Genomic DNA, 57040 nt, shown 5'->3' with positions numbered 1-57040 from the left:
CCCCATGCTCATGGGTCTTCTTGTGGCAGGTCGGGCAACTATGCTGCAACTGCTCCCCGCGCATGGCATTGGCCAGCTCTGCCGTGAAGATGCCGGTTGGCACGGCAATGATCGAGTAACCGGTAATCATCACCAGCGACGACAGCACCTGCCCCAGCGGGGTCTTCGGCACGATGTCGCCAAAGCCCACCGTGGTCAGGGTAACGATGGCCCAATAGATGCCTTTGGGGATGCTGGTAAAGCCATGCTCAGGCCCTTCGATCACATACATCAGCGTGCCGAACACCGTTACCAGGGTCGATACGCTGACCAGGAACACGATGATTTTCTGCTTGCTGCCGCGCAGTGCCTCCATCAGGTAGTTGGCCTGCTTGAGGTACGGGCTGAGCTTGAGCACGCGGAAGATGCGCAGCATCCGGATGACCCGGATGATGAGCAGGTACTGGGCGTCGCTGTAGTACAGCGCGATGACCCCCGGCACGATCGCCAATAAATCGACCAGGCCGTAGAAACTGAAGGCATAGCGCAGCGGCTTGGGCGAGCAGTACAGGCGCGTGAGGTACTCGGCCAGGAATATCGCGGTAAAGCCCCACTCGATGGCGGCCAGCAGGCCGGCGTAACCCTGGTGCACCTCATCGATGCTGTCGAGGATCACCGTGACCAGGCTGGCCAGGATGATCAGCAACAGGATCTTGTCGAAACGGCGGCCGGCTACGGTGTCGGTCTGGAAGACCATGATGTAGAGGCGTTCGCGTAAAGATTGCGAAGACATGGGATACCTGATGCTTGACGTTGATGATCAACACTAGAGTGCGCGGGTGAGATGCACAAGCCGACGCAGAGCTGGCGAACTGGTAGAAATGCCAGTAGGCGGTGAGTGAAAAAACGCTAATCATGAGAACCGCAGGGTTCATCGGAGCGTGGCTATGTCAAATGCAAGGCAGCATCGTGCACGGGTTGGCTTGTTCTATCAGTCTGATGAGTTGGTTTGTGTCTCCGGTCAAGACAACGAACGCCTGCTGCAGGCTGGAGGGCAGGCATTGTTTCAGATAAGCCCGTCTCCAGCTTTATTGCTGGTCGATGGTGCAAATACCGTGAGTGCGGCTGGGTGGGGGGATCATTTTTTAAATGAAGCTTTTTCTGCCTACGGATACTCAGCGATAAGCAAGGGCAGGCCAATGGTCGGTTTCAACGGTCAATGGCGTGACCCGGTCACTACCGCTTACCCCTTGGGCAATGGCCATCGACTTTACATGCCATCGCTTCGGCGTTTCAGCCGTGCTGATAGCTTGAGCCCCTTTGGTGATGGAGGGATCAATGCCTATTGTTATTGCAGCGGTGACCCTGTGAATCGTGTTGATCCAACAGGACAGTATTGGGCGCTGCTAGGACGGATGGTAACTAAGTTTTTGAGTTTTCTGCCCGGACGAATGGTAAATAGGGCTGCGAGTGTTTTGCCCGGTCATGTAAGACACGTGGCGGCCGTCGAGACTTCGGTCCAAGGCATAAACGTTAGCGCAAGCCTCTCAGAGCATTTATTGCCCCGCTCTTTGGCGCCGGTTGTCCGGGATGGGTTTAGTCGGCATCAAGATGTATGGATCTATAAACCGGTAGCAGGTGGTAGAACCATGGTTGTGAATTACGGGGAGACGGGGCTCCGACAGAGCGTTTCGATGAGGCTTGAACCAAGGGGACTGGTCGAAGGTTGGGTTAAGGATGGTGTGGTGGTGCAGCCTACGGGTGCAAAGCCGGCGAGCATGAGGCAGGCAGGTTTTACTTTAGGCGGATACAAGCAGGAGGCTAATGGGAGGTGGAATTTTTATTACTATATCCAACCGCGCTCTTCACGTGTCGGGTGACACATAAGTTCTATGTATCCATTCCCTTTCAGGTGGCGAGAGGCTCAATGAGCCTCCTTATAAGGTTATGGCTATCTCAATCGTCGCTTTATGGCTTGGCTTTGACTGCTGTCGAACAGTGAGTGTGAAGCACGGCTACCCAGGAGCATCAGCCAGCAAGTGACGACAAAGGGCGCGGTAAGTCCTGGTATGGGCAGGTGTGTGAACATCGAATGCAGCAGCAGTGCCAAAACTATCGCAGCCAGTGTTACCCAGGCTCTTTCATGCTGGCGGCTGAAGGCTAACGCCGCCAATGCCGCATTGAACCCGTACAGCCCCAGCCACGCCGCCTGTGCCTGATCGGCGAGCAATGCCACGCCACCACCAATGGCTGAACCGATTACAGCCCACAGCGCCGCATAGGGATTGGCAATGAACATGCCGACGATGATCAGCAGCCCGGCCAAGGGTTGATCAAGCAGGAAGATCTGGCCCACGCCGCGCGCCAGGGCATCCAGCGGGTCGGCTTCTATGAAGCCGCTGGGGGCCGGGTTGGCGATCAGCAGCGTGGCCCAGCCTAACAGCACGAATGGCGCGGTATAGGCGACCAGCAGCTTGCCGCCACGCTTGCGCCACTGGTGGGTGATGATGCTGGACAGGCCGCCGGCGGCGATGATCAGCGGCGGCAGGATCGCCGACCAGGGCAGCACGGCGCAGATCAAAATGCCGATCAACACGCCGTTGTAGCAGTACAGCCCGGCCTGGCGGTCGGCACGGTCATAGCCGCGTGCCTGGGCGGTGAGCAGGCCGGCCAGGGCGCCAAGCAGTGCGCCGCCGACCAGGTTGGGTGCGGTGAGCAGGATGGCCAGCAGGCAGCACAGGCCGCACAGGGGGTTGCGCAGCAGCAGCACCTGGCTGAAGCCGTTGAGTAACGCCGTGGCCCAGTCGGGGCACGGATTGACGAAATTTTTGGTGTACATGGGGCAGTCAGTGAGGTTGATGGGGAGCGGTGGGCCTCTTCGGGCCTCGGGTTTTCCGCATGTTTGTTGTTGTGGGAGGGCTTTGCCCTCCATTCGCGGGGCAAGCCCGCTCCCACAGATAGACCACTTACCTTGAGACAGCGGTGTACTTGTGGGAGCGGGCTTGCCCCGCGAAAGGGCCTTTGGATCAGATCAAAGTCTCGATCCGCAGCGTGTTGGTCGACCCTGGCTTGCCGAAAGGCACGCCAGCGGTGATCAGCAGCGTGTCACCACGGCTGGCCATGCCTTGCGCCTGGGCAATCTCCAGGGCGGTGGAAACCACCTCGTCGACCTGGCGCAGGCGGTCGTTGACCACCGAATGCACACCCCAGGCCACGCTCAGGCGGCGCGCGGTGTTCAGGTTCGGCGTCAGGTTGAGGATCGGTGCCCGTGGCCGTTCACGTGCCGCGCGCAGGGTCGAGGCACCCGACTCGCTGTAGTTGACCAGCACCGCCACCGGCAGGATGCCGCTGATGCGGCGGATTGCGCAGCTGATGGCGTCCGACACGGTGGCCTCGGCTTTTGGCCGGCCGACGTCGAGCTGGGCCTGGTAGTCCGGGCCGTTCTCAACCTGGCGGATGATCTTGCTCATCATCTGCACGGCTTCGAGCGGGTAGTCACCCGAGGCGGTTTCGGCCGACAGCATCACTGCATCGGCACCTTCGGCCACCGCGTTGGCCACGTCGGTGACTTCGGCACGGGTTGGCGCTGGCGAGAAACGCATCGACTCGAGCATCTGCGTGGCCACCACCACCGGTTTGCCCAGTTGGCGGCAGGTGCCGATGATGTGCTTCTGGATCTGCGGCACGCTCTCGGCCGGCACTTCCACACCCAGGTCACCACGGGCCACCATGATCGCGTCTGCCAGCTCGGCGATGGCTTGCAGTTGCTCGACGGCCGATGGCTTCTCGATCTTGGCCATCAGGTAGGCGCGGTCGCCAATCAGCTGGCGCGCTTCAACGATGTCTTCAGGGCGCTGGACGAACGACAGGGCGACCCAGTCCACGCCCAGCTCCAGGCCAAAGGCCAGGTCACGGCGGTCTTTTTCGGTGAGCGGGGAGAGGTCGAGCACCGCTTGCGGCACGTTGACACCCTTGCGGTCGGACAGCTCGCCACCGTTCAGCACTTCGGTATCGATCGCGTCGTTGTGCTTGGCGGTCACCCGCAGACGCAGCTTGCCGTCGTCCAGCAGCAGGTCCATGCCGGGTTCGAGGGCGGCGATGATTTCCGGGTGCGGCAGGTTGACCCGGCGACTGTCGCCGGGGGTGTTGTCCAGATCCAGGCGCAGGGCCTGGCCGCGTTGCAGCTGCACCTTGCCCTCGGCAAAGCGGCCGACGCGCAGCTTCGGCCCCTGCAGGTCCATGAGGATGCCCAGGGGGTAGTTCAACTGCTGCTCGACTTCGCGGATCCACTGGTAGCGCAGGGCGTGGTCGGCGTGCTCGCCGTGGCTGAAGTTGAGGCGGAAGATGTTCACCCCCGCTTCGACCAGCTGGCGGATGTCGTCGATGCCTTTGATCGCAGGGCCGAGGGTGGCGAGGATCTTTACTTTTTTGTCAGGCGTCATGATTGGGCAGTCTCGAGGATCAGGATGGCGCGGAAGTCGTTGACGTTGGTGCGGGTTGGCTCGGTGACGATCAGTGCATCCAGCGCGGCGAAGTAGCCATAACCGTTGTTGTTGTCCAGCTCGTCACTGGCCGACAGGCCCAGGGCTTCGGCGCGGGCGTAGCTGGCCGGGGTCATGAAGGCACCGGCGTTTTCTTCCGAACCGTCGATGCCGTCGGTGTCACCGGCCAGGGCGTATACGCCTGGCAGGCCTTTGAGGCTTTCGGTGAGGCTGAGCAGGAATTCGGCGTTGCGCCCGCCGCGGCCGTTGCCGCGCACGGTCACGGTGGTTTCGCCGCCGGAGAGGATCACGCAGGGCGCCTTCAGCGGCTGGCCGTGCAGCACGATCTGCCGGGCGATGCCGGCGTGGACCTTGGCCACTTCGCGCGATTCGCCTTCCAGGTCACCGAGGATCAGCGGGCTGAAACCGGCTTGACGGGCTTTGACGGCGGCGGCTTCAAGCGACTGCTGGGGCTTGGCGATCAGCTGGAAGTGGCTGCGGGCCAAGGCCGGGTCATCGGCCTTGACGGTTTCCGAGGCGGGGTTGTTCAGCCAGTCGATGACCGCTTTGGGCGCTTCGATGTTGTAGCGCTTGAGGATGGCCAGGGCATCGGCCGAGGTGCTCGGGTCGGCTACGGTGGGGCCGGAAGCGATGACCGTGGCGAGGTCGCCCGGTACATCGGAAATGGCATAGGTGTAGACCGTGGCCGGCCAGCAGGCCTTGGCCAGTCGCCCGCCCTTGATCGCCGAGAGGTGCTTGCGCACGCAGTTCATCTCGCCGATGGTGGCGCCGGATTTCAGCAGTGCCTTGTTGATCTGCTGCTTGTCGGCCAGGGTCAGGCCTTCGGCAGGCAGGGCGAGCAGGGCCGAGCCACCGCCAGACAGCAGGAAGATGACGCGGTCTTCTTCGTTGAGGTTGCTGACCAGTTCCAGCACGCGCTTGGCCACAGCCAGGCCGGCAGCGTCGGGGACCGGGTGGGCGGCTTCGACCACCTCGATCTTCTGGCAGTTGGCGCCGTGGCCGTAACGGGTCACGACCAGGCCGGAGACTTCGCCCTGCCAGCTTTTCTCGACCACTTCGGCCATGGCAGCTGCGGCTTTGCCGGCGCCGATGACAATGACCCGGCCACTGCGGTCGGCGGGCAGGTAGGGTTCGAGGACTTGGCGGGGGTGGGCGGCGGCGATGGCTGTGTCGAACAGCTCGCGGAGAAGTTTTTGCGGATCGACCGACATGGCAGGCTCCCAATTATTGTTGTTCTGCAAAACCAAAAACGCCCCTGGAACTGCCTCCGTGCAGGCTGAACCAGGGGCGGGTGTTGCTCGGTGTCGCTGGCTGATCTGTGGTCGCAGGTCAGGCGGCGTGTGCTTCATCGCGACCGTAGCGCGCGCTGAAGCCGGTAAGGCTTACACGTTATTTTTCGTCGCGGATCGAGAAGTTGGCCATGTGTTCCAGGCCTTTGATCAGCGCCGAGTGGTCCCAGTTGCCGCCACCCAAGGCCTGGCAGGTGTTGAACACTTGCTGGGCATTGGAGGTGTTGGGCAGGTTGATGCCCAGTTCCTTGGCACCTTGCAGGGCCAGGTTCAGGTCTTTCTGGTGCAGGTTGATGCGGAAGCCCGGGTCGAAGGTGCCCTTGATCATGCGCTCGGCGTGTACTTCGAGGATTTTCGACGAAGCAAACCCGCCCATCAGTGCTTCACGCACCTTCGCAGGGTCGGCGCCGTTCTTGGCGGCGAACAGCAGGGCTTCGGCCACGGCCTGAATGTTCAGGGCGACGATGATCTGGTTGGCAACCTTGGCGGTCTGGCCGTCACCGTTACCGCCGACGCGGGTGATGTTCTTGCCCATGGCTTCGAACAGCGGCAGGGCGCGCTCGAAGGCTTTCGGGCAGCCACCGACCATGATGCTCAGGGTCGCCGCCTTGGCCCCGACTTCACCACCGGACACCGGGGCGTCCAGGTAAGCAGCGCCGGTAGCCTTGATCTTCTCGGCGAAGGCTTTGGTAGCGGTAGGGGAGATCGAGCTCATGTCGATCACCACCTTGTTCGGGCCCACGCCTTCGGCCACGCCGTTTTCACCGAACAGGACACTTTCGACCTGCGGGGTGTCGGGGACCATGACGATGATGAATTCGGCTTCCTGGGCAACTTCTTTCGGGTTGGCCAGGGCCACTGCACCGGCGGCGATCAGGTCGGCTGGCGCAGCGTCGTGGTGGGTGGAAACGAAGATGCTGTGACCTGCTTTTTGCAGGTTCTGGGCCATGGGCTTGCCCATGATGCCCGTGCCGATGAAACCGATTTTAGCCATGAGAAATTACCTCTTTGTAATTGTTTAAGCTGAACGCGGGCCTGCCCCTGTCCTGTGGGAGCGGGCTTGCCCCGCGAAGGCGGTAGATCAGGCAATGGAGGTGTCTTTGCGGGCGCTTTCGCGGGGCAAGCCCGCTCCCACATGGGTTTTCAGCCAGCCCAGGCCCGCTTCGGTGGTGGTCTTGGGCTTGTACTCCGCGCCCACCCAGCCCTGGTAACCAATGCGGTCCAGGTGCTCGAACAGGAAGCGGTAGTTGATTTCGCCAGTACCAGGCTCGTGACGGCCCGGGTTGTCGGCCAGCTGAATGTGATTGATCAGCTGCAGGTTGGTTTCCATGGTGCGAGCCAGGTCACCTTCCATGATCTGCATGTGGTAGATGTCGTACTGCAGGAACAGGTTGTCACTGCCCACCTCGGCCTGGATTTCCAGGGCCTGCTGGGTGGTGTTCAGGTAGAAGCCTGGGATGTCGCGGGTGTTGATCATTTCCATGACCAGGCGAATACCGGCGCCCTTGAGCTTGTCAGCGGCGTAGCGCAGGTTCTCGACGAAGGTCTTGCGTACGGTGGCGCAGTCCGGGCCTTGTGGGCGAATGCCGGCCAGGGCGTTGACCTGGGTGTTGCCCAGCACCTTGGCGTATTCGATGGCCTTGTCGACACCGGCACGGAATTCTTCGATGCGGTCGGGGTGGCAGGTGATACCGCGCTCACCTTTGGCCCAGTCGCCGGCAGGCAGGTTGAACAGCACCTGGGTCAGGCCGTTGGCTTCCAGCTGCTGCTTGATGTCGGCAGCGCTGAAGTCGTACGGGAACAGGTATTCGACGCCGCTGAAACCAGCATCGGCGGCAGCCTTGAAGCGGGCCAGGAAGTCCTGTTCGGTGAACAGCATGGACAGGTTGGCAGCGAAGCGAGGCATGAGTTGTCTCCTTGCGATGAAGGCCCCCAGGGCGTGCCTGGGGGCGTCAGGCGATCAGTCCAGCATCGAGATGGCGGTTGGCGCGTCGTTGCCGACCAGCGCCAGGTCTTCGAACTCGTTGACCGCGTTGATCTCGGTGCCCATGGAAATGTTGGTCACACGCTCGAGAATCACCTCGACCACGACCGGCACGCGGAACTCTTCGGCCATCTTCTGTGCCTTGAGCAGGGCAGGGGCGATCTCGGCCGGTTCGAACACGCGAATGGCCTTGCAGCCCAGGCCTTCGACCACTGCAACGTGGTCGACGCCATAGGTGGCAGCGTCGGTCGAGTTGATGTTCTCGAACGCCAGTTGTACACAGTAATCCATGTCGAAGCCACGCTGCGCCTGGCGGATCAGGCCCAGGTAGGCGTTGTTCACCAGTACGTGAACGTACGGCAGGTTGAACTGCGCACCCACCGCCAGTTCTTCGATCATGAACTGGAAGTCGTAGTCACCCGACAGCGCCACAACCTTGCGCTTCGGATCGGCTTTGACCACGCCCAGCGCAGCAGGGATGGTCCAGCCCAACGGGCCGGCCTGGCCGCAGTTGATCCAGTGGCGTGGTTTGTACACGTGCAGGAACTGCGCGCCGGCGATCTGCGACAGGCCGATGGTGCTGACGTAGCAGGTGTCCTTGCCGAATACCTGGTTCATTTCTTCGTAGACGCGCTGCGGCTTGACCGGCACGTTGTCGAAGTGGGTCTTGCGCTGCAGGCTTGCCTTGCGCTGTTGGCAGTCTTCCAGCCAGGCCTTGCGGCACTTCAGCTTGCCCGCGGCTTTCCACTCGCGAGCCACTTCGAGGAACACGTCCAGTGCCTTGCCTGCGTCGGAAACGATCCCCAGGTCAGGGGTGAACACGCGGCCGATCTGGGTCGGTTCGATATCTACGTGGACGAACTTGCGGCCTTCGGTGTAGACGTCGACGGAGCCGGTGTGGCGGTTGGCCCAGCGGTTGCCGATGCCGAACACCAGGTCGGACTTGAGCAGGGTGGCGTTGCCATAACGGTGCGAAGTCTGCAGGCCTACCATGCCGACCATCTGTGCGTGGTCGTCCGGAATGGTGCCCCAGCCCATCAGGGTCGGGATGACCGGTACACCGGTCAGTTCGGCGAACTCGACCAGCTTGTCGCTGGCATCGGCGTTGATGATGCCGCCACCGGCTACCAGCAGTGGGCGCTCGGCGTCATTGAGCAGGGCCAGGGCTTTCTCGGCCTGTACGCGGGTGGCGGATGGCTTGTTGACTGCCAGGGGTTCGTAGGCGTCGATGTCGAATTCGATTTCGGCCATCTGCACGTCGAACGGCAGGTCGATCAGTACCGGGCCAGGGCGGCCAGTGCGCATTTCATAAAAGGCCTTCTGGAAGGCATAAGGCACCTGGCCTGGCTCCAGAACGGTGGTTGCCCACTTGGTCACTGGCTTGACGATGTTGGTGATGTCGACAGCCTGGAAGTCTTCCTTGTGCAGGCGGGCACGTGGCGCCTGGCCAGTGATGCACAGAATCGGGATGGAGTCGGCCGAGGCACTGTACAGGCCGGTGACCATGTCGGTGCCGGCAGGGCCGGAAGTGCCGATGCACACACCGATGTTGCCCGGGTTGGCACGGGTGTAGCCCTCGGCCATGTGCGAGGCACCTTCGACGTGACGAGCGAGGACGTGATCGATGCCACCGACTTTTTTCAGGGCCGAGTACAACGGGTTGATGGCAGCCCCCGGGATGCCGAACGCGGTATCTACACCTTCACGGCGCATGACCAGAACGGCTGCATCGATTGCTCTCATTTTGCTCATGGTTTGTGCCTCATCGATTTTGTAATTGTATACAACTTGCTTTGCGACAGAGTGTATTCACGCCTGGCGGCTCAGGTCAATGGGTTTTCATCGGGTGGGCTCGCTTTCGTCAAAGCGGCCGTGAAAACGGCTATTTGCGCCATCGCATACGATCTTTTCAAAATATTGCATACAAAAATACATTTCGTTGTGTTCTATTTGTTCTATCGGTTTTCAACTGCCCTCAGGGCTTCTCACAACAAGAAGAGGACCTTTCCATGAACGTCTTGAACCTGAAAGTCGCTGTCAGCCTGGTAAACGCCGCACTGGCGGCGGGCCGCAAGATCAATGCCGCGCCACTGACCGTGGCGGTGCTGGATGCCGGTGGGCACCTGCTGGCGTTGCAGCGTGAGGATGGCGCCAGCCTGATCCGGCCTGAGGTGGCCACTGGCAAAGCCTGGGGTGCGATTGCCCTGGGCAAGGGGTCGCGCTTGCTGGCGCTGGATGCGCAGCAGCGGCCGGCGTTTTTTGCTGCGCTGAACGGGATGGGGGAGCGGCCGGTGGTGCCAGCACCGGGTGGGGTGCTGATTCGTGATCAGGACGGCAAGGTGCTGGGTGCCGTGGGGATCAGCGGCGATACGTCGGATATCGACGAGCAGTGTGCGATCAGTGCGATCGAGGAGGTGGGGTTGCGGGCAGATGCCGGGGTAGCGGCCTAAATCTCTATTGCCTGTTCTGGCCCATTCGCGGGCAAGCCCGCTCCCACCGGGACTCCACTACCTTAAGGTATGTGGTGATCCCGTGGGAGCGGGCTTGCCCGCGAATGGCCCTTCAGGATGGTTCAGGCTGCCTCAGGCTCACAACCTTTCAAGACCATACGAATGATGGTTTCGGCCGCCGCGTCATAATCACTGTCGGCCAGCTTGGCCTTGCCGGTCACCGCAGAAATCTGCCAGTCGAAGTCGGCATAGGTCTGGGTCGCTGCCCAGATGCTGAACATCAGGTGATGCGCGTCCACATGGGCGATCTGCCCTCGGTCGATCCAGCGCTGGATGCACTCGATGTTGTGGCGGGCCTGTTCGTTCAGTTGCTCTACCTGGTTTGCCGACAGGTGCGGGGCGCCATGCATGATTTCGCTGGCGAACACCTTGGAGGCATGCGGCAGGTCGCGCGAAATGCGGATCTTTGAACGAATGTAGGCACTCAGCACTTCTTTCGGGTCGCCGTCGGCATTGAACGGCGTAGATGCCTGCATGATCGGCGCAATGATGCTTTCCAGGACCTCGCGGTAGAGATTGTCCTTGGACTTGAAGTAGTAATACACGTTCGGCTTGGGCAGGCCGGCCTTGGCCGCGATATCGCTGGTCTTGGTGGCGGCGAAGCCCTTGTCGGCGAATTCCTCGCTTGCCGCGCGCAGGATCAATTCCTTGTTGCGCTCGCGAATGGTGCTCATGGTCAGGGATCTTCCTCGTGTCTGGCCACCTCTAAGAGGGATCGGGCATGGTAGCACCGGCCTCGACGGGCGCTCAAGGCAGCGGCTTTGGGCTAGAATCCGGCACATTGACTTATTTGGATACAAGCAAACATGGCAGGAAGCAGTCTACTGGTACTGATCGACGATATCGCCACGCTGCTGGACGACGTCTCTCTGATGACCAAGGTAGCGGCAAAAAAAACCGCAGGCGTGCTGGGTGATGACCTGGCGCTGAATGCCCAGCAGGTCACTGGCGTGCGTGCCGATCGTGAGTTGCCGGTGGTGTGGGCGGTGGCCAAAGGGTCGTTGCTGAACAAGGCCATTCTGGTGCCGGCGGCCTTGCTGATCAGCGCCTTCATCCCCTGGGCAGTGACGCCCCTGCTGATGCTGGGCGGTGCGTACCTGTGCTTCGAGGGTTTCGAGAAGCTGGCGCACAAGTTCTTGCACAGCAAGGAAGAGGATGAGGCGCAGCACGCGGCGCGCAAGGAGGCCGTGGCCGATGCCAGTGTTGACCTGGTGGCTTTTGAAAAAGCCAAGATCAAAGGGGCGGTGCGTACCGACTTCATCCTGTCGGCGGAAATCATCGCCATTACCTTGGGTATCGTGGCCGACTCGCCGCTGACTCAGCAGATCATCGTGCTGTCGGGCATTGCGGTGGTGATGACCATTGGGGTGTATGGGTTGGTAGGCGGGATCGTCAAGCTTGACGACCTTGGGCTGTGGATGGCCCGCAAAACCTCCAGGCTGACTCAGGCAGTGGGTAACGGCATCTTGCGGGCGGCACCGTACATGATGAAAAGCCTGTCGGTGATCGGTACTGCAGCGATGTTCCTGGTAGGGGGTGGGATCCTGGTGCATGGCATCGAGCCGCTGCATCATGCCATCGAGGCGTTCAGCGAAGGGCGTGGCGGGGCGCTGACCGGGGCGTTGCTCAACGGCGGCGTCGGAGTCATCGCAGGTGCTGTGGTGCTGGCGGTGGTAAGCGTTGCGGGGAAATTGTGGCGGGCAGTTCGGCCAGCCAATTGAGGCGTGTGGCCGGGGCTTTGCCCCGGTTCGCGGGTGAACCCGCTCCTACCAGGTACCGCGTTTGCCTTGAACCCGGCGCGGTCCCTGTAGGAGCGGGTTTACCCGCGAATGGGCCGCAGCGCGGCCCCGAGCGATCCGTTCAGAAGTGAACCTTGACCAAGAAGCTCATGGTGTTCTGGTCGGTAGTGAAAGCATCGCTGTCCTTGATGCCGTACTTGTTCTTCCAGTAGTCATACTCCACACCCACGTACAGCTGTTTCTCACCCAGGTGCAGTGCCTTGCCCAGGTCATACTTGATCTGCGGGTTGAAGTGCAGGTTGGCCTGGTAGGTGCCACGGCGGTTCTCGTCGTTGTCCACCACCCAGTCCATGAAACCATCGATCAGCACATCGGAATCACCGACTGGAATGGTGTACGACCACACCGGGGTGATCTGCCACACGTTGTCGCCTGCGCGGCTGCCGTCGGTGGTGCGGTTGTAGAAGTTCAGCTGGAAGTAGTCGAAGCCCGGGATGGCCAGGTCGAAGCCCGGACCGATCAGGTAAGACTCGGTGTCACCCTCGCCAAACTCGTAGGTCATCGCCAGCAGCACGTCCTTGACCGGGCCCAACTCCAGCTTCTGGTCGAAGATCTTGCCGAACGACAGGCGTGGGCTGAACTCGCCATAGTAGGTGTTGGGGCCGTTGCTGGCGTCCTTCTTGCCTTGGTAGAAGATCTTGTCGACGAAGAAGAAGTTATCGCCGTACTTCCACGCGTCGGCGTGTTCGAAGGTGAATGTTTGCTGGGTCTCGGGGTTTACCTTGAAGTTCTTGCCCCACAGGTAGGTCAGGCTGTTGTTCTGCCATTGCAGCAGGTCGCCGCCGAAGGTGGTGCCGCAGGCCAGCAGGCCGCCGGCGAGGATCAGGCTGTTGATGGTACGCATTGCGAGTGTCGCTCCCTTGATTGATCTGTTGTCAGCGCTCGTTACCGGCGCTTTTTTTGTCTTTTAAGTCAGCTTTTTTCGATAGGCCACAGCTGTTTGGCAAGGGTCGAGCCAACTTTTCCGGGTTGGCAAAACCTTCCTGCTCGACTTCGTTCTGAACGGATGAAAAGGGTCTTTCAGGCTGGCAACACGTTGGCCAACCGCCCGTATTCATTGACTGAGCGGTCAGTAAACGCAGGCAGAATCCGTTCTGCCCTGATCGAGGGGGCGCGCAGATTACTGGCTTGCGGGCCGCGCCTCAAGTGCTCCGTCCTGGAGCGGGGTGATTCAATCTTGTGCGTTTGGTCAACTTCTTAGAAGTGTACCTTGATCAGCGCACTGGCGACGCTCTGGTTACTGTCCAGGTTGCCGCGGCTGTCGATGCCGTACTTGTCTTTCCAGTAGCTGTACTCGAAGCCGACATAGAGCTGCTTGGCACCCAGGTTCAGCGCCTTGCCCAGGTCGTATTTGACCTGCGGGTTGAAGTGCAGGTTGGCGTGATAGGTGCCACGTCGGGTCTGGTCATTGTCGGTGACCCAGTCCATGTAACCGTCGATCAGAATGTCGGAGCGGCCCACTGGAATGGTGTACGACCAGCCGGGGGTGATCTGCCAGACATTGTCGCCGGGGCGGCTGCCCTCGGTGTTGCGCACGTAGAAGTTGAGGGTGAAGTAGTTGAAGCCGGGGATATCCAGGTCGAAGCCGGGGCCGATCAGGTAGGCCTCGTTGTCGCCTTCGCCACGCTCGTAGGTCATGGCCAGCAACACGTCCTTGATCGGGCCGAAGGCCAGCTTCTTGTCGAAGATCTTGCCGAACGAAAGCCGCGGGCTGAACTCACCGTAGTAGGTGGTCCCGCCTTTGCTGGCGTCGGGTTTACCGTTGTAGAAGATCTTGTCGACGAACATGAAGGTGTCGCCGTACTTCCATTTGTTGGCGTGCTCGAAGGTCACCGTCTGCTGGATGCTGGGGTTGACCTTGAAGTCCTTGCCGTACAGGTAGGTCAGGCTTTCGCCGTGCCACTGCAGCCATTCGCCAGCGTGGGCGGGGACGGTAGCCAGCAGGCTGCTGCCCAGCAAGAGGGACGTGGTGATGCGTTTCATGTTGTGGTTCCCGGACTTATTGTTTTTTTTGGGTTTTTTCGGCGCGCAGGCGCCCCGGGCGGCCCATTCCGGCGGGCCGACGGTGTAGCGTTTACGGCGAGGTCGAGGCAGGGGCGGCAGTGCGCCGCCCCCTCTTGCTCAATGTTGGTGACAAGCGTCGTTGTGCACCGCGCGGTCGGCACCGCCGAGGATGTTGAACAGCACGTTCAACACCAGGGCACAGACCGTGGCCATGGCGATACCGCTGTGGGTGATGGGTTCCATCCACTGTGGCATCTGCGCGAAGAACTCCGGACGCACCACGGGGATCAGCCCGAAGCCGACGCTCACGGCAACCAGCAACTGGTTGCGGCGGTCGCCGATGTCCGCTTCCTGCAGAATCTTGATCCCGGTAGCGGTGACCATGCCGAACATGGCGATGGACGCGCCCCCCAGTACCGCAGGCGGGATCGAGGCAATCAGGAAGGCCGCCTTGGGCAACAGGCTGAGCAGAATCAACAGTGCACCGGCGACGATGGTGACATAGCGGCAGCGCACCCCGGTCATCTGCACCAGGCCGATGTTCTGGGCGAACGAGGAGTGGGTGAAGGTGTTGAAGAAGCCGGCGACGAACGATGCACCGGCATCGCACAGCAGCCCGCGACGCAGCATCCCTGGGGTGACTTCGCGATCGGTCACCTTGCCCAGCGCCAGGAACATGCCGGTGGACTCGACGAAGATGATCACCACGACCAGGCACATGGACAGGATCGGCGCCAGGCTGAAGGTTGGCATGCCGAAGTGCAGGGGGGTGACCACCTGCAGCCACGGTGCTTCGTTCAGGCCCGACAGGTCGACCATGCCGATGGAGCCGGCCAGGATGTAGCCAAGGCCCATGCCCACCAGTACCGACACGTTGACCCAGAAGCCGCGCATGAAGCGGTTGATCAACAGGATCACGGCCAGCACCAGGCCGGCCACCAGCAGGTAGATCGGCGAGCCGAACGTGCTGGCATCCTGGCCGCCGCCGGCCCAGTTGACCGCCACTGGGAACAGCGACAGGCCAATCGAGGTGATCACCGTGCCGGTGACCAACGGCGGGAAGAAACGCACCACCTTGGACATGAACGGCGCAATCAGCATGCCGAAGAACCCGGCAGCGATGGTGGCGCCGAAGATCCCCTGCAGGCCTACGCCGGGCATGCCGGCCATGGCCACCATGCTGCCGACGGCAGCGAAACTGGCACCCATCATCACCGGCATGCGGATGCCCACCGGGCCGATACCGAACGATTGGATGATGGTGGCGACGCCCGCGACCAGCAGGTCGGCGTTGATCAGGAAAGCGACTTCTTCACGGGACAACCCGGCAGCCTGGCCGATGATGAGCGGCACGGCGATGGCGCCACCGTACATCAGCAGAACGTGTTGCAGGCCAACCAGGAACAGTTGGAACAGGGGCAAGGGTTCGCGCGGCGGCGCAATGGGGATGTACGCCTTGCGTGACTCGGACATGCAGCACCTCGAGTTTTGTTTTTATTCTCGGATCCAAGCGGCAGGCCTCATGCCTGCGCGCTCGATGCTTGCTTGTTGCGTTACACATGAAGCCTGAGGCTGGGTTACCGGCCTCTTCGCGGGCAAGCCCGCTCCTACAGGGAATGGTGATTCCCTGAGGGCGGGTTGCCTGGCGAGGTGCTGTCAGTTGACCTGGGCGCCTTTGGCGATCCAGTCGCCGACGAGCTTGCGCTCTTCGGTGGTCATCTGGGTGATGTTGCCCAGCGGCATGATCTGGCTGGCAACCGCTTGCGCCTGAATGCGCGCGGCCTGGGCCTGGATCTGCTGCGGAGTGTCGAACATCACGCCGGCAGGAGCAGCGCTGAACAGTGGGCTGGTCGGCTTGGACGAGTGGCACACAGTGCAGCGTTCCTGGATGACATTGTGGATCTTGTCGAAGTCGCCACCTCCGGCCTGGGCAACGGCCTGAGCGGGTGCTTCAGCGGCAGCTGCGGGTGCTTCGGCAGCCTTGGCGGCGTCCTCGGCGCGCTGCTCGGCAGCGGTCTTGCCCCCTACAGCGGTCGCTGGCAGCGGCTGGTACTCGATCTTCGCTGCGGCCTGCTCAGGGCTGACTGCCATCGGTTTCGGGCCGGTGACATAGGCCAGGCAGATCATTGCCAGGGCGCCGACAGGCAAGGTCCAGGCGTACTTGTTGCTGTCGTGGCGGGTGTTGAAGTAGTGGCGGATCAGCACCGCAGCTACAGCGATACCGGCCAGGATCAGCCAGTTGTACTGGCTACCGTAGGTGCTCGGGAAATGGTTGCTGATCATGATGAACAGCACCGGCAGGGTGAAGTAGTTGTTGTGACGCGAGCGCAGCAGGCCTTTGGCCGGCAGCACTGGGTCGGGCGTCTGGTTGTTCTCGATCGCCGCCACCAGCTGGCGCTGTGCCGGCATGATGATACGGAACACGTTACCGACCATGATGGTGCCGATGATCGCGCCGGTGTGCAGGTAGGCACCACGGCCGCTGAACACCAGGCTGAAGCCCCAGCAGGCGGCAATGATCAGCACGAACAGTACACCACCGAGCAGCGCTGGCTTCTTGCCCAGGGGCGAGTCGCACAGGAAGTCGTAGACGAACCAGCCAGCGATCAGCGAGCCGATACCGATGGCCACGCCTTCGGCACCGCTAAGGGTGCTGCCAGGGGCCAGCAGGTACAGCGCCGGGTTCCAGTAGAACACCACGCACAGCAGGGCGATACCGGACATCCAGGTGAAGTAGGCTTCCCATTTGAACCAGTGCAGGTTCTCGGGCATTTTCGGGGGTGCGAGCTTGTATTTCTCCAGGTGGTAGATACCACCGCCGTGAATCGCCCAGAGATCACCCGACAACCCATCGCGCGGGTTGCTTCGGTTCAGGTGGTTCTCCAGCCAGACGAAGTAGAACGATGCACCGATCCAGGCGACACCGGTGATCATGTGAACCCAGCGAATGCTCAGGTTCAGCCATTCGTGAAGGTGTGCTTCCACAGTATGTACCTCTGCCAATCACCGTGAACGATGATCGACCTTTTCTTATTGGTGGGGATTGAGGATCAGCATCTGTTCCTCGGTGAAGTAATGCTCATCGCAGTTGTTGCCAGAACCGCTGCGATCAACCACCAGGAAATCATCCCGCTTTTCGATCGTCAGCACCGGGTGGTGCCAGACGCCGCGATGGTAATTAACGCCCTGCCTGCCGTTACTGCGGAAGGCGCGGACCAAGCCTGATACAGGTGCATCGCCAACGGGCGCGACCACGATCAGAAAGGGGTTGCCGAGCAGCGGGATAAAAGCCTGGCTGCCCAGCGGATGGCGTTCCAGCATGCGCACGGTCAGCGGCATGTCCAGCGCGTCGGCGCGGAAGATGCTGATGATCGCCTTGTCTTCAGGCTCGGCGGTCTCCACCGTGGCGAGCTTGTGGAAGCGCATGGTCGAGCCGTTGTTGATCATGAAGTGGTCGCTGCCGTCGGTTTCGATCACGTCTCCGAACTGGGCGAAGGCTTCTTTGGTCAGGGGCTCGATCATCAGGGTGCGCATGCGGTTATCTCTTCTATTGTTCGTTTTCTGAATAAGGTTCGGCTGATGCTTACAGCTGCAGCAGGCGGAACAGGGCGATCAGGTTGATCTGCGCCAGGGCTTCCTTGAATTCGGCATCGCTGTCGTTGTGGATGCGTTTTTCGAAGGCGGCCAGGATCTGGTGCCGGTTGCTGCCTTTTACCGCCATGATGAACGGGAACTGGAACTTGGCCTTGTACGCATCGTTCAGTTCGGTGAACCGGGCGAACTCTTCGGCGGTGCACTGGTGAATACCGGCACCGGCCTGCTCGTTGGTGCTCGATTCGGTCAGTTCGCCCTGGATGGCGGCCTTGCCTGCCAGGTCCGGGTGAGCATTGATCAGCGCGAGCTGGTCAGCGTGGTTGGCACTGAGCAGGATGTCGCTCATGCGCTGGTGCAGCGCCTCGATCTCGTCCAGCTCATCCAACTGGCCCAAGTCGTAGGCCTTTTCGGCAACCCACGGCGAGTGCTCGTAGATATCGGCGAAGGCCTTGACGAAGGCGTCACGGCCCAGGGCGGATGGCTTGAGGGTGTTGAAGGCGGTCATCAGGCGTTCTCTTTCTTGTACGGGTGGGTGGTGTGCCAGTGGCGGGCGATGTCCACGCGACGGGCGAACCAGACCTGGTCATGGCTCTTGGCGTAGTCGACGAAGCGCTTCAGCGCGGCCAGGCGCGCCGGGCGGCCAACCAGCCGGCAGTGCAGGCCGATGGAAAGCATTTTCGGCGCTTCGGCGCCTTCGGCGTACAGCACATCGAAAGCGTCCTTCAGGTACTGGAAGAACTGCTCGCCGCAGTTGAAGCCCTGTACCTGGGTGAAGCGCATATCGTTGGTGTCGAGGGTGTACGGGATCACCAGGTGCGGCTTGCCGGTAGGGTTGTTCGGCTCCCAGTAGGGCAGGTCGTCGTCATAGGTGTCGCTGTCGTAGAGAAAACCGCCTTCTTCCATGACCAGGCGACGGGTGTTCGGGCCGGTACGGCCGGTGTACCAGCCCAACGGGCGCTCGCCGGTGAGTTCGGTGAGGATGCGGATGGCTTCGAGCATGTGCTCGCGTTCCTGGGCCTCGTCCATGTTCTGGTAGTCGATCCAGCGATAGCCGTGGCTGCAGATTTCATGGCCGGCTTCGACCATGGCGCGGATCACGTCCGGGTGGCGCTGGGCGGCCATGGCCACGGCGAAGATGGTCAGTGGTACGCCGCTGTCCTTGAACAGCTTCAGCAGGCGCCATACGCCGGCACGGCTGCCGTATTCGTACAACGATTCCATGCTCATGTTGCGCTGGCCCTGCAGGGGCTGGGCAGCGACCATCTCGGACAGGAAGGCTTCGGATTCCTTGTCACCGTGCAGGATGTTGCGTTCGCCACCTTCCTCGTAATTGAGAACGAAAGACAGCGCGATGCGGGCGTTACCCGGCCATTGCGGGTGAGGAGGGTTGTTGCCGTAACCGATCAGGTCGCGAGGGTAATCAGCGCTCACTGCAGTCTTCCTTCTTGTGCGTTAGTGCGGGGGGTGGGCGGGCCGCGTCGGTATGTCGCACCACCGGATGGGCTGATTGTATACAACTTCTGAAATCTTTTGTAAGCCTGTTTTTCCGCATTTCTTCCCTTTTGTCGCCTGACAGCGACCTGGAAATACAGTGCAAGAAACCTGCCTGATTGGTCAGCTAATGAGGTTGGCATCGTTATGGTGCGTGTATTTGCGACCGATGGGACGTTAATGGGCAGTAAATGAAGGGTGTGACAGAGGGGATCAAAAAATTGTGTACAATCCTTGGATGGAATGTCTTAATAACGTCATTCCCGCCTACCGCAGGCGCTAAGCTGGTGCGATGGCTGAGTATTTTTTGCCCACAGATTGAACAAGAGGCGACACGCAATGGGACGTTTGACCACACACGTACTGGATGCCGCGCATGGCTGCCCGGGCAGCTCGATCAAGGTCGAGCTGTACCGCGTCGAAGGCCAGCAGCTGGAGCTGGTGAACACCGCCCTGACTAACAGCGATGGCCGCGTCGATGCGCCGCTGCTGCAGGGTGACGACTACCGCACCGGCGTTTATCAACTGCAGTTCAGCGCAGGCGACTACTACCGCGCCCGTGGCGTACAGCTGCCGGCCCAGGCGTTTCTGGATGTTGTCGTGCTGCGTTTTGGCATCGACGAGTCGCAGGAGCACTACCACGTGCCGCTGCTGATTTCGCCGTACAGCTATTCGACCTATCGTGGAAGCTAGTTGGTCGCTAGAAGAATCTTCGTAGGTCCTTTGGCCCGCTCTCACACTGGCGGGCTTTTTTTCGTCTGCAGGAAAGTGGGGGTGATGTGGGGTGTTCGGCGTGATTTTTGTAGCGGGCATGAAATCGAGCGCCGCGCGGGCGGCGCTCGATCGTGAAAACACTAAACCTCTACAGCCAGGCGTCCGGTGCTCAGAGGAACACGAACTTGGCAATGAAGATGGCGCACAGCACCCACAGGCTGGCCGAGATTTCCTTGTACTTGCCGGTACCTGCCTTCAAAGCGACGTAGGTGATGAAACCCAGCGCGATACCATCGGCAACGGAGAAGGTCAGCGGCATCATGATGACCGTGACAATCGCCGGAATGCTGTCGGTGGCTTCGTCCCAATGAATGTGCGCCATGCTGCCCATCATCAGCATCGCCACGTAGATCAGCGCGCCTGCTGTCGCGTAAGCCGGGATCATTCCCGCCAGCGGGGCGAAGAACATCGCTGCGACGAACAGTAAGCCGACCACCACCGCCGTGAGACCGGTACGGCCACCTGCGGCGACACCTGCGGCACTTTCCACATAACTGGTCACTGGCGGCACGCCGACCACAGCACCGAATACGCTGGAAGCACTGTCGGCCTTCAAGGCGCGCGACAGGCCTTCGATGCGCCCGTCCGGCGCTACCAGGTTCGCTCGCTGGGCAACACCCATCAGCGTGCCGGCGGTGTCGAACATGTGGACGAACAGGAACGCCAGCACCACGCTGATCATGCTGACATTGAACACGCCAGCCACGTCCATGGCCATCCAGGTCGGTGCCAGGCTTGGGGGCATCGACATCACCCCGCCAAACTTGACCAGGCCCAGGCCCCAGCCCGCCAGGGTGACACCAATGATGCTGATCAGGATCGCGCCGAACACCCGCTTGTAGCTGAGGATGGCAATCAGCAGGAAGCACACGGCCGCCAGCAGTGGCCCCGGCTCGTGCAGCGAGCCCAGCTTGATCAGGGTGGCGGGGCTATCGACGATGATGCCAGCCGTCTTCAGGCCGATCAGCCCGAGAAACAATCCGACGCCAGCCCCCATGGCATGGCGCAGGCTGACCGGAATGCTGTTCAGCAACCATTCGCGCACTTTCGACAAGGTCAGGAACATGAACAGCACGCCCGAGACGAATACCGCCCCCAGCGCTGTTTCCCAGTTGTAGCCCATGGTGCCGACCACGGTGTAGGTGAAGAAGGCGTTGAGCCCCATGCCCGGTGCCAGGCCGACCGGCCAGTTGGCGTAAAGGCCCATCAGCAGGCAGCCCAGCGCAGCGGCGATGCAAGTGGCGACGAAAGCGGCACCATGGTCGATACCGGCGTCGGCCATGATGTTGGGGTTGACGAAGATGATGTAGGCCATGGTGATGAAGGTCGTCACCCCGGCGATCAGCTCGGTCCTGACAGTACTGCCGTGTTGCTTGAGTTTGAAAATCCGCTCCAGCCAGCTCGTTTCGAGCGGTGGGGCAAGATCCAGCGTAGGGGCTTCGGATTTGCGGCTTTCCACAGCGAGTACTCCTCAAGTCTTTCTTGTTGTTGTAGGGACCTTTTCCTGAGCAATGCACTTGGAGGCCCCACGAGGGAAGGCAGACGACTGACCAGTATGTTGACTTATGGGTCAGGAAGTTGCTCGGTGGATTATGCTTTTGTGTACAAAGAATGCAAATAATGTTTTATGTTTTGTGTGCGCAATGTGTCGTACAAAGGCTATATAGGTAAAACGCCCCCTGCGGAATCGCCTCAGCCTGTGTACAATGGCGCCATACTTTCTCTTCGTGCCTCGAGAGCCCATGAACGAACAGCTGCAACCTCTGAAGAAACCTGCACGTGTCGGCAAGGCCGGCCGCAGCGGTACCCAGGACGATATCGTCTACGCGCATATTTTCGAGGCAATCCTCGAGCAGCGTCTGGCCCCGGGCACCAAGTTGAGCGAGGAAGCGCTGGGCGAGATCTTCGGCGTCAGCCGCACCATCATTCGTCGCGCACTCTCGCGCCTGGCCCACGAGAGTGTGGTGCTGCTGCGGCCAAACCGCGGCGCGGTGGTGGCCAGCCCGACGGTTGAAGAAGCGCGCCAGGTGTTCTTCTCGCGGCGCATGGTCGAGCGTGCCATCACCGAACTGGCCGTTCAGCACGCCACCCTGGACCAGCTGAACGAGCTGCGGCAGATGGTGCGTGAAGAGCGGGACAGCTTCTCGCGCGGTGACCGCGGTGCCGGTATTCGCCTTTCCGGCGAGTTCCATCTCAAACTGGCCGAAGCCGCAGGCAATGCGCCGCTGGTAAGCTTCCAGCGCAGCCTTGTGTCGCAGACCTCGCTGATCATTGCCCAGTACGAAAGCGGCACCCGTTCGCACTGCTCGTATGACGAACACATGCAGCTGATCGATGCCATCGAAGCGCGTGATGCCGAGCAGGCTGTGAGCCTGATGATGCACCACATGGACCACATCGACAGCAAGCTGAACCTGGACGAGGAAAGCGCCTCGGACGACCTGCACGCGGTGTTCTCGCATTTGCTGAAAAAGCCCAAGGTTTCAGCCAAGGGTTGATCGTTTGCTTTACTGATTGAGGGGCCGTTGTAGCAGCACACCCCTTGACAGCTAGCGCGATCACCGTGGGAGCGGGCTTGTCCCGCGAACACGGGCGAAGCCCGTGCCACCCGCCGCGCCGCCTGCTTCGGGGGCAAGCCCGCCCCCATAATGGCTAGGCCGTTACTGGCCATTGTACAAACGTCTGCTAAATTCTTGTGGGCAAACCTTCATCAAGCAGTTGGGCTTGCGCATCCATTGCGTTCCACTACTTGAGGAAAGGTCCATGACCATGTCTCTGGGTAAACGAATGGGTGCCGAGCTGATCGGCACCTTTTGGTTAGTGCTTGGCGGCTGTGGCAGTGCGGTACTCGCAGCCAGTTCCCCGGTCGGCATCGGTGTCCTCGGTGTCGCGTTCGCCTTCGGCCTCACCGTACTGACCATGGCCTTTGCCATTGGCCATATCTCCGGCTGCCATCTCAACCCGGCCGTGTCCTTCGGGTTAGTGGTGGGCGGCCGTTTCCCGGCCAAAGAGCTGCTGCCCTACGTGATCGCCCAGGTGATCGGGGCCATCCTGGCAGCGGGGGTCATCTACCTGATTGCCAGCGGCAAGGCGGGTTTCGAACTGTCTTCGGGATTGGCTTCAAATGGCTACGCCGACCACTCGCCAGGTGGTTATACGCTGGGTGCGGGTTTCGTCAGTGAAGTGGTGATGACGGCGATGTTCCTGGTGGTGATCATGGGCGCGACCGACGCCCGCGCACCGGCAGGCTTCGCGCCGATCGCCATCGGCCTGGCCCTGACCTTGATCCACCTGATCTCCATCCCGGTGACCAATACCTCGGTCAACCCCGCGCGTAGCACAGGGCCGGCCTTGTTCGTCGGCGGCTGGGCCCTGCAACAGCTGTGGCTGTTCTGGGTGGCGCCGCTGATAGGTGCTGCAATCGGCGGCGCGCTGTACCGGGGGCTTGCCAAAGAACCTTAGCGTTGGTGCACGCAACGCCCTGCAGCGTAGGTTTCCCGCACAGTGCGGTCGTCACCCAGGGTGGTGAGCACGAACAAGGTTTCTTCAATGCTGTTGGACTGCTGAATGCGGTAGTCCAGCAGTGGCGTGGCCTTGTAGTCCAGTACCACGAAGTCGGCATCGTTGCCCGGGCGCAGGCTGCCGATGCGGTCGTCCAGGCGCAGGGCGCGAGCGCCGCCGAGGGTCGCCAGGTACAGCGATTTGTACGGGTGCAGGCGCGCGCCTTGCAGCTGCATGACCTTGTAGGCCTCGTTCAGGGTGTTGAGCAGCGAGAAACTGGTACCAGCGCCAACGTCGGTGCCCAGGCCCACATTGACCTTGAAGCGCTCGGCCTGCGGCAGGTTGAACAGCCCGCTGCCGAGGAACAGGTTGGAGGTGGGGCAGAAGGCCACGGCCGAGCCGGTTTCGGCCAGGCGCTGGCACTCCTCGTCGCACAGGTGTACGCCGTGGGCGAACACCGAGCGCTCGCCGAGCAGCTCGAAGTGGTCGTAGACGTCCAGGTAGCCCTTCTGCTCGGGGAACAGTGACTTTACCCAGTCGATTTCCTTGAGGTTTTCCGACAGGTGCGTGTGCATGTACACGCCCGGGTGCTCCTTGAGCAATTGGCCGGCCAGGGTCAATTGTTCCGGCGTGCTGGTCGGGGCGAACCGCGGGGTAACGGCATAATGCAGGCGGCCCTTGCCATGCCAGCGCTCGATCAGTGCCTTGCTTTCGGCATAGCCCGATTCGGCGGTGTCGGTCAGGTAGTCCGGCGCGTTGCGGTCCATCATCACCTTGCCGGCGATCAGGCGCAGGTCCAGGCGTTCAGCCTCTTCGAACAGGGCATTCACCGACTCCGGGTGCACGCTGCCGAACACCAGCGCAGTGGTGGTGCCGTTGCGCAGCAGCTCCTTGAGGAAGATCTTCGCCACCTGGTCGGCATGGCTTTTATCGGCGAACTGCTTTTCGCAAGGGAAGGTGTAGGTGTTCAGCCAGTCCAGCAACTGCTCGCCGTACGAGCCGATCATGCCGGTCTGCGGGAAGTGGATATGGGTGTCGATGAAACCCGGGGTAATCAGTGCATCCTGATAGTGCTCGACCGGGATATCGGCATCCAGGGTCGGCAGCAGTTCGCTGGCATGGCCAATGGCACTGATACGGCCATCGTCTACCACCAGCAGGCCGTCCTCGAAGTATTCATGGGAAGCCTCCAGGCCCACCTCGGCCGGGTCGGCGATGCTGTGCAGGATGGCGGCACGGTAGGCTTTGCGGGTAACGGTCATAACACACTCGTCATATGGCTTGGCTGCGGCGTGAGGGCGGCAGCAACTGGGCAATGGGGCCGGCATTGGCGGCAGCGTCGTGCTGGCCGAAGCAGGCGTTGTAGGTGGCGATGATTTCACCGGCGATGGACACGGCAATCTCGATGGGCAGCTTGCCCTTGACCTCGGCCAGGCCCATCGGGCAGCGCATGCGGGCCATGACGGCCTCGTCGTAGCCGCGCTCGCGCAGGCGGTGCTCGAACTTGACCCGTTTGGTCTTCGAGCCGATCAGGCCGAACCAGGTGAAGTCGTTGCGTTTGAGAATGGCAGCAGTCAGCTCCAGGTCGAGCTGGTGGTTGTGGGTCATGACGATGCAGTAGCTGCCGGGTGGCAGGGCTGCGACTTCGTCGACCGGCTCCTCACTGACCACCTTGGTCACCCCGTTGGGGATGAGCTCGGGGAATTCCTGTTCACGCGAGTCGATCCAGCGTACGCGGCATGGCAGCGCGGCGAGCAAGGGTACCAGAGCCCGGCCGACATGGCCCGCGCCGAACACGGCGATCTGCGCCTGCACGGCGGCCATGGGTTCGAACAGCAGCACGGTCACACCGCCGCAGCACTGGCCCAGGCTGGCGCCGAGGCTGAAGCGCTCAAGGTGCGGCGTGGTGCGCTGCTCTTCGAGCATTTGCCGGGCGATGTGCAGCGCCTTGTATTCCAGGTGGCCGCCGCCGATAGTGTCGAACAGACCGCTGGCGCTGACCACCATCTTCGAGCCGGCATTGCGCGGGGTCGAGCCGCGCTCCTCGATGATGGTCACCAGCACGCACGCTTCGCCACGGGACTGGTGGTCGGCGAGGGCGTTGATCCATTGGTGCATGATGCAGATCCTCTTCAGTGCAACGCGGTCCGCTTCTTTGTGGGAGCGGCCTTGTGTCGCGATAGGGGCGCGAAGCGGCCCCAGAATACGTAAAGCAACATACATATTTGGGGCTGCTGCGCAGCCCTTTCGCGACACAAGGCCGCTCCCACAGAAAAAGCGGAGCGCGGCGTTACTGGGTGACGGTTTCCAGCTCCGGTTCTGCGGACTGAGTGGCAGCCACCGCCTTGCGCATCTGCTCACACCCCCACAGCACTCTCTCCGGCGTTGCTGGCGCGTCCACCTGTGGCTGCACACGGTAGTCGGCCAGGCTGGCCACGGCATCCTTGATCGCACACCAGGCCGCAATGCCGAGCATGAACGGCGGCTCTCCCACGGCCTTGGAGTGGAACACGGTGTCTTCCGGGTTCTTGCGGTTTTCCACCAGCTTTACGCGCAGGTCCAGCGGCATGTCGGCCACTGCCGGGATCTTGTAGCTGGCCGGGCCGTTGGTCATCAGCTTGCCCTTGGCGTTCCACACCAGTTCTTCGGTGGTCAGCCAGCCCATGCCCTGGATGAAACCGCCTTCCACCTGGCCGATGTCGATGGCCGGATTAAGCGAATCGCCCACGTCGTGCAGGATGTCGGCGCGCAGCATCTTGTATTCGCCGGTCAGGGTGTCGACGATCACTTCCACGCAGGCGGCGCCAAAGGCGAAGTAGTAGAACGGCCGGCCGCGTGCCTGGCTGCGGTCGTAGAAGATTTTCGGCGTGCGGTAGAACCCCGTGCTGGACAGCGACACCTGGGCGAAGTAGGCCTGCTGCACCAGTTGCTCAAAGCTGACGATCTGGTCGCGCACGCGTACATGGCCGTTGCGGAATTCGACATCTTCCTCGGTCACCTGATAGTGCCGTGCGGCAAACTCGGTCAGGCGCCGCTTGAGGATTTCGGCCGCGTTCTGCGCCGCCTTGCCGTTCAGGTCGGCACCACTCGACGCTGCGGTTGGCGAGGTATTGGGTACCTTGTCGGTGTTGGTGGCGGTGATCTGGATGCGGCTGAAATCAACCTGGAAGATCTGCGCCACCACCTGGGCCACCTTGGTGTTCAGGCCCTGGCCCATCTCGGTGCCGCCGTGGTTCAGGTGGATGCTGCCATCTGTATAGATGTGGATCAGCGCACCGGCCTGGTTGAGGAAGGTGGCGGTGAACGAGATACCGAACTTGACCGGCGTCAGCGCCAGGCCCTTCTTCAGCACCGGGCTGTTGGCGTTGAAGCGGCGGATCGACTCGCGTCGTTCGGCATAGTCGCTGCTGGCTTCCAGTTCGGCGGTCATCTCCTCGAGCATGTTGTGCTCGACGGTCTGGTAGTAGTGAGTGATGTTGCGTTCGGTCTTGCCGTAGTAGTTGGCTTTGCGCACCGCCAGCGGGTCGCGGCCCAGGTGGCGGGCGATATGGTCCATCACCTGTTCGATGGCGACCATGCCCTGCGGGCCGCCAAAGCCGCGGTAGGCGGTGTTGGAGGCGGTGTTGGTCTTGCAGCGGTGGCCATGCACAGTGGCATCGCCCAGGTAGTAGGCGTTGTCGGAGTGGAACATGGCGCGGTCGACGATCGAGCCGGAAAGGTCAGGCGAGTAGCCGCAGTTGCCGGCCAGGTCGAAATTGATGCCATGCAGGCGACCGTTGTCGTCGAAGCCTACGTCGTACTCGACGTAGAACGGGTGGCGCTTGCCGGTCATGGTCATGTCCTCGACCCGGGGCAGGCGCATCTTGGTCGGCTGGCCGGTCAGGCGCGCCACCACCGCGCACAGGCACGCCGGGCTGGCGGCCTGGGTTTCCTTGCCGCCAAAGCCGCCACCCATGCGGCGCATGTCCAGCACCACCTTGTTCATCGGCACATCGAGTACTTCGGCAACCAGCTTCTGCACTTCGGTGGGGTTCTGCGTGGAGCAGTAGACGATCATGCCGCCGTCTTCGGTGGGCATCACCGAGGAAATCTGCGTTTCCAGGTAGAAGTGCTCCTGGCCGCCGATATGCAGGGTGCCCTGAATGCGATGCGGGGCACTGGCCAGGGCGGCAGCGGAGTCGCCACGCTGGTGGGTGTGGCTGTCGAGCACGAAGTGCTTCTTGCGCAGCGCATCGACCACATCCAGCACCGGCTCCAGGTCTTCGTACTCGACGATGGCGGCCATGGCCGCTTTGCGTGTGGTTTCAAGATCCCGGGCTGCAACGGCAAGCACCGGCTGGCCGAAGAACTCGACCTTGTCGATGGCCAGCAGCGGGTCGCCGGCCACTACCGGGCCGATGTCTTTCAGGCCGGGGATGTCTTCGTGGGTGATCGCAATGCGCACACCCTCGAAGGCATAGCACGGCGTGGTGTCGATGCGCAGGATGCGCGCATGGGCGCGGTCGGCGGTGCGGGCATAGACGTGCAACTGGTTGGGGAATTCCAGGCGGTCGTCGATGTACACAGCCTCGCCGGATACATGCTTGTCGGCGCTGTCGTGCTTGACGCTGCGGCCGACACCGGTGGTCAGGTCCTGGCTGAACAGTTCGGCCATCTCGGCCTGGCTTTTGGCTACGTGATGGTTAGACATAAGCGGTCACCCGGGTTTCGATGTGCGGCGTTTGCTGTTCGATGAAGTACTTGCGCAGCAGGTTCTGCGCGGTCAGCAGGCGGTATTCCTTGCTGGCGCGGAAGTCGCTGAGCGGGGTGAAGTCCTCGGCCAGGGCCTGGCAGGCGCGCTCGATTGCGGCCTGGTTCCACGGCTTGCCGCGCAACGCTGCCTCGCAGGCACGGGCGCGCTTGGGTATCGCCGCCATGCCGCCGAAGGCGATCCGCACACCGCTGACCACACCGTCTTCGATGCTCAGGTTGAAGGCTGCGCACACGGCGGAGATGTCATCGTCCAGGCGCTTGGACACTTTATAGGCGCGGAACGCCCAGTCACTGGAGGCGCGCGGTACGATGATTTTCTCGATGAACTCGCTGTCCTGGCGAGCCGTGATGCGGTAGTCGATGAAGTAGTCTTCCAGCGGCATCACCCGTTGGCGTTCACCCTGGCGCAGCACCACCTGCGCGTCCAGGGCGATTAGTAGGGGTGGCGAGTCGCCGATTGGCGAGGCGTTGCCGATGTTGCCGCCGAGGGTGCCCTGGTTGCGTATCTGCAGCGAGGCAAAGCGGTGCAGCAGGGCGCCGAAGTCGGGATACTCCTCGTTAAGCGCGCCATAGCAGTCGGTGAGCGGGGTGGCGGCGCCGATTTCCAGGTGGCTGGCGGTTTTCTCGATGCGCTTGAGCTCGGCCACGTGGCCGACGTAGATCATCACGGGCAAGGTCTTGTGGAACTGGGTGACTTCCAGCGCCAGGTCGGTACCACCGGCCAGCAGTCGCGCTTCAGGGTGCGAGCTGTACAGGTCGGCCAGATCCGCCACGGTCAGCGGCACCAGGCAGCGCTTGTCGCCGCTGTTCAGCTCGCCGGTCTGCGTCGGGGCAATGGCCTTGAGGCGGCTGAGGGTCTGCGCCTGCTGGGCATCGAACTGGTCACGGCAGGGCTGGCGGCAGCTTTGCTCGGCGGCGTCGAGGATCGGCCGGTACCCGGTGCAGCGGCACAGGTTGCCGGCCAGGGCTTCCTGAGCCTGGTGCAGGTCGGGGCCGCTGCTGTTCTTTTGTAGGGCGAACAGCGACATGACAAAGCCCGGGGTGCAGAAGCCGCACTGCGAGCCATGGCAATCGGCCATGGCTTGTTGCACGCTGTGCAGTTGGCCTTGGTGCTTGAGCCCCTCGACGCTGATCAGTTGCTTGCCGTGCAACGACGAAACAAAAGTGAGGCACGAATTGAGGCTGCGGTAGCGCAGGCTGTCGTTGCCTTGGTCGTCCTGGCTCAGTTCGCCGACCACCACGGTGCACGCACCGCAGTCACCACTGGCGCAGCCCTCCTTTGTGCCGGGTTTGCCCAGGTGCTCGCGCAGGTACTGCAGCACTGTCATATTAGGGTCCAGGGCGTGCTCACTACGCAGCTCCTGGTTGACGAGAAACTGGATCACGGGGATGGCCTCGCAATGGTTTTATTGTTGTTGGGCGGACTCTAAGCAACACCTGTCTAGCAGGTCAATATTTTTCTGACTCAAAGGTCAAGAAAATGCTCATGTCCATGCCCAGCCGCACACACTGCCTCTATTCCAAGCATAGATCGCGCCGGGCGCGTGGCTGTCTGACAGGTCAAATAAACCGCCTGGCCCCTCTGCGCGATTACCGCCCAAGTACGCTACAATCCGCCACTTGTGCCCAGTTCAATGATTTTGAAGGAAAACCATGACGTTCAAGGCCCCGGACAGCCTCTCCGAGCAGATTGCCGATTACCTGGCCGAACGCATCATCCGCGGCGAACTGGCGCCAGGCGAGCGTATCCAGGAGCAGAAGGTTACCCAGGCGCTCAACGTCAGCCGCGGCTCGGTGCGCGAAGCACTCCTCATCCTCGAACGTCGCCATCTGGTAGCGATCCTGCCGCGCCGTGGTGCCCATGTCACCGAACTGGACGAGCGCAGCGTGCGCAGCCTGTGTTCCTTGATGGGCGAGTTCTACATCCTGCTGGGCAACGCGGTTGCGCAAAAATGGCGCACCGAAGCCGACCTGCGCCCGTTTCTGGAGATTCAGCAGCGCCTGCAGCGTGCCCACGACCAGCTGGACATCAAGACCTTTGTCGCTGACAGCTTTGCCGTGATGCGTGCAGCCTACCCGTTCGCCGACAACCCGTTCCTGCAGGAAACCGTAGAGAACCTGCAGCCGGCCATGAGCCGCGCCTACTACCTGTCGCTCGACCAGCGCCAAGCCAACATGATCGACTACCTCGACCTGTTCGCCCGCCTGCTCGAAGCCGTGGTTGCCCGCGACCTGCCGCGCATTCGCGAAGTGCTGACTGCCTATGGCCAGCGCAGCTGCGAACTGGTGCTGGCGGCACTGGCCCGAGGCTGACCGATGCGCCTGAAGTGCATTCGGCTGGCCGGTTTCAAGTCGTTCGTCGACCCGACCACGGTCAATTTCCCCAGCAACATGGCGGCCGTGGTTGGCCCCAACGGCTGCGGCAAGTCCAACATCATCGACGCGGTGCGCTGGGTGATGGGCGAAAGTTCGGCGAAGAACCTGCGCGGCGAGTCGATGACCGACGTCATCTTCAATGGCTCCAGTGGTCGCAAGCCGGTCAGCCAGGCCAGCATCGAGCTGGTGTTCGACAACAGTGAAACCACCTTGGTTGGCGAGTACGCCGCCTACGCCGAGATTTCCATCCGCCGCAAGGTCACCCGCGACGGGCAGAACAGCTATTACCTGAATGGCACCAAGTGCCGCCGGCGCGACATTACCGATATTTTCCTGGGTACCGGTTTGGGGCCGCGCAGTTATTCGATCATCGAACAGGGCATGATCTCCAAGCTGATCGAGGCCAAACCCGAGGAGCTGCGCAACTTCATCGAGGAAGCCGCCGGTATCTCCAAGTACAAGGAGCGCCGCCGCGAAACCGAGAGCCGCATCCGCCGCACCCAGGAAAACCTGGCGCGTCTGACCGACCTGCGCGAAGAGCTGGAACGCCAGCTGGAGCGCTTGCACCGGCAGGCCCAGGCAGCCGAGAAGTACCGTGAGTACAAGGCTCAGGAACGGCAGATGAAAGCGCGTCTGTCGGCCTTGCGCTGGCGCGACCTGGACGCACGGGTGCGCCAGCGTGAGGCGGTGATCGGCGATCAGGACGTGTCCCACGAGGCGCTGGTGGCCGAGCAGCGCAATGCCGATGCCAGCATCGAGCGCCTGCGTGACGGCCATCATGAACTGTCCGAACGCTTCAACCAGGTGCAGGGCCGGTTCTATTCGGTGGCTGGCGACATCGCCCGGGTCGAGCAGAGTATCCAGCATGGCCAGCAGCGCCTGCGCCAGTTGCAGGACGACTTCAAGGAAGCCGAGCGGACACGGCTGGAAACCGAATCGCACCTGGGCCACGACCGCACCTTGCTGGCGACGTTGGGCGAAGAGCTGGCCATGCTCGAACCTGAGCAGGAAATGACCTTGGCCGCCGCCGAAGAAGCCGCTGCCGCGCTGGAAGAGGCGGAGCTGGGCATGCACGGCTGGCAGGAACAGTGGGACAGTTTCAACAACCGTTCCGCCGAGCCGCGCCGACAAGCCGAAGTCCAGCAGGCGCGCCTGCAGCAGCTGGAAACCAGCCTGGAGCGCCAGGCCGAGCGCCAGCGCAAGCTGGGCGAAGAGCGCGAGCAGTTGGGCAGTGATCCCCAGGACGCCGCCATGCTCGAACTGGCCGAGCAGTTGGCCAGCAGCGAAATGCTGCTGGAGGAATTGCAGTTATCCGAAGAACAGGTGGTCGAGCGCCTGGAAGGCCTGCGCGAGCAACTGCAGCAGGCCACTCACGCCCAACAGCAGGCACAGGGCGACCTGCAGCGCCTGGGCGGCCGCCTGGCCTCGCTGGAGGCCTTGCAGCAGGCCGCCCTGGAACCGGGGGCAGGGGCCGCTGACTGGCTGCATGGCCAAGGCCTGGAGCAACAACCGCGCCTGGCCGAAGGGTTGCGGGTCGAGCCGGGCTGGGAGCTTGCGGTGGAAACCGTGCTGGGCGCTGACTTGCAGGCCGTGCTGGTGGACGACTTCGACGGCCTTGATTTCACCGGCCTGGAACAGGGCGAATTGCGCCTGCTGGTGGCAAGCGGCGCCGGTTCCTCGTTGCCCGGCAGCCTGCTGGAAAAGGTCGAAGGCCGTGTCGACCTGGCACCTTGGCTGGGCCAGATCAAGCCTGTGGATGACCTGGCCCAGGCGCTGGCACAGCGTGCCTCGCTCGGTGAGGGGCAAAGCCTGGTCAGCCGCGACGGCTACTGGGTTGGCCGGCAGTTCCTGCGGGTACGGCGTGGGGGTGAGGCCGAAGGCGGTGTGCTGGCGCGCGGCCAGGAAATCGAACGCCTGGGCGAGGAGCAACTGGCTCAGGAAGCGGCGCTGGAGCAGCTTGATCAACAGTTGCACGCGCTGCGTGAACAGCAGTTGGACGTTGAAGAACAGCGCGAACAACTGCGCCGCCGTACCCAGGAAGAAAACCGCCTGCACGGTGAGCTAAAGGCCAACCTGTCTGCCAGCCGCGCCCGTGCCGAGCAGGTTGAACTGCGCCGACGGCGCCTGCAGGAAGAACTGACCGAGCTAGAAGAACAGCGCGCCCTGGAGCACGAGCAATTGGGCGAGGCCCGCCTGCTGCTGCAAGAAGCCCTGGAGTTGATGGCCCAGGACACCGAACAGCGCGAGCAGTTGATGGCCCGCCGCGACACCCTGCGCGAAAGCCTTGACCGGGTGCGCCAGGAGGCCCGCCAGCACAAGGACCACGCCCACCAGTTGGCCGTGCGCCTGGGCTCGCTGCGGGCCCAGCACGATTCCACCCGGCAGGCCCTGGAGCGCCTGGAGCAGCAAGCCGCGCGGCTGACCGAGCGCCAGGAGCAACTGAGCCTGAACCTGGAAGAGGGCGAAGCCCCGCAGGAAGAGCTGCGCCTGAAGCTGGAAGCGCTGCTGGAACTGCGCATGAGCGTCGACGAGGAAATGCGCCAGGCCCGCCTGCACATGGATGAGGCTGACCGCGAACTGCGCGATGCAGAAAAGCGCCGTACCCAGGCCGAGCAGCAGGCTCAATCGCTGCGTGGCCAACTGGAACAGCTGCGGCTGGAGTGCCAGGGCCTGGATGTGCGGCGCAAGACCCTGCAGGAGCAGTTGTTGGCCGACGGTTACGACCTGCAAGGCGTGCTCGCCACCCTGGAGGCCGAGGCCAGCGAGCAGGGCACCGAGCAGGAGCTGGAGCAGCTTGAGGCGCGTATCCAGCGGCTGGGGGCAATCAACCTGGCGGCCATCGAGGAATACGAGCAGCAGTCCGAGCGCAAGCGCTACCTGGATGCCCAGGACGCTGATCTGGTCGAAGCGCTGGAGACGCTGGAAAACGTCATTCGCAAGATCGACAAGGAAACCCGCAACCGCTTCAAGGATACCTTTGATCAGATAAATGCCGGATTACAGGCACTTTTCCCAAAAGTTTTCGGTGGTGGCAGCGCTTATCTGGAACTGACGGGCGAAGATCTACTCGATACAGGGGTGACGATCATGGCGCGACCACCGGGCAAGAAGAACAGCACCATCCATCTGCTGTCCGGCGGCGAAAAGGCACTGACCGCATTGGCGCTGGTGTTTGCCATCTTCAAGTTGAACCCCGCACCGTTCTGCATGCTCGACGAGGTCGATGCGCCGCTGGACGATGCCAACGTCGGGCGCTATGCGCGCCTGGTAAAGGAAATGAGTGAAAGCGTGCAGTTCATCTACATCACCCACAACAAGATCGCCATGGAGATGGCGGACCAATTGATGGGGGTGACCATGCATGAACCCGGTTGTTCACGGCTTGTCGCTGTTGATGTGGAGGCGGCCATGGCCATGGTCGATGCTTGATGCGCGACGATGGGGGCACATTCTGTAGCGAAATGCCCCCGCCATGTGCGACAGACGGTGTAAAGTTGTCTTTGGTCGTGCTAGCTTAATGTCACTCGTTTTTTGCGTGGGTAAAACGCCTGTCAGAACATAGAGTTGGCGCCACGTGTTAAAGGGCTTTGAACCCTTTGTTTTCAAGCATATTTTTATAGAGGCACGGGATTACATGGAAATCGGTCTGCGCGAGTGGCTGATCGTCATCGGCATCATTGTCATTGCCGGTATTCTTTTCGACGGCTGGCGCCGCATGCGCGGCGGCAAGGGCAAGTTGAAATTCCGTCTGGACCGCAGTTATTCCAACCTGCCGGACGAAGAAGGCGCCAGTGCCGAAGTGCTCGGCCCGTCGCGGGTGCTGGACACCCACAAGGAGCCTGAGCTGGACGAAAGCGACCTGCCTTCGCTCAGCGCTTCTGCGCGTGACCGCGAGCGCGAGCCCAAGCCGGCCAAGGCCAGCAAGCGTGCCAAGCGCGCCACCGCAGCTGCCGACGCACAGCAGGGCGACCTGAACCTCAGCGCCGAGCCACGCGAGCCCGACCTGTTCGCCGACAGCGACGAGGACTTTGCCGCTGACAATACCCGCGGTAATGCAGCGCCTGCTGCCAGCAGTAGCGTCAAGGAGCTGCCGCCGGCCGAGGAAGTGCTGGTCATCAGCGTGATCTCGCGCGATGAAGGTGGCTTCAAGGGCCCTGCGTTGCTGCAGAATATTCTCGAAAGCGGCCTGCGCTTCGGTGAAATGGACATCTTCCACCGCCACGAGAGCATGGCCGGTCACGGCGAAGTGCTGTTCTCCATGGCCAACGCGGTCAAGCCGGGTGTATTCGACCTGGATGATATCGACCACTTCAGCACCCGTGCGGTGAGCTTCTTCCTCGGACTGCCGGGCCCGCGTCATCCGAAGCAGGCCTTCGACGTGATGGTGGCAGCAGCACGCAAGCTGGCCCACGAATTGAACGGCGAGCTCAAGGACGACCAGCGCAGTGTGCTGACCGCCCAGACCATCGAGCACTACCGCCAGCGCATCGTCGAGTTCGAGCGCCGTGCGCTGACCCAGAAGCGCTGATCTGCCCAAGTGGGCAGGCCTGGCCTGGTTTTGCCCACCCTGTTTCAAGTGCAAGAGCAGCCCAGTGCTGCTCTTTTGCTTTGCAAGAGATCCTGAAAAATGACCGCCGAAACCCGTATCCTCGAACTGCGTGCCGAGCTCGACCAGCACAACTATCGCTACTACGTGCTCGACGAGCCCAGCGTGCCTGATGCCGAATACGACCGTCTGTTCAACGAGCTCAAGGCGCTGGAAGCCGAACACCCGCACCTGGTAACCCCCGACTCGCCCACCCAGCGTGTGGGTGGAACTGCCTTGGCTGCGTTCAGCCAGGTGCGCCACGAAGTGCCCATGCTCAGCCTGGGCAACGCCTTCGAAGAAGCCGACCTGCGTGAGTTCGGCCGCCGTGTGGTAGAAGGCCTGGATCAGCCGGGCGCGGTCGACTACAGCTGCGAACCCAAGCTCGATGGCCTGGCCGTGAGCCTGCTGTACCGCGACGGACAGCTGGTGCAGGGCGCCACCCGGGGCGACGGCACCACTGGCGAAGACATCAGCGCCAACGTACGCACCGTGCGCAACATCCCGCTCAAGTTGCAGGGTAAGGGTTGGCCGGCAGTGCTGGAGGTGCGCGGCGAGGTGTACATGAGCAAGGCCGGTTTCGACCGGCTCAATGCCGCCCAGGCCGAGGCCGGTGGCAAGACCTTCGCCAACCCGCGCAATGCCGCCGCTGGCAGCTTGCGCCAGCTGGACTCGAAAATCACCGCCAGCCGCCCGCTGGAGTTCTGCTGCTATGGCGTCGGCCAGCTGTCCGCAAGCATCGGCGACAGCCATATTGGCATCCTCGAGCAACTCAAGGCCTGGGGCCTGCCGATCAGTCGCGAGCTCAAGCATGCGGCGGGCATCGAAGAATGCCTTGCCTACTACCGCGACATTGGCGAGCGGCGTAACAGCCTGCCGTATGAGATCGACGGTGTAGTGTTCAAGGTCAACAGCCTGGCCGCCCAGCGCGAGCTGGGCTTCCGCGCCCGTGAGCCGCGCTGGGCGATTGCCCACAAGTTCCCGGCGATGGAAGAGCTGACCGAGGTGCTGGACGTCGAGTTCCAGGTTGGCCGTACGGGTGCAGTAACGCCTGTAGCGCGGCTGAAGCCGGTCAAGGTGGCCGGTGTGACCGTGTCCAACGCCACCTTGCACAACATGGACGAAATCGCCCGCCTGGGCCTGCGCATCGGCGACACGGTGATCATTCGCAGGGCCGGCGACGTGATCCCGCAGGTGATGCAGGTGGTGCTCGAGCGTCGTCCGCAAGACGCCCGCCCGGTAGAGGTGCCAAGCGAGTGCCCGGTGTGTGGTTCGCAGGTCGAGCGCACCCAGCTGGTCAAACGCAGCAAAGGCAAGGAAACCACCAGCGAAGGTGCGGTGTACCGCTGCGTCGGTCGCCTGGCCTGTGGCGCCCAGCTCAAGCAGGCGATCATTCACTACGTATCGCGTCGGGCCATGGATATCGACGGCCTGGGTGAGAAAAGCGTCGAGCAATTGGTGGACGAGGGGCTGATTGGCTCGCCGGCTGACCTGTACAAGCTGCAGTTCGAGCAGGTCGTCGGCCTTGAAGGCTTTGCCGAGGTGTCGACCCAGAAGCTGCTGGATGCCATCGAAGCCAGCAAGCGCCCGAGCCTGGCGCGCTTCATCTACGCGCTGGGCATCCCGGATGTCGGCGAGGAGACTGCCAAGGTGCTGGCCCGCTCGCTGGGCAGCCTGGCGCGCGTGCAGCAGGCATTGCCGCAGGTGTTGACCTATTTGCCGGACATCGGTCTCGAAGTGGCCTACGAGATCCACAATTTCTTTGAAGACGAGCACAACCAGAAGGTTATCCAGCAGCTGCTCGACAGTGGTATGCAGTTGCAGGACGAAGGCGAGCTGGCTGCCGAATTTGCCGCCAGCACCACCTTGGCCGGGATGATCGCCAAGCTCGACATTGCCTCCGTCGGCCCGACCGGTGCCGAGAAGTTGGTGGCCAAGCTCGACAGCCTGGACAAGATCATCGCCGCCGACGGCATTGACCTGCGCCAGGCCCTGGCGGCCAAGCAGGCCGACGCAGTGCGTGAGTTCTTCAAGGATGAAGCGAACCAGAAACTGGCGCGGGACATCGAAGCGCAGCTGCTGGCGTTCGGCATGCACTGGAGCAGCGAGAAGAAGGTAGCCGAAGGCTTGCCGCTGGCCGGCCAGACCTGGGTGCTGACCGGTACGCTGGAGCGCATGAGCCGGGACATTGCCAAGGACAAGCTGGAAAGCCTGGGGGCCAAGGTTGCCGGTTCCGTTTCTGGCAAGACCCACTGCGTGGTGGCAGGGCCGGGTGCAGGTTCCAAGCTGGCCAAGGCTGCTGAGCTGGGTGTGAAGGTACTGGACGAAGATGCCTTCGTTACCTTCCTGGCCGAACAGGGCATAGCGGTCTAGGCATCCGTGCCCCCCCCTGTGGGGGGCAACTGCCTTGCTCAACACTCGAAAAGCCTGCGCGGTCGCCCGTAGGAGCGGGTTTACCCGCGAAGAGGCCCGTCCAGGCCGTCTCGACCCTGACAAGTCATTGAGAAATGATGACTTTTTCTGCCGCAGTGGTTGTATCTGCCCCAAAGACCGGTACAATGGCGCCACTCGCTGCTCAGCGAGGCATGTAGTGGTGGCCCCATCGGTCCCCCCGCATTGATTACCCGTTAACCTGGTCAGGCCCGGAAGGGAGCAGCCATAGCGGGAACATCGAGTGCCGGGGTGTGGCTGGTGGGGCCGCCTCCATTTCTGGGGTCGGAAAACCTCAATCTGCAACGAACGCCTTCGTTCTTTCCTGCTTTTCGCCCAATGCTCCCGCCGCCGACAGCTTCATCAGCCGCTGGAATTTCGGGCAGGCCAGATGATCTTTCTCAGGACACTGCGCGGCATGCCGCAAGCCATTGCTCATCGCCTGCAAGCGCTTGATCCGCGCATCCAGCTCGTCCGCCTTTGCTATCAGCATCTGCCGGTCGACCTGCAGGTCCACCAGCATCGCCCCCACTTCATCCAGCGAAAACCCCGCGGCCTGCCCCAGGGCGATCAGCGCCAGCCTGTCCGCCACATCGGCTGCAAACTGTCGTCGCTGGCCGCGCCCGGCCAGGGACTTGAGCAAGCCTTTCTTCTCGTAGTAACGCAGTGTCGATGCAGGTACGCCTGTGCGTTTGGCGACGTCGGCAATGTCCATTTCGAGCCCTTGACTTGAAGTTGACTTCAACTTCTATGCTGCGCGGCATGGGTAATGACCGTCAACTTTCGAGGGCTTGTTCAATGACGTTTACTGCGATGTTTTTAGCTGCATTGCCGATTGGCATAGCTGCCACTGTAGTGATGGACCTGTGGGGGCTGCTGCTGAGGCGGTTGGGTGTGGCAACGCTGAACTTTGCCATGGTCGGGCGTTGGGCGGGGCACTTGCTAGGTGGGCGTGTTTCGCAACAAGCGATTGCCAAAGCGGAACCGGTGCGAAATGAGTTGGCGTGGGGATGGGTGATTCACTACGCCACCGGCGTGCTTTTCGCGATGCTGCTGCTTGTGATCGTAGGGGAGGGCTGGTTGCGGTCGCCTACTCTTTTACCTGCAGTAGTTGTGGGTGTGGGTACAGTCGTGGCGCCGTTTTGCCTCATGCAGCCGGCGATGGGGGCAGGGTTCTTTGCGTCCAGAACGCCGACACCTGCGCGGAACTGTCTGAAGAGCCTGGCCACGCATTTTGTGTTTGGTGTGGGGTTGTTCTTGAGTGCGTATTTACGGGCTTTGGTGTGAAGACAGGGAGCGCGATAACTGTAAGCACATGATCAGAGTGCCCACTTTAAGATAGGTCTGATAACAGTCTAGGAAAGCCCCTACACGTCAGGCAGGCATAGCGAATTATCCTACGTGTTCCGTCGACTCCCGTCTGATTGTCCCGGTAAACCTCGCCCACTAGGCTTTCGCGGTCGCTGTCAGTTCAGCGATCGGGTGTGGAAGCCTGGGTGGTTTGGCGGCTGTCGATATGACGGTTGTGCGTGGGAGGCCTTCGGGCCTGCCGGGTTTCCCATACCCCTGGTCTTCCACCCCGCGTACAACTGTCACCCTAAGTGTGGAAGCGAAAGGGTGCTCTCAGCCCGGTATGGTGATCTCATGAAAAAACTGGTCCCCGATCCACCCCACGTCTTCGATCTTCCCCAAGGCAAATCCCTTGCCCGCGCCATGAGCGAAGGCATCGTCCCGATGGAGTTGGCATTGATGAATGTTTCCCACTACCTGATGTTCGCCTACAGCGATAGCCGGCGGGCGCTTGAGCGCATTCAGGACGAAGAAACCAGGCAGTTGTTGGAGCATGGGTTGCGGGCCATGCAGATTGCCTGGGGGCAGGCGGATGCGGTCAGCTTGGCGTTTGAGCGTAAAGGCCAGTGATTTTGGTCTTGAAGTAAGTCTGGATAGCAGGAATATCGAGTAACCCTGTGGGAGCGGGTTCACCCGCGAAGCAGGCGCCGCGGTGGATGGCACCGGCTTTGCCGGTGTTCGCGGGTGAACCCGCTCCCACAGGAGGGCGCGCAAGCTTCGCGAGGGTTTTGCCTTCCATCAGATAGGCCGGATCAGGGCCGGGCCACAGACATGTTGCCCGGGTCGCCCGCTCCCCCATACCGCTGCACAATCCGCTCGATCTCCCCTGACTGCTTCATTCTTACCAACGCCCGCAACAGCCCTTGTGTCGGTATCGCCGGATCGTTGCGCACCATGCACCCCAAATCCTGTTCGTCCAGCACTGCCAGCGCTTGCAATTGCTGCTCCGCTGGCAACCCTTGGTTGAACCACTGCAACGACAACTGGTTGCTCACCGCATGGCGATACCGGCCGGCCTGCAGCTTTTGCAGCACCAGCAACTGGCTGCGGCTGTCCTCACGGTGCAGCTGGCCGTGGTCCAGCAGCGGTTGCAGGGTTGAATAGGTGTAGCCCAGCACCGTGCCGATCGCCTGAGGTGGCAGTTGCTCCGGGGGTGTCGGGGTGCTGTCGCCGGCGCGGCCAACCAGCACGTCGCGCTGATGAATCAGCGGGATACTCCACACAAAATCCCTTGGACGGTCGTTGAGCCATTGGGTACTGACGTAGCAACGGACATCAATATCGCCGCTGCTCATGGCCTCTTCCAGGCGCAGGCGGGCCATGACGTGGAACTCGGGGCGAGCACCCACTTGCCTGGCAACGGCTTGCATCAGGTCGTAAAGCAACCCCTCGACTGGCTGATCGCCTTCGATGCGTACCAGCGGCATGCTCCAGCTCTCGGCTACGGAAAAGCGCAGCACTGGCTGGTCAGCCAGGCTGTGGGTAGACCACAGCAGTAACAGGGCCAGCAGTCTTCGCAAAAGCAATCCTCCCTGGACAATGCGCCATTCCAAGCTTAGACGAGTTGCGCAGGGTGCAATTTTGCCCCCGCTCCGCTAGCATTAGCGATCTTCCGCTCGATCAGGCTACGATGGTTTTTCGATGAGTTATCAGGTTCTTGCACGAAAATGGCGTCCGCGCTCGTTCCGCGAAATGGTCGGCCAGACCCATGTGCTCAAGGCCTTGATCAATGCCTTGGACAACCAGCGCCTGCACCACGCCTACCTGTTCACCGGTACGCGCGGCGTGGGCAAGACGACCATCGCCCGTATTATCGCCAAGTGCCTGAACTGTGAAACCGGCATCACCTCCACCCCCTGTGGCACCTGTTCGGTGTGCCGTGAAATCGACGAAGGCCGTTTCGTCGACCTGATCGAGATCGACGCCGCCAGCCGCACCAAGGTCGAGGACACCCGCGAACTGCTGGACAACGTGCAGTATGCCCCGAGCCGTGGGCGCTTCAAGGTCTACCTGATCGACGAAGTGCACATGCTCTCGACCCACTCGTTCAACGCCTTGCTCAAGACGCTGGAAGAGCCGCCGCCCTACGTCAAGTTCATCCTCGCTACCACCGACCCGCAGAAGCTGCCGGCCACCATCCTGTCGCGCTGCCTGCAGTTCTCGCTGAAGAACATGAGCCCGGAGCGGGTGGTCGAGCACCTGAGTCACGTACTGGCTGCCGAGAACGTGCCGTTCGAACCGGATGCCCTGTGGCTGCTGGGCCGCGCGGCCGATGGCTCGATGCGTGACGCCATGAGCCTGACCGACCAGGCCATCGCCTTTGGCGAAGGCAAGGTGCTGGCTGCTGATGTGCGGGCCATGCTTGGCAGCCTGGATCACGGCCAGGTCTATGGCGTGTTGCAAGCGTTGCTCGAAGGCGATGCCCGGGCATTGCTGGAGGCTGTGCGCAACCTGGCGGAGCAGGGGCCGGACTGGGCGGGCGTGTTGGCCGAAATGCTTAACGTGCTGCACCGTGTGGCCATTGCCCAGGCGTTGCCGGAAGCAGTGGACAATGGCCAGGGCGACCGCGAGCGAGTGCTGGCGCTGGCCTCGGCATTGCCGGCCGAGGACGTACAGTTCTACTACCAGATGGGCCTGATTGGCCGCCGAGACCTGCCGTTGGCGCCGAACCCACGTGGTGGTTTCGAGATGGTCCTGCTACGCATGCTGGCGTTCCGCCCGGCCGATACCGACGACGCGCCGAAACCGGTGCTAAAGCCATTGGGGATCAGCCAGGCCACAGCTGATCCTGCAGCTCCGGTGGCAGACTCGGCCTCGACCTCGGTCGAGCCCTCATCGCCTGTCGCGCCCCTGCCGGCAGAGCCTGTGGCGGCAGCACCACGGCTGGAAGTGCCTGCACCTGCGACAGCCGACCATGAGCCGGAGGCCGAGCCAGACGTTGAGTTACAGGCTGAGATCCAGGCCATTTCGGTACCCGAGCCTGTCGCAGAGGTGATCGACCTGCCGTGGGAAGAGCCAGCGGCTGCACCCGCACCGGTAGCGTCTGAACCTGCGCAAAAGCCCGAGGCGGTTGCCCCTGCCGCGGCGCCACAGCCCGCCCCGGCAGACGACGCGCCACCTTTCGACCCGTCCGCCTATGCTGCCGTAGGCATGGACCGCGACGATGAGCCGCCGCTGGACGAAGACTATTACGGCGGTGAAACCGACCCGGTTGGTTTCAGCTACCTGGACGAGTTGGCCGAGCATGTTCAGGAAGAGGTGTCCAAGCCGGCTGCCGAACCGCTGCCAGCAGCCAAACCGGCCACCGGTCTGGCCCTGCAATGGCTGGAATTATTCCCACAGTTGCCTGTGTCCGGTATGACAGGCAACATCGCGGCAAACTGTACGCTGATTGCTGCCGATGGCGATGATTGGCTGCTGCACCTGGACCCTGGCCAAGGTGCGCTGTTCAATACTACCCAGCAGCGCCGCCTGAACGAAGCGCTCAACCAGCACCTGGGGCGTACGCTGAACCTGCGTATCGAGCTGATCCTGCCCGAGCAGGAAACCCCGGCCCAGGCTGCATCGCGCAAGCGTGCCGAGCGTCAGCAGGACGCCATCACCTCGATCGAGCAGGATCCGTTGATCCAGCAGATGATCAAGTTGTTCGGTGCCAAGGTGCGGCAGGATACTATTGAGCCTGTAGAAGCCCTGGCCAATCAGGGCCAGTAACGGATAACCATGCGGCTGGCCCTGGGCCGGGCCGCATCACATGACCCAATCGAGGTATACCCCCATGATGAAAGGTGGCATGGCCGGCCTGATGAAGCAGGCCCAGCAGATGCAGGAAAAGATGCAGAAGATGCAGGAAGAGCTGGCCAACGCTGAAGTCACCGGTCAGTCCGGTGGTGGCCTGGTGAGCGTGGTGATGACCGGTCGTCACGACGTCAAGCGCGTTAGCATCGACCAGAGCCTGATGTCGACTGACGAAGACGACAAGGAAGTGCTGGAAGACCTGATCGCCGCCGCGTTGAACGATGCCGTGCGCAAGATCGAGCAAAGCAGCCAGGAAAAAATGGGCGGCATGACCGCCGGCATGCAACTGCCGCCGGGCTTCAAGATGCCGTTCTAAGGGCATTGCGATACCAAAAAGCGCCGCTGATATCAGCGGCGTTTTTTTTGCGTAGATTTCAACCCGGCTGCGGTCTGCTCTTTAAGTGGGAGCGGCCTTGTGTCGCGAAAGGGGCGCGAAGCGGCCCCCGGATTCCAGCTTTGCAGCATTGAGTGCCGGGGCTGCTTCGCAGCCCTTTCGCGACACAAGGCCGCTCCCACAAAAAAGCAGACCTTGCAGGCTTTGGGCGAGGTGATTTGACGCCATCGCCCCCGCTGGGTATAAACCGCCTCTTATTGATTTGTCAGGCCATTCCCATGAGCTTCAGCCCCCTTATCCGCCAACTGATCGACGGCCTGCGCATCTTGCCAGGCGTTGGCCAGAAAACCGCCCAGCGCATGGCCCTGCAATTGCTGGAGCGCGACCGCAGCGGCGGGCTGCGCCTGGCGCAGGCCTTGACCCAGGCCATGGAAGGGGTAGGGCATTGCCGCCAGTGTCGCACCCTCACCGAGCAGGAACTGTGCCCGCAGTGCGCCGACCCGCGCCGTGACGACACCCAGCTGTGCGTGGTCGAGGGGCCGACCGATGTGTATGCGGTGGAGCAGACCGGCTACCGTGGCCGTTATTTCGTGCTCAAGGGCCACCTGTCGCCGCTGGACGGCCTTGGGCCTGAGGCGATCGGTATTCCGCAACTGATGGCGCGGATCGAGGAGCAGGGCACCTTTACCGAGGTGATCCTGGCGACCAACCCGACGGTGGAGGGGGAGGCGACGGCGCATTACATTGCGCAATTGCTGAGCGAGAAGGGCTTGGTGGCGTCTCGCATTGCCCATGGTGTACCGCTGGGTGGCGAACTGGAGATGGTGGACGGCGGTACCTTGGCCCATGCCTTTGCAGGGCGCCGGCCAATTTCGCTCTGATTCAGAAATGCTGGGGCCGCTTTGCGGCCCATTCGCGGGGCAAGCCCGCTCCCACACAAATATAGCGATGCTTCACTTTGGACTGCCCCCATGAAGTTGGACACTGATCCAACCCTTGGGGGCAGTCCTTTGTGGGAGCGGGCTTGTCCCGCGAATGGGCTGCAAAGCAGCCCCAAAAGCCAACTCAGTACTCGCTGAGGGAAAACTCGGTCAGGCAGAAGGTAGGCACCCCGGCCGCCTGCAACCGACGCGACCCGTCCAATTCCGGCAGGTCGATGATCGCCGCCGCCTCGAACACCTGCGCCCCGGTGCGACGCACCAGGTTGGCTGCCGCCAGCAGGGTCCCGCCAGTAGCAATCAGGTCATCGAAGATCAGCACCGAATCGCCTTCACACAGGCTGTCGGCATGCACTTCCAGGAAGGCCTCGCCGTACTCGGTCTGGTAACCCTCGCTCAGCACGTCGGCCGGCAGCTTGCCTTGCTTGCGGAACAGGATCAGCGGCTTGTTCAACTGGTGGGCGATGATCGAGCCGATCAGGAAACCCCGCGCGTCCATGGCACCAATGTGGCTGAATTCAGCCTCGACGTAGCGCTCGATGAACTGGTCGGCCACATAGCGCAGCCCACGCGGCGACTGGAACAGCGGGGTGATATCGCGGAAGATCACGCCCGGTTTGGGAAAGTCCACCACCGGGCGGATCAGGGCTTTGAGGTCGAAGGCGTCGCTGTGCATTGTTGCGGGTATCCTGGGAAAACGAATGCCCAAGTATACCCGCTAAAGACCGGCCTCAGGCCTCGATTGCACCACCGGCCAGCGCGCACAGCTGGATCGGGTCCAGGATGTGCACTTCCTTGCCCTCGGCGCGCAGCAGGCCGTTCTGCTGGAAGCGGGTAAACACCCGCGACACGGTTTCTACCGCCAGGCCAAGGTAGTTGCCGATTTCGTTGCGCGACATGCTCAGGCGGAACTGGTTGGCCGAATAGCCACGGGCGCGGAAGCGCGCCGACAGGTTGACCAGGAAGGTGGCAATGCGCTCGTCGGCGGTCTTTTTCGACAGCAACAGCATCATTTGCTGGTCGTCGCGGATTTCCCGGCTCATCACCCGCATCAGCTGGCGGCGTAGCTGGGGCAGTTGCACCGACAGCTCATCAAGGCGGTCGAAGGGGATTTCGCAGACCGAGGTGGTTTCCTGGGCCTGGGCCGATACCGGGTAGGCCTCGGTGTCCATGCCCGATAGGCCGACCAGCTCGCTGGGCAAGTGGAAGCCGGTGATCTGCTCTTCGCCGCTGTCGCTGAGGCTGAAGGTTTTCAGGGCGCCGGAACGTACTGCGTAGACCGAGCCGAAATTGTCACCCTGGCGGAACAGAAACTCGCCTTTCTTCAGCGGGCGCCCGCGCTTGACGATTTCATCCAGTGCATCCATGTCTTCCAGGTTCAACGAAAGAGGCAGGCACAGAGGGGCCAGGCTGCAATCCTTGCAATGGGCCTGGTTGTGTGGGCGCAGTTTGACTGGCTCGGACATTTGGATCGATCCTTGTGGGAAAGCACACATAAGTCGTAAGGGTAACCCACGACACAGGGTGTAGGCCAGCGTGCGCGTTGATGGTGCGCCCTGGCGAAACCCCGGCAGACGGGCTGCCGGGAGTCCTCGTGTGCCCATAGTGTGCCTGGCAAGGAGGCTTGTCTATGCGGTTGAACGACTCGGTTTTCAGATAACCCGCGAGAAACGCTGGCGATTCTGCATCGCCAGGTAAGCGTCGAAGACCATGCACACCGAGCGCGCCAGCAGGCGGCCAGCCGGCAAAATGCGGATGCCTTTGTCGTTCATGCTGATCAGGCCGTCGCGCTGCAAGGTCAACAGTTCGGGCCAGAGGTCGTTGAAGTAACCGCGAAAATCAATGGTGAAGGCCTGTTCGATCGGTTCGAATGCCAGCTCGAAATGGCAGATCAGCTGCTGGATCACCGCGCGGCGTATCCGGTCGTCGTGGTTGCACACCAGGCCGCGCTGGGTCGCCAGTTGGGCGTTGGACAGGCTGTCCTGGTAGGTGTTGAGGTCGCTGCTGTTCTGGCAGTACAGGTCGCCGATCTGGCTGATGGCCGATACGCCCAGGCCGATCAGGTCGCAGTGCCCGTGGGTGGTGTAGCCCTGGAAGTTGCGCTGCAGGGTGCCTTCTTCCTGGGCGATGGCCAGTTCGTCGTCGGGCAGGGCGAAGTGGTCCATGCCGATGTAGCGGTAACCTGCGGCGGTCAACTGGTCGATGGTGGCATGCAGCATCTCCAGCTTGGCGGCCGGGCTGGGCAGCTCGTTGCTGTCGATGCGCCGCTGCGGCATGAAGCGCTCGGGCAGGTGGGCGTAGTTGAACACTGACAGGCGGTCGGGCTGCAGGCGGATCACTTCTTCGACCGTGCGCGCAAAGCCTTCCGGGGTTTGTTTGGGCAGGCCGTAGATCAGGTCCAGGTTGACCGAACGGAACTGCAGGGTGCGCGCCGCCTCGATCAGGGTGCGGGTCTGCTCCAGGCTCTGCAGGCGGTTGACCGCGCGCTGCACGGCGGGGTCGAGGTCCTGCACGCCAAGGCTGACGCGGTTGAAGCCCAGTTCGCGCAGCAGCCCCATGGTCGACCAGTCGGCTTCGCGCGGGTCGATCTCGATGCCGTAGTCGCCGGAGTCGTCGTCCAGCAGGTGGAAGTGCTGGCGCAGGGTGGCCATCAGCTGGCGCAGTTCCACATGGCTGAGGAAGGTCGGCGTACCACCGCCGAAATGCAGCTGTTCCACACGCTGTTTCGGGTCCAGGTGGCAGGCGATCAGCTGGATTTCCTGCTCCAGGCGCTGCAGGTACGGTGCGGCACGGGCACGGTCCTTGGTGATGACCTTGTTGCAGGCGCAGTAGTAGCAGATGTTGGCGCAGAACGGCACGTGCACGTACAGCGACAGCGGGCGCACCGCCCGGCGGCTTTCGCGCAGGGCGTGGAGCAGGTCGAACGAGCCCACCTCGCTGTGCAGCTGCACGGCGGTTGGGTAGGAGGTGTAGCGTGGCCCGGCGAGATCGTAGCGGCGGATCAGGTCGGTGTCCCAACGAAGGTCGTCGAGCATGAGGGCGGTCCCCGGAAAGAGCAGCAGTGCACCGGAGTCTATGGCCGTCCGCAGGAACCTGTGTTGATTTGTATCAAGGGCACTGGGGCCGCAAAGCGCCCCGTCAATGCCCCATCAGCCAGTGCTGGTGTGGGCCCGGCAGGGTCCAGACACCGAACAGCATCACCAGCACACCACCCGCCACGCGCACGCTGCGTCGCCGCAACAGGGCGTTCACCCGTTCGGCCGCCAGCCCGGTGGCCAGCAACACCGGCCAGGTCCCCAGCCCGAACGCGAGCATCAACACCGCGCTGTACCCGGCATTGCCCTGGCTGGCCGCCCACAGCAGGGTGCTGTACACCAAACCGCACGGCAGCCACCCCCACAGGGCGCCCAGCAGCAACGCCCTGGGCAGGCTGGACACCGGCAGCAAGCGCGACGCCAGCGGCTGGATATGCCGCCACAAACCCCGGCCCAGCGCCTCGATACGGGTCAGCCCACTCCACCAGCCAGCCAGGTACAACCCCATGGCAATCAACAGCAGGGCTGCCGTCACCCGCAGTGCCAGCGCTGCCGGGCTGCTTGCCACGGCCCATCCGGCCACGCCTAGCAACAGGCCGGCGCAGGCATAGCTGAAAATGCGCCCCAGGTTGTACGCCAGCAACAGTCGCAGCCGCTTGCCGCGTTGTTCGGGGGGGATGGCCAAAGTCAGTGCGCCCATCAGGCCGCCGCACATGCCCAGGCAGTGACCGCCGCCGAGCAGGCCAAGGACCAGTGCCGAGCCCAGCAGCGGAAGCAGGTCAGGCACGGGGTGGCGGCTCCTTGTTGGCGTCGGCCTGGGTGTCGTCAGGTTTCACTGCCGCTTGGTGACGCGGGTCCTGATCATCGAACAGGATGCTGTGAGCGGGGCCGTCAAGGTCGTCATACTGTCCGCTGTCCACGGCCCAGAAGAAAATGTACACGGCCACGCCGACCAGCAGCAGGGCTGCGGGGATCATGACATAGAGGGCGGGCATGGCGACTTCCTCCCGGGTTGGGGTGCTGCGTTTTTCGGCAGTGCGGATGCATCCGGCATGCGAGTCAGGCGCAGGGCATTGAGCACCACGATCAACGAGCTGACTGACATGCCGATCGCAGCCCACACCGGGGTGATCCAGCCGAGCGCGGCAAACGGCAACATCAGGCCATTATACAGGGTCGCCCACAGCAGGTTCTCGAGGATGTTGCGGCGGGTGCGGCGGGCCAGCTCGAAGGCCTGCACCAGCGCTTGCAGGCGGTTGGACAGCAAGACGGCGTCGGCACTGGTCTTGGCCAGGTCGGTGGCGCTGCCCATGGCGATGCTGATATCGGCGGCGGCCAGTACCGGTACATCGTTGACCCCGTCGCCGAGCATCAGCACCTTGCGCCCGTCAGCCTGCAGGGCTTTCAGGCGGTCCAGTTTGTCATCCGGGCGCAGGCCGCCAATGGCCTGGTCGATACCCAGCTGCGCGGCCACTTCGGCAACCATCGGCGAGCTGTCGCCCGACAGCAGCAGGGTGTGCCAGCCCCGCGCCTTGCAGGCAGCGAGCAGGGCCGGCGCGTCGTCGCGCAGGCGGTCATCCAGGCCGAACCACGCCATGGGGCCCTGGCGGTCGCCCAGCAGCAGCCACTGGCCGCGAGGCTCAGGTACAGCGGGGATTTCCGCACCACTCAAGGCGCAGACGAAGGTAGCCTGACCAATGCGCAGGCGCTGGCCGTCGACCAGCCCCTCCAGGCCCAGGCCGGGTACGCTCTGTACGCCTTCGGCGGGCGTGGTGGTGCGACCAAAGGCGCGAGCGATGGGGTGTTCAGAGCGGTTTTCCAGCGCCGCGGCCAGGGCCAGGCAGCGGTCCGCAGTCTGGCTGCCGAGGGGGCGGATGCTGCGCAAGGTCAGGCGGCCTTCGGTCAGTGTGCCGGTCTTGTCGAAAATCACCGTGTCGATGTGGTTCAAGCCCTCCAGCACGTGGCCGCGGGTGACCAGCAGGCCAAGCTTGTGCAGGGTTCCGGTGGCGGCGGTCAATGCGGTTGGCGTAGCCAAAGACAGGGCACAAGGGCAGGTGGCCACGAGCATGGCCAGCACGATCCAGAACGCCCGTGCCGGATCCAGGTGCCACCACCACAGGCCGATGGCTACCGAGGCCAGCAGCGAGAACAGCAGGAACCACTGCGAGGCGCGATCGGCGATTTCCGCCAGGCGTGGTTTTTCGGTCTGGGCGCGCTCCAGCAGGCGGACGATGGCCGACAAGCGTGAATCATGGCCGAGGGCTTCCACAGCCACATTCAGCGTGCTTTCGACGTTCAGCGTACCGCCAGTGACCCGCTCACCCACCCGGCGTGGTTGCGGCAGATACTCGCCGGTCAGCAGCGATTCGTCGACGCTCGAGCGGCCCTCGACGATGCGCCCGTCGGCAGGTATGACCGCGCCGGGCAGCACCTGCACGGTGTCGCCGCAGTGTAATTCGCTGAGCAGGATGCGTTCGCTGCGCCCGATGGCGTCCAGGCGCAGGCATGAGGCTGGCAGCAGGTTGACCAGCTGCGCAGTGGCCGCCGCTGTGCGCTCGCGGGCGCGGCGCTCCAGGTAGCGGCCGGTCAGCAGGAACAGGGCGAACATGCCCACCGTGTCGAAATAGAGCTCGCCGCTGCCAGTGATGGCTGTCCAGATGCCGGCGCCGAACGCCAGGCCAATGGCCAGTGACACCGAAATGTCCATGGTCAGGTGGCGCGTTCGCAAGTCGCGCGCCGCGCCCTTGAAGAAGGGCGCGCAGCTGTAGAACACGATGGGAATGGTCAGGAACAGCGCCACCCAGCGCAGGATGGTGTGCAACTCGGGCGTCAGGTCGATGTTGAATTCCGGCCAAGTGGCCATGGTTGCCATCATCGCCTGGAACCACAGCAGCCCGGCCACGCCCAGGCGGCGTAGGGCGCTGCGGTTTTCCCGGGCCAATTGCTCGGCGGCCTGGTCAGGCTGGTAGGGGTGGGCGGCGTAGCCGATCTGGCGAAGTTCGGCCAGCAGGCGCGACAGCGGCAGCTGCTTGTCGTCCCAGTTCAGCGCCAGGCGGTGGTTGGACAGGTTCAACCGGGCTTCGGCGACGCCAGGCAGGTTGCGCAGGTGCTTTTCGATCAGCCAGCCGCAGGCGGCGCAGCTGATGCCTTCGACAAGCAAGGTGGTTTCGGCCAGCTCGCCCTGGTGGCGGACGAAGGTTTGCTGCACGTCGCTGCGGTCGTACAGGGCCAGTTCGTCCTGTAGTTGCCTGGGCAGGGCTTCGGGGTTGGCGCTGTTGTCGCTGCGGTGCTGGTAGTAGTGCTCCAGCCCACCGGCAACGATGGACTCTGCCACCGCCTGGCAGCCGGGGCAGCAGAACTGCCGCGGCTGGCCGAGGACCACGGCGGTGAAGCGGCTGCCGGCGGGGACGGGCAGGGCGCAGTGGTAGCAGGGGGTGGGCTGGGTCATCACATCATTGCCTTAGACAAATCGCTGGCTGGGCACTGTAGCTGTGGGAGCGGGTTCACCCGCGAATGCGTCAGATCAGGCATTGATGTTTTCAGGGCTGACGCATTCGCGGGTAAACCCGCTCCCACAAGGGGCGGGGGTGGTGCGTTTATTGGTGTTCGGCGCCTTGCAGTGCTTCATCACCCAGCTGCAAGGTCACTCCATGCTCCACTTTTTCCTCTTCGAACAGGCGCCACACCTGGCCCCCTTCGCTACCCAGCACTTCCACAAAGCGCCGCCCGTCGACCTTGTCCTCCAGTTGCCCCACATAGCGCCCTGCTTCGACCCGGCTCAGCAGCACCTTGCGGTCCTTCTCTGGCTGGGTCGGCGAAATCAGGTTCAGCTCCAGGTTTTGCGGGCCACTGCTACCGGTCAGGCGCAGGTCCACTTCGCCGGTCAGTTCGTCCAGATGCACGCTGGCTTTCAGGCCCAGTTGCTGCGCCAGCAGCTCGCGGTCCAGGGAGCGGTTGATGCCCTTGCCGGCCTCGTAGTAGTTGTCGTTCACCAGGTTGTCCGGGTTGCGTACGGCGATGCTGACCATGGTCAGGCTCAGGCACACCGAGGTGGTGAGGATGCCAATGATGATCCAGGGCCAGAGGTGCTTGTACCAGGGGCTGGCGGCGGTGGCGGCAGGCATTGTGCGTTATCTCTCTTAGCGGATCTGTGGGCCGATGAAGCGGCTCTTGGCTTCAACCTGGGCGTCGCTGTCGTCGGCGCTCTTGAGGATGAAGGTGATTTCGTTGGTGGTGGAAGGCAGTTTTTCAGGAGCGACCGACAGCTGTACCGGCAGGCTGACGATATCACCGGCGGCCACGCGGATCTCGCGCTGGCCTTCGAGCTTGAGGTCCGGCAGGCCGGCGGCATCCAGCACGTACACATGGTCGCGCTGGTCCTTGTTCATGACCTTCAGGCTGTACACGTTCTCGATCCGGCCCTGGGCGTTCTCGCGGTACAGCACGCGGTCTTTGCTGACGTCGAAACCGACCAGCGAGCGTGTGGCGAAGGCAGTGGCCAGGCCGATCATCATCACCAGCAGCACGGCGGCATAGCCGATCAGCCGCGGGCGCAGCATGTGGGTTTTCTGCCCGGACAGATTGTGTTCGGTGGTGTAGCTGATCAGCCCTTTGGGGTAGTTCATCTTGTCCATGATGCTGTCGCAGGCGTCGATGCAGGCTGCGCAGCCGATGCACTCGATTTGCAGGCCATCACGGATGTCGATGCCGGTCGGGCAGACCTGCACGCACATGGTGCAGTCGATGCAGTCACCCAGGCCCTGGGCTTTGTAGTCGGTATCTTTCTTGCGCGGCCCGCGGGTTTCGCCACGGCGCGGGTCGTAGGAAACGATCAGCGTGTCCTTGTCGAACATCACGCTCTGGAAGCGAGCGTACGGGCACATGTACACGCACACCTGTTCGCGCAGCCACCCGGCATTGCCGTAGGTGGCGAGGGTGAAGAAACCGACCCAGAAATAGGCCCAGCCATCGGCCTGGCCGGTGAAGAACTCGATCACCAGCTCGCGGATTGGCGAGAAGTAGCCGACAAAGGTCATGCCGGTGACAAAACCGATCAGCAGCCACAGGCTGTGCTTGGCTAGCTTGCGCAGGAACTTGTTGCCGCTCATGGGCGCCCTGTCGAGCTTCATGCGCTGGTTGCGGTCGCCCTCGGTAACCTTTTCGCACCACATGAAGATCCAGGTCCACACGCTTTGCGGGCAGGTGTAGCCGCACCACACGCGGCCGGCGAACACGGTAATGAAGAACAGGCCGAAGGCGGCGACGATGAGGATGCCCGAGAGGAGGATGAAGTCTTGCGGCCAGATGGTAGCGCCAAAGATGTAGAACTTGCGTTCGGGCAGGTTCCACCATACGGCCTGGTGGCCGCCCCAGTTCAGCCACACGGTGCCGAAGTACAGCAGGAACAGCACTGCACCGCCGACCATGCGCAGGCGGCGGAACAGGCCGGTGAAGGCGCGGGTGTAGATCTTTTCCCGGGAGGCGTAGAGGTCGACGGAATCCTTCCCTTTGCTGGCAGGCGGGGTGACATCATGTACCGGAATTTGCTTGCTCATCATCAAGTCCCACGGCAGTGGAGAAACGCCGCGGCCAGTGCGTGCCGGCCGCAGTCTCGCGCAATCTGCTAGCGCTCTGCGGTCCATGATACGCCGCGGATGGCGGTATGGGATCGCACTGCGACCTTTAGTCGCGTTGGGTTCGTGGTGTGAATCGTGTTATGGCGGGTGTCAATTGATCCAGGTCATCCTGGGTCGCATTTGCCGGCCTCTTCGCGGGGCAAGCCCGCTCCCACAAGTAACCCATTGTTCCGGGTTCGGTGGTGTACCTGTGGGAGCGGGCTTGCCCCGCGAAGAGGCCAGGCCTGCTTACTCAGCCTTGGCCTGCGCCTGGTCCCGTTGCGACAGGCTGTAAACATAAGCCGCCAGCAGGTGCACTTTGTCATTACCCTGCAACTGTTCCTGGGCGGGCATCTGGCCTTGGCGACCATAGCGGATGGTCTGCTGCAGCTGGGCAAAGCTCGAACCGTAGATGAACGCCTGCGGGTGGGTCAGGTTCGGCGCGCCCATGGCCGGCGTGCCTTTGCCTTCCGGCCCATGGCAGGCCACGCAGTTGGCGGCGAAGATCTTCTGCCCATTTTCGGCATCGGCCTTGACGCCTTCCGGCAGCGTACGGCCATCCAGCTTGCTGACCACGAAGGCGGCCACGTCGGCCACGCCCTGATCACCGATCACCTCGGCCCAGGCTGGCATCACGCCATGGCGGCCGCCCATGATGGTGGTCTTGATCGTGTCCGGTTCGCCACCCCAGCGCCAGTCGTTGTCGGTCAGGTTGGGGAAGCCGAAGGCACCTTTGGCGTCGGAGCCATGGCACACCGAGCAGTTGGAGGCGAACAGCCGCGCACCCATTTTCAATGCCTGTGGGTCCTTGGCGACGTCTTCGATAGGCATGGCCGCGAACTTGGCGAAGATCGGCCCAAAGCGGGCGTCGGCCTTGGCCATTTCCTTTTCCCACTCGTGCACGCCAGTCCAGCCCGGTTGGCCGTTGGAAAACTCGGTCTGCTTGTCGGTGTCCAGGTACGAATAGCCCGGCAGGATGCCTTTCCAGTTGCCCAGGCCCGGGTACAGCACCAGGTAGCCGAGGGCGAAGATGATGGTGCCGACGAACAGCCAGAACCACCATTTGGGCAGTGGGTTGTCGTATTCCTCGATGCCATCGAAGGCATGCCCGACGGTTTCGTCGGTGACCTCTTCGCGCTGGCCCTTGCGGGTCGACAGCAGCAGCCAGGTCAACGAGAAGATGGTGCCCAGGGTCAGGACGGTAACGTACAGACTCCAGAAGGTTGTCATTGTTGTTTGCTCCCAGAAGCTTTTGCTTGCTCGACGTGCCGGCTGGCCTCGGGGTCATCCGCGAAAGGCAGTTGGGTCGCTTCGTCGAAATCCTTTTTGCGCCGTGGGTTGAACACCCACAGCGCCAGGCCCACGAAGGCCACCATCACCACGACGGTGCCCAGGCCGCGAATCATCCCGATATCCATCAGCGTCACCGTTTGCTCTTGATGATGGTGCCAAGGCCTTGCAGGTACGCGACGATGGCGTCCATTTCGGTCTTGCCCTTGACCGCGTCACGCGCACCGGCGATGTCGGCATCGGTGTACGGGGTACCGAGTGTGCGCAGCACTTCCAGCTTTTTCGCGGTGTCCTTGCCGTCGAGCTTGTTCTCGACCAGCCACGGGTAGGACGGCATCTTCGATTCCGGTACCACGTTGCGCGGGTTGTACAGGTGCGCACGGTGCCAGTCATCGGAGTAGCGGCCACCGACGCGGGCCAGGTCCGGCCCGGTCCGCTTGGAGCCCCACAGGAACGGGTGGTCCCACACGCTTTCACCGGCTACCGAATAGTGGCCGTAGCGCTCGGTTTCGGCGCGGAACGGGCGGATCATCTGCGAGTGGCAGCCTACGCAGCCTTCACGGATGTAGATATCACGCCCTTCGACTTCCAGCGCGGTGCGTGGCTTCATGCCCTCGACCGGCTTGTTGGTGACGTCCTGGAAGAACAGCGGGACGATTTGGGTCAGGCCACCAACGCTCACGGCGATGACCATGAAGAAGGCCAGCAGGCCTATGTTCTTCTCGACAGCTTCATGCTTCATCAGTGCGCTCCCACAACGATGATCTTGGCGGCTTCTTCAGCCTGTGCCGGGTTGGCGGCACGTACGGTACGGAACACGTTGTAGGCCATCAGCAGCATGCCGCTGGCGAAGAACGCACCGCCCAGGGCGCGGACGATGTAGCCAGGGTGGCTGGCTTGCAGGGCTTCGACGAACGAGTAGGTGAGGGTGCCGTCGTCGTTGATGGCGCGCCACATCAGGCCCTGGGTGATGCCGTTGACCCACATCGAGGCGATGTACAGCACGGTCCCGATGGTGGCCAGCCAGAAGTGCGCGTTGATCAGGCCGACGCTGTGCATCTGCTCGCGGCCATACAGGCGGGGGATCATGTGGTACACAGCGCCGATCGAGATCATGGCTACCCAGCCGAGGGCGCCGGCATGCACGTGGCCGATGGTCCAGTCGGTGTAGTGCGACAGTGAGTTCACGGTCTTGATGGCCATCATCGGGCCTTCGAAGGTGGACATGCCGTAGAACGCCAGCGACACCACCAGGAAGCGCAGGATCGGGTCGGTGCGCAATTTGTGCCAGGCACCGGACAGGGTCATCATGCCGTTGATCATGCCGCCCCAGCTTGGCGCCAGCAGGATGATCGACATCACCATGCCCAGCGACTGCGCCCAGTCAGGCAGTGCGGTGTAGTGCAGGTGGTGCGGGCCGGCCCAGATGTACAGGGTGATCAGCGCCCAGAAGTGCACGATCGACAGGCGATACGAGTAGATCGGTCGCTCGGCCTGCTTGGGCACGAAGTAGTACATCATCCCCAGGAAGCCGGTGGTGAGGAAGAAGCCCACGGCGTTGTGGCCGTACCACCACTGGATCATCGCGTCGGTGGCGCCGGAATAAGCCGAGTAGGACTTGAACAGGCTCACTGGCAGCGAGATGTGGTTGACGATGTGCAGCATCGCGGTGACCACGATGAATGCACCGTAAAACCAGTTGCCGACATAGATGTGCTTGGTCTTGCGCTTGACGATGGTGCCGAAGAACACCAGCCCGTAGGTGACCCAGACGATGGCCAGCAGGATCGCCAGCGGCCATTCGAGCTCGGCGTATTCCTTGGTGGTGGTATAGCCCATCGGCAGGGTGATCAGCGCGCCGACGATCACTGCCTGCCAACCCCAGAAGGTGAAGGCGGCCATGCTGTCGGAGATTAGCCGGGTCTGGCAGGTGCGCTGCACCACGTAGTAGCTGGTGCCGAACAGCGCACAGCCCCCGAAGGCGAAGATCACCAGGTTGGTGTGCAGCGGTCGCAGGCGGCCGAAGCTGGTCCAGGGCAGGTCCAGGTTCAGTTGGGGCCACACCAGCTGCGAGGCGATGAAGACGCCGAGGCCCATGCCAAGGATCCCCCAGACCACCGTCATGATGGCGAACTGGCGGACGACCTTGTAGTTATAAGCAGTCGGACTGATTGCTGTGCTCATTCTAAGGTTCCACGGTTTTGATGTTCTTGTTGGTCGAAAAATCGGCGCCAGTATTGATAACCACCAGGGTTACCGCAACGCAACTTTGGTACGCCGACCCGTGCCCGTGCCCGTTCACTGATGTCCCGCAGTGATCGGGTCCGAACGATTGTACACAAATAAATATTTGTAATGTGTACCGTTTTTCGCCTTTTTCTGATCGATCGGTCAAGCTTTTTTTGGGGCGGCGACAGGCCATGCGCCGCGTCTGCATCGGTCCTTTCGTAGCGATGCCTACTGAGGCAACAAGCTTAGTTCTGTTCGGTGGGGGTGCAAGGGTAGGGGGCTGAGGGTGGTAGGGGGGAGTTCAAGGTTGGAGGATTGTGTTGGGGCGGGGGTGTAGGGTTTGAGTGTTGTGGTGGGGCAGAGATCGAGCGCCGCCCGCGCGGCGCTTCGCGGGGCAAGCCCGCTCCCACATTTTGGACTGCCCCCAAGAAGTTGGACACCAATCCAACCCTTGGGGGATCTATGGGTAAGTACACCGAGCAATTCAAGCTCACAGCGATCACAGCCTACCTGGATGGCAGCAACGGTTTCCGAAAGGTGGCTCAACACTTAGGTATCGATTTCAGCCTGCTTCGACGCTGGGTGGCCAGATATCAGGCCAATAATGGCATTGGTCCAGGCTCGCATGGGCGGCGCTATACCAGTGATTTCAAACAGCAGGTGCTTAGCTATATGCACGAGCATCGGCTTTCGCTGCGCCAGACCGCTGCCCACTTTGGTCTTGGGCAGTCCTCTCAGATAGGCATTTGGCAGCGGCAGTACTACAGTGGCAGTCCTGCACCCTCTATTGCCATCAAGCCAAGAAAGCCAATCGACGTGTCGAAGAAGATCAAGCCTGCCAAACCCACCGATACCAATGATGATCAGAAGTCTCGAGATCAGCT

50 protein-coding genes and 1 other RNA gene (1 of these 51 cut by a window edge) are annotated in these 57040 nt (G+C 62.3%); 17 read left to right on the top strand and 34 right to left on the bottom strand.

From position 1 onward, the window contains the following. A protein-coding gene (locus E8E68_RS16765; protein WP_266032485.1) for an ion transporter crosses the window boundary here: on the bottom strand, positions 1–772 show its 5' portion. It extends 47 nt beyond the left edge of the window; the window shows 772 of its 819 coding nt (coding positions 1–772); it begins with the start codon at positions 770–772; its stop codon lies beyond the left edge, outside the window. A 154-nt stretch (positions 773–926) separates the two neighbouring features. Here E8E68_RS16765 and E8E68_RS16760 point away from each other — a divergent pair, with 154 nt between their 5' ends. Then, complete coding sequence (locus E8E68_RS16760; RefSeq protein WP_266032488.1) at positions 927–1859, top strand: RHS repeat-associated core domain-containing protein; 933 nt, start codon at positions 927–929, stop codon at positions 1857–1859. Between the two features lie 71 nt (positions 1860–1930). Here the strand turns inward: E8E68_RS16760 and E8E68_RS16755 are convergent, their stop codons facing one another. The 6 genes from E8E68_RS16755 to gcl form a co-directional block, all read right to left on the bottom strand. Next, the gene (locus E8E68_RS16755; RefSeq protein WP_280342980.1) at positions 1931–2818 is read right to left on the bottom strand and encodes an urea transporter; all 888 of its coding nucleotides are present in this window, start codon (positions 2816–2818) and stop codon (positions 1931–1933) included. Between the two features lie 187 nt (positions 2819–3005). After that, complete coding sequence (gene pyk, locus E8E68_RS16750) at positions 3006–4421, bottom strand: pyruvate kinase (RefSeq protein WP_266032494.1); 1416 nt, start codon at positions 4419–4421, stop codon at positions 3006–3008. Then, positions 4418–5692 carry a glycerate kinase gene (locus tag E8E68_RS16745; RefSeq protein ID WP_266032497.1) on the bottom strand — a complete coding sequence of 425 codons (1275 nt, stop codon included), beginning with the start codon at positions 5690–5692 and terminating at the stop codon, positions 4418–4420. The genes pyk and E8E68_RS16745 overlap by 4 nt, the downstream gene beginning before the upstream one ends. A 178-nt stretch (positions 5693–5870) precedes the next feature. Beyond that, on the bottom strand, positions 5871–6764 hold the full coding sequence (locus E8E68_RS16740) for a 2-hydroxy-3-oxopropionate reductase (protein ID WP_266032500.1): 894 nt from the start codon (positions 6762–6764) through the stop codon (positions 5871–5873). Between the two features lie 87 nt (positions 6765–6851). Further along, the gene (gene hyi, locus E8E68_RS16735) at positions 6852–7676 is read right to left on the bottom strand and encodes a hydroxypyruvate isomerase (RefSeq protein WP_266032502.1); all 825 of its coding nucleotides are present in this window, start codon (positions 7674–7676) and stop codon (positions 6852–6854) included. Positions 7677–7730: 54 nt separating this feature from the next. Next, on the bottom strand, positions 7731–9506 hold the full coding sequence (gene gcl / locus E8E68_RS16730; protein WP_110746412.1) for a glyoxylate carboligase: 1776 nt from the start codon (positions 9504–9506) through the stop codon (positions 7731–7733). Positions 9507–9763: 257 nt separating this feature from the next. Here gcl and E8E68_RS16725 point away from each other — a divergent pair, with 257 nt between their 5' ends. Then, the gene (locus E8E68_RS16725; RefSeq protein ID WP_043197231.1) at positions 9764–10204 is read left to right on the top strand and encodes a heme-binding protein; all 441 of its coding nucleotides are present in this window, start codon (positions 9764–9766) and stop codon (positions 10202–10204) included. Between the two features lie 122 nt (positions 10205–10326). Here the strand turns inward: E8E68_RS16725 and E8E68_RS16720 are convergent, their stop codons facing one another. Continuing rightward, positions 10327–10938, bottom strand: coding sequence for a TetR/AcrR family transcriptional regulator (locus E8E68_RS16720; protein ID WP_266032515.1), 612 nt, complete (start codon positions 10936–10938; stop codon positions 10327–10329). A gap of 132 nt (positions 10939–11070) precedes the next feature. Here E8E68_RS16720 and E8E68_RS16715 point away from each other — a divergent pair, with 132 nt between their 5' ends. Further along, the gene (locus E8E68_RS16715) at positions 11071–11985 is read left to right on the top strand and encodes a DUF808 domain-containing protein (protein ID WP_266032517.1); all 915 of its coding nucleotides are present in this window, start codon (positions 11071–11073) and stop codon (positions 11983–11985) included. Between the two features lie 139 nt (positions 11986–12124). Here the strand turns inward: E8E68_RS16715 and E8E68_RS16710 are convergent, their stop codons facing one another. From E8E68_RS16710 to puuE, 7 genes are all read right to left on the bottom strand, one after another. Continuing rightward, complete coding sequence (locus tag E8E68_RS16710; protein ID WP_004576922.1) at positions 12125–12907, bottom strand: outer membrane protein OmpK; 783 nt, start codon at positions 12905–12907, stop codon at positions 12125–12127. A gap of 353 nt (positions 12908–13260) precedes the next feature. After that, entirely contained in the window at positions 13261–14046 is a 786-nt protein-coding gene (locus E8E68_RS16705) for an outer membrane protein OmpK (RefSeq protein WP_110746421.1), read from the bottom strand. Between the two features lie 138 nt (positions 14047–14184). Beyond that, on the bottom strand, positions 14185–15540 hold the full coding sequence (locus tag E8E68_RS16700; RefSeq protein WP_266032521.1) for a nucleobase:cation symporter-2 family protein: 1356 nt from the start codon (positions 15538–15540) through the stop codon (positions 14185–14187). 183 nt (positions 15541–15723) lie between these two features. Continuing rightward, the gene (locus tag E8E68_RS16695) at positions 15724–17052 is read right to left on the bottom strand and encodes a urate hydroxylase PuuD (protein ID WP_266032524.1); all 1329 of its coding nucleotides are present in this window, start codon (positions 17050–17052) and stop codon (positions 15724–15726) included. A gap of 45 nt (positions 17053–17097) precedes the next feature. Further along, positions 17098–17601: an ureidoglycolate lyase gene (locus E8E68_RS16690; RefSeq protein WP_110746428.1), complete on the bottom strand. Its 504-nt coding sequence runs from the start codon at positions 17599–17601 to the stop codon at positions 17098–17100. A 49-nt stretch (positions 17602–17650) separates the two neighbouring features. Then, a complete protein-coding gene (gene uraD / locus E8E68_RS16685) occupies positions 17651–18166 on the bottom strand; it encodes a 2-oxo-4-hydroxy-4-carboxy-5-ureidoimidazoline decarboxylase (protein WP_110746430.1) in 516 nt (171 codons plus the stop codon). Continuing rightward, positions 18166–19092, bottom strand: coding sequence for an allantoinase PuuE (gene puuE / locus E8E68_RS16680; protein ID WP_021783015.1), 927 nt, complete (start codon positions 19090–19092; stop codon positions 18166–18168). The genes uraD and puuE overlap by 1 nt, the downstream gene beginning before the upstream one ends. A 399-nt stretch (positions 19093–19491) precedes the next feature. Here puuE and uraH point away from each other — a divergent pair, with 399 nt between their 5' ends. After that, complete coding sequence (gene uraH / locus E8E68_RS16675) at positions 19492–19845, top strand: hydroxyisourate hydrolase (protein WP_003254328.1); 354 nt, start codon at positions 19492–19494, stop codon at positions 19843–19845. A gap of 190 nt (positions 19846–20035) precedes the next feature. Here the strand turns inward: uraH and E8E68_RS16670 are convergent, their stop codons facing one another. Continuing rightward, positions 20036–21355, bottom strand: a complete 1320-nt coding sequence (locus E8E68_RS16670) for an NCS2 family permease (protein ID WP_256590649.1) — start codon at positions 21353–21355, stop codon at positions 20036–20038. A 313-nt stretch (positions 21356–21668) separates the two neighbouring features. Here E8E68_RS16670 and E8E68_RS16665 point away from each other — a divergent pair, with 313 nt between their 5' ends. Then, complete coding sequence (locus tag E8E68_RS16665) at positions 21669–22424, top strand: GntR family transcriptional regulator (protein WP_110746434.1); 756 nt, start codon at positions 21669–21671, stop codon at positions 22422–22424. Between the two features lie 265 nt (positions 22425–22689). After that, on the top strand, positions 22690–23388 hold the full coding sequence (gene aqpZ, locus E8E68_RS16660) for an aquaporin Z (protein WP_056801451.1): 699 nt from the start codon (positions 22690–22692) through the stop codon (positions 23386–23388). On the opposite strand, the gene guaD is transcribed toward aqpZ, so the two are convergent. From guaD to xdhA, 4 genes are all read right to left on the bottom strand, one after another. Then, positions 23385–24689: a guanine deaminase gene (gene guaD, locus E8E68_RS16655; RefSeq protein WP_110746436.1), complete on the bottom strand. Its 1305-nt coding sequence runs from the start codon at positions 24687–24689 to the stop codon at positions 23385–23387. The two genes, aqpZ and guaD, sit on opposite strands and share 4 nt — an antisense overlap. Positions 24690–24699: 10 nt before the next feature. Continuing rightward, entirely contained in the window at positions 24700–25545 is an 846-nt protein-coding gene (gene xdhC / locus E8E68_RS16650; protein WP_110746439.1) for a xanthine dehydrogenase accessory protein XdhC, read from the bottom strand. A 172-nt stretch (positions 25546–25717) separates the two neighbouring features. Further along, positions 25718–28117 (bottom strand): xanthine dehydrogenase molybdopterin binding subunit, encoded by a 2400-nt coding sequence (gene xdhB, locus E8E68_RS16645; protein ID WP_280342964.1) that lies wholly within the window; start codon positions 28115–28117, stop codon positions 25718–25720. Next, on the bottom strand, positions 28110–29564 hold the full coding sequence (gene xdhA / locus E8E68_RS16640) for a xanthine dehydrogenase small subunit (RefSeq protein ID WP_280342962.1): 1455 nt from the start codon (positions 29562–29564) through the stop codon (positions 28110–28112). Before xdhA ends, xdhB begins: the two co-directional genes overlap by 8 nt. 268 nt (positions 29565–29832) lie before the next feature. On the opposite strand from xdhA, the gene E8E68_RS16635 reads away from it, so the two are divergent. The 5 genes from E8E68_RS16635 (at position 29833) to ffs (ending at position 37837) form a co-directional block, all read left to right on the top strand. After that, positions 29833–30492 (top strand): GntR family transcriptional regulator, encoded by a 660-nt coding sequence (locus tag E8E68_RS16635; protein WP_012273425.1) that lies wholly within the window; start codon positions 29833–29835, stop codon positions 30490–30492. 3 nt (positions 30493–30495) lie between these two features. Beyond that, on the top strand, positions 30496–33984 hold the full coding sequence (gene smc, locus E8E68_RS16630; protein ID WP_280342957.1) for a chromosome segregation protein SMC: 3489 nt from the start codon (positions 30496–30498) through the stop codon (positions 33982–33984). A gap of 205 nt (positions 33985–34189) precedes the next feature. Next, positions 34190–35083, top strand: coding sequence for a cell division protein ZipA (gene zipA / locus E8E68_RS16625; RefSeq protein WP_266032547.1), 894 nt, complete (start codon positions 34190–34192; stop codon positions 35081–35083). Positions 35084–35182: 99 nt separating this feature from the next. After that, the gene (ligA, locus tag E8E68_RS16620; protein WP_280342954.1) at positions 35183–37513 is read left to right on the top strand and encodes an NAD-dependent DNA ligase LigA; all 2331 of its coding nucleotides are present in this window, start codon (positions 35183–35185) and stop codon (positions 37511–37513) included. Between the two features lie 227 nt (positions 37514–37740). Next, positions 37741–37837, top strand: an RNA gene (gene ffs / locus E8E68_RS16615) — signal recognition particle sRNA small type. 28 nt (positions 37838–37865) lie between these two features. On the opposite strand, the gene E8E68_RS16610 is transcribed toward ffs, so the two are convergent. Continuing rightward, entirely contained in the window at positions 37866–38285 is a 420-nt protein-coding gene (locus E8E68_RS16610; protein ID WP_266032555.1) for a helix-turn-helix domain-containing protein, read from the bottom strand. 83 nt (positions 38286–38368) lie between these two features. Between E8E68_RS16610 and E8E68_RS16605 the strand changes: the two genes are divergently transcribed. Both E8E68_RS16605 and E8E68_RS16600 read left to right on the top strand, forming a co-directional pair. Then, the gene (locus tag E8E68_RS16605) at positions 38369–38857 is read left to right on the top strand and encodes a DUF2938 domain-containing protein (RefSeq protein ID WP_280342997.1); all 489 of its coding nucleotides are present in this window, start codon (positions 38369–38371) and stop codon (positions 38855–38857) included. 357 nt (positions 38858–39214) lie between these two features. Then, on the top strand, positions 39215–39490 hold the full coding sequence (locus tag E8E68_RS16600) for a hypothetical protein (protein WP_280342951.1): 276 nt from the start codon (positions 39215–39217) through the stop codon (positions 39488–39490). A gap of 182 nt (positions 39491–39672) precedes the next feature. Here the strand turns inward: E8E68_RS16600 and E8E68_RS16595 are convergent, their stop codons facing one another. Next, complete coding sequence (locus tag E8E68_RS16595; RefSeq protein ID WP_266032561.1) at positions 39673–40440, bottom strand: ABC transporter substrate-binding protein; 768 nt, start codon at positions 40438–40440, stop codon at positions 39673–39675. 121 nt (positions 40441–40561) lie between these two features. On the opposite strand from E8E68_RS16595, the gene dnaX reads away from it, so the two are divergent. The 3 genes from dnaX (at position 40562) to recR (ending at position 43930) form a co-directional block, all read left to right on the top strand. Further along, on the top strand, positions 40562–42631 hold the full coding sequence (gene dnaX / locus E8E68_RS16590; RefSeq protein WP_280342947.1) for a DNA polymerase III subunit gamma/tau: 2070 nt from the start codon (positions 40562–40564) through the stop codon (positions 42629–42631). 64 nt (positions 42632–42695) lie between these two features. After that, positions 42696–43031, top strand: coding sequence for a YbaB/EbfC family nucleoid-associated protein (locus E8E68_RS16585; protein WP_016488349.1), 336 nt, complete (start codon positions 42696–42698; stop codon positions 43029–43031). A 296-nt stretch (positions 43032–43327) separates the two neighbouring features. Continuing rightward, positions 43328–43930 carry a recombination mediator RecR gene (recR, locus tag E8E68_RS16580; RefSeq protein WP_003254304.1) on the top strand — a complete coding sequence of 201 codons (603 nt, stop codon included), beginning with the start codon at positions 43328–43330 and terminating at the stop codon, positions 43928–43930. Positions 43931–44114: 184 nt separating this feature from the next. Here recR and E8E68_RS16575 read toward each other — a convergent pair whose 3' ends face one another. The 12 genes from E8E68_RS16575 to ccoN all read right to left on the bottom strand — a co-directional run bounded on the left by E8E68_RS16575 (position 44115) and on the right by ccoN (position 56111). Continuing rightward, positions 44115–44663, bottom strand: coding sequence for an adenine phosphoribosyltransferase (locus E8E68_RS16575; RefSeq protein ID WP_009683910.1), 549 nt, complete (start codon positions 44661–44663; stop codon positions 44115–44117). 55 nt (positions 44664–44718) lie between these two features. Next, on the bottom strand, positions 44719–45453 hold the full coding sequence (gene fnrA, locus E8E68_RS16570) for a Crp/Fnr family transcriptional regulator FnrA (RefSeq protein ID WP_110746481.1): 735 nt from the start codon (positions 45451–45453) through the stop codon (positions 44719–44721). A gap of 186 nt (positions 45454–45639) precedes the next feature. Then, entirely contained in the window at positions 45640–47022 is a 1383-nt protein-coding gene (gene hemN, locus E8E68_RS16565; RefSeq protein WP_110746483.1) for an oxygen-independent coproporphyrinogen III oxidase, read from the bottom strand. A 103-nt stretch (positions 47023–47125) separates the two neighbouring features. Further along, the gene (locus tag E8E68_RS16560) at positions 47126–47809 is read right to left on the bottom strand and encodes a sulfite exporter TauE/SafE family protein (RefSeq protein ID WP_280342942.1); all 684 of its coding nucleotides are present in this window, start codon (positions 47807–47809) and stop codon (positions 47126–47128) included. Further along, positions 47802–48017: a cbb3-type cytochrome oxidase assembly protein CcoS gene (gene ccoS / locus E8E68_RS16555; RefSeq protein WP_110746488.1), complete on the bottom strand. Its 216-nt coding sequence runs from the start codon at positions 48015–48017 to the stop codon at positions 47802–47804. Before ccoS ends, E8E68_RS16560 begins: the two co-directional genes overlap by 8 nt. Further along, the gene (locus tag E8E68_RS16550; protein WP_266032576.1) at positions 47996–50470 is read right to left on the bottom strand and encodes a heavy metal translocating P-type ATPase; all 2475 of its coding nucleotides are present in this window, start codon (positions 50468–50470) and stop codon (positions 47996–47998) included. Before E8E68_RS16550 ends, ccoS begins: the two co-directional genes overlap by 22 nt. A 148-nt stretch (positions 50471–50618) precedes the next feature. Next, positions 50619–51146, bottom strand: a complete 528-nt coding sequence (locus tag E8E68_RS16545) for a FixH family protein (RefSeq protein WP_266032578.1) — start codon at positions 51144–51146, stop codon at positions 50619–50621. A 15-nt stretch (positions 51147–51161) separates the two neighbouring features. Beyond that, the gene (ccoG, locus tag E8E68_RS16540) at positions 51162–52577 is read right to left on the bottom strand and encodes a cytochrome c oxidase accessory protein CcoG (RefSeq protein ID WP_266032580.1); all 1416 of its coding nucleotides are present in this window, start codon (positions 52575–52577) and stop codon (positions 51162–51164) included. A 309-nt stretch (positions 52578–52886) separates the two neighbouring features. Next, positions 52887–53867: a cytochrome-c oxidase, cbb3-type subunit III gene (ccoP, locus tag E8E68_RS16535; RefSeq protein ID WP_266032583.1), complete on the bottom strand. Its 981-nt coding sequence runs from the start codon at positions 53865–53867 to the stop codon at positions 52887–52889. Further along, positions 53864–54055, bottom strand: a complete 192-nt coding sequence (locus E8E68_RS16530) for a CcoQ/FixQ family Cbb3-type cytochrome c oxidase assembly chaperone (protein WP_056801413.1) — start codon at positions 54053–54055, stop codon at positions 53864–53866. The genes ccoP and E8E68_RS16530 overlap by 4 nt, the downstream gene beginning before the upstream one ends. Positions 54056–54060: 5 nt before the next feature. Next, a complete protein-coding gene (gene ccoO / locus E8E68_RS16525; protein WP_016488340.1) occupies positions 54061–54669 on the bottom strand; it encodes a cytochrome-c oxidase, cbb3-type subunit II in 609 nt (202 codons plus the stop codon). Further along, complete coding sequence (ccoN, locus tag E8E68_RS16520; RefSeq protein ID WP_085625437.1) at positions 54669–56111, bottom strand: cytochrome-c oxidase, cbb3-type subunit I; 1443 nt, start codon at positions 56109–56111, stop codon at positions 54669–54671. The genes ccoO and ccoN overlap by 1 nt, the downstream gene beginning before the upstream one ends. Before the next feature lie 507 nt (positions 56112–56618). Between ccoN and E8E68_RS16515 the strand changes: the two genes are divergently transcribed. Further along, a partial coding sequence (locus tag E8E68_RS16515; protein ID WP_280339046.1) for a transposase occupies positions 56619–57040 on the top strand: 422 nt, incomplete at its 3' end.

Source organism: Pseudomonas sp. BN607 (assembly GCF_029871175.1).
In the GTDB taxonomy this organism is placed as follows: domain Bacteria; phylum Pseudomonadota; class Gammaproteobacteria; order Pseudomonadales; family Pseudomonadaceae; genus Aquipseudomonas.
This window is presented reverse-complemented; position numbering and strand designations above follow the sequence as displayed.

Coding starts and splice junctions, on each gene's coding strand:
- E8E68_RS16760 (WP_266032488.1), top strand. CDS start 927: ATGTCAAATGCAAGGCAGCATCGTGCACGGGTTGGCTTGTTCTATCAG.
- E8E68_RS16755 (WP_280342980.1), bottom strand. CDS start 2,818: ATGTACACCAAAAATTTCGTCAATCCGTGCCCCGACTGGGCCACGGCG.
- pyk (WP_266032494.1), bottom strand. CDS start 4,421: ATGACGCCTGACAAAAAAGTAAAGATCCTCGCCACCCTCGGCCCTGCG.
- E8E68_RS16745 (WP_266032497.1), bottom strand. CDS start 5,692: ATGTCGGTCGATCCGCAAAAACTTCTCCGCGAGCTGTTCGACACAGCC.
- E8E68_RS16740 (WP_266032500.1), bottom strand. CDS start 6,764: ATGGCTAAAATCGGTTTCATCGGCACGGGCATCATGGGCAAGCCCATG.
- hyi (WP_266032502.1), bottom strand. CDS start 7,676: ATGCCTCGCTTCGCTGCCAACCTGTCCATGCTGTTCACCGAACAGGAC.
- gcl (WP_110746412.1), bottom strand. CDS start 9,506: ATGAGCAAAATGAGAGCAATCGATGCAGCCGTTCTGGTCATGCGCCGT.
- E8E68_RS16725 (WP_043197231.1), top strand. CDS start 9,764: ATGAACGTCTTGAACCTGAAAGTCGCTGTCAGCCTGGTAAACGCCGCA.
- E8E68_RS16720 (WP_266032515.1), bottom strand. CDS start 10,938: ATGAGCACCATTCGCGAGCGCAACAAGGAATTGATCCTGCGCGCGGCA.
- E8E68_RS16715 (WP_266032517.1), top strand. CDS start 11,071: ATGGCAGGAAGCAGTCTACTGGTACTGATCGACGATATCGCCACGCTG.
- E8E68_RS16710 (WP_004576922.1), bottom strand. CDS start 12,907: ATGCGTACCATCAACAGCCTGATCCTCGCCGGCGGCCTGCTGGCCTGC.
- E8E68_RS16705 (WP_110746421.1), bottom strand. CDS start 14,046: ATGAAACGCATCACCACGTCCCTCTTGCTGGGCAGCAGCCTGCTGGCT.
- E8E68_RS16700 (WP_266032521.1), bottom strand. CDS start 15,540: ATGTCCGAGTCACGCAAGGCGTACATCCCCATTGCGCCGCCGCGCGAA.
- E8E68_RS16690 (WP_110746428.1), bottom strand. CDS start 17,601: ATGCGCACCCTGATGATCGAGCCCCTGACCAAAGAAGCCTTCGCCCAG.
- uraD (WP_110746430.1), bottom strand. CDS start 18,166: ATGACCGCCTTCAACACCCTCAAGCCATCCGCCCTGGGCCGTGACGCC.
- uraH (WP_003254328.1), top strand. CDS start 19,492: ATGGGACGTTTGACCACACACGTACTGGATGCCGCGCATGGCTGCCCG.
- E8E68_RS16665 (WP_110746434.1), top strand. CDS start 21,669: ATGAACGAACAGCTGCAACCTCTGAAGAAACCTGCACGTGTCGGCAAG.
- aqpZ (WP_056801451.1), top strand. CDS start 22,690: ATGACCATGTCTCTGGGTAAACGAATGGGTGCCGAGCTGATCGGCACC.
- guaD (WP_110746436.1), bottom strand. CDS start 24,689: ATGACCGTTACCCGCAAAGCCTACCGTGCCGCCATCCTGCACAGCATC.
- xdhC (WP_110746439.1), bottom strand. CDS start 25,545: ATGCACCAATGGATCAACGCCCTCGCCGACCACCAGTCCCGTGGCGAA.
- xdhB (WP_280342964.1), bottom strand. CDS start 28,117: ATGTCTAACCATCACGTAGCCAAAAGCCAGGCCGAGATGGCCGAACTG.
- E8E68_RS16635 (WP_012273425.1), top strand. CDS start 29,833: ATGACGTTCAAGGCCCCGGACAGCCTCTCCGAGCAGATTGCCGATTAC.
- smc (WP_280342957.1), top strand. CDS start 30,496: ATGCGCCTGAAGTGCATTCGGCTGGCCGGTTTCAAGTCGTTCGTCGAC.
- zipA (WP_266032547.1), top strand. CDS start 34,190: ATGGAAATCGGTCTGCGCGAGTGGCTGATCGTCATCGGCATCATTGTC.
- ligA (WP_280342954.1), top strand. CDS start 35,183: ATGACCGCCGAAACCCGTATCCTCGAACTGCGTGCCGAGCTCGACCAG.
- E8E68_RS16610 (WP_266032555.1), bottom strand. CDS start 38,285: ATGGACATTGCCGACGTCGCCAAACGCACAGGCGTACCTGCATCGACA.
- E8E68_RS16605 (WP_280342997.1), top strand. CDS start 38,369: ATGACGTTTACTGCGATGTTTTTAGCTGCATTGCCGATTGGCATAGCT.
- E8E68_RS16600 (WP_280342951.1), top strand. CDS start 39,215: ATGAAAAAACTGGTCCCCGATCCACCCCACGTCTTCGATCTTCCCCAA.
- dnaX (WP_280342947.1), top strand. CDS start 40,562: ATGAGTTATCAGGTTCTTGCACGAAAATGGCGTCCGCGCTCGTTCCGC.
- E8E68_RS16585 (WP_016488349.1), top strand. CDS start 42,696: ATGATGAAAGGTGGCATGGCCGGCCTGATGAAGCAGGCCCAGCAGATG.
- recR (WP_003254304.1), top strand. CDS start 43,328: ATGAGCTTCAGCCCCCTTATCCGCCAACTGATCGACGGCCTGCGCATC.
- E8E68_RS16575 (WP_009683910.1), bottom strand. CDS start 44,663: ATGCACAGCGACGCCTTCGACCTCAAAGCCCTGATCCGCCCGGTGGTG.
- fnrA (WP_110746481.1), bottom strand. CDS start 45,453: ATGTCCGAGCCAGTCAAACTGCGCCCACACAACCAGGCCCATTGCAAG.
- hemN (WP_110746483.1), bottom strand. CDS start 47,022: ATGCTCGACGACCTTCGTTGGGACACCGACCTGATCCGCCGCTACGAT.
- ccoS (WP_110746488.1), bottom strand. CDS start 48,017: ATGCCCGCCCTCTATGTCATGATCCCCGCAGCCCTGCTGCTGGTCGGC.
- E8E68_RS16550 (WP_266032576.1), bottom strand. CDS start 50,470: ATGACCCAGCCCACCCCCTGCTACCACTGCGCCCTGCCCGTCCCCGCC.
- E8E68_RS16545 (WP_266032578.1), bottom strand. CDS start 51,146: ATGCCTGCCGCCACCGCCGCCAGCCCCTGGTACAAGCACCTCTGGCCC.
- ccoG (WP_266032580.1), bottom strand. CDS start 52,577: ATGAGCAAGCAAATTCCGGTACATGATGTCACCCCGCCTGCCAGCAAA.
- ccoP (WP_266032583.1), bottom strand. CDS start 53,867: ATGACAACCTTCTGGAGTCTGTACGTTACCGTCCTGACCCTGGGCACC.
- E8E68_RS16530 (WP_056801413.1), bottom strand. CDS start 54,055: ATGGATATCGGGATGATTCGCGGCCTGGGCACCGTCGTGGTGATGGTG.
- ccoO (WP_016488340.1), bottom strand. CDS start 54,669: ATGAAGCATGAAGCTGTCGAGAAGAACATAGGCCTGCTGGCCTTCTTC.
- ccoN (WP_085625437.1), bottom strand. CDS start 56,111: ATGAGCACAGCAATCAGTCCGACTGCTTATAACTACAAGGTCGTCCGC.